The 53,165-nt window shown below is 69.4% G+C and carries 64 protein-coding genes and 3 tRNA genes (2 of these 67 cut by a window edge); 35 read left to right on the top strand and 32 right to left on the bottom strand.

The window, feature by feature from the left end:
• Nucleotides 1-273 carry the 5' portion of a MarR family transcriptional regulator gene (locus AB0K12_RS26345; RefSeq protein ID WP_364566438.1) on the bottom strand. 177 nt of this gene lie to the left of the window's left edge, so 273 of the gene's 450 nt are visible here — the first part of the coding sequence; it begins with the start codon at nt 271-273; its stop codon lies off the left edge, out of view.
• Nucleotides 274-337: 64 nt separating this feature from the next.
• Here AB0K12_RS26345 and AB0K12_RS26340 point away from each other — a divergent pair, with 64 nt between their 5' ends.
• Nucleotides 338-847, top strand: coding sequence for a VOC family protein (locus AB0K12_RS26340; protein ID WP_364566436.1), 510 nt, complete (start codon nt 338-340; stop codon nt 845-847).
• 45 nt (nt 848-892) lie between these two features.
• Entirely contained in the window at nt 893-1,156 is a 264-nt protein-coding gene (locus AB0K12_RS26335; protein WP_364566434.1) for a hypothetical protein, read from the top strand.
• Between the two features lie 148 nt (nt 1,157-1,304).
• Here AB0K12_RS26335 and AB0K12_RS26330 read toward each other — a convergent pair whose 3' ends face one another.
• Nucleotides 1,305-1,886 (bottom strand): NAD(P)H-dependent oxidoreductase, encoded by a 582-nt coding sequence (locus AB0K12_RS26330; protein WP_364566431.1) that lies wholly within the window; start codon nt 1,884-1,886, stop codon nt 1,305-1,307.
• 82 nt (nt 1,887-1,968) lie between these two features.
• Between AB0K12_RS26330 and AB0K12_RS26325 the strand changes: the two genes are divergently transcribed.
• The 3 genes from AB0K12_RS26325 to AB0K12_RS26315 all read left to right on the top strand — a co-directional run bounded on the left by AB0K12_RS26325 (nt 1,969) and on the right by AB0K12_RS26315 (nt 4,026).
• Nucleotides 1,969-2,307, top strand: coding sequence for a helix-turn-helix domain-containing protein (locus AB0K12_RS26325; protein ID WP_364566428.1), 339 nt, complete (start codon nt 1,969-1,971; stop codon nt 2,305-2,307).
• A 27-nt stretch (nt 2,308-2,334) separates the two neighbouring features.
• The gene (locus AB0K12_RS26320) at nt 2,335-2,793 is read left to right on the top strand and encodes a MarR family transcriptional regulator (RefSeq protein WP_364566425.1); all 459 of its coding nucleotides are present in this window, start codon (nt 2,335-2,337) and stop codon (nt 2,791-2,793) included.
• A 99-nt stretch (nt 2,794-2,892) separates the two neighbouring features.
• Nucleotides 2,893-4,026 carry an MFS transporter gene (locus AB0K12_RS26315; protein ID WP_364566421.1) on the top strand — a complete coding sequence of 378 codons (1,134 nt, stop codon included), beginning with the start codon at nt 2,893-2,895 and terminating at the stop codon, nt 4,024-4,026.
• Here AB0K12_RS26315 and AB0K12_RS26310 read toward each other — a convergent pair.
• On the bottom strand, nt 4,020-4,457 hold the full coding sequence (locus AB0K12_RS26310) for a hypothetical protein (protein ID WP_364566418.1): 438 nt from the start codon (nt 4,455-4,457) through the stop codon (nt 4,020-4,022). The genes AB0K12_RS26315 and AB0K12_RS26310 overlap by 7 nt on opposite strands.
• Before the next feature lie 183 nt (nt 4,458-4,640).
• Between AB0K12_RS26310 and AB0K12_RS26305 the strand changes: the two genes are divergently transcribed.
• A complete protein-coding gene (locus AB0K12_RS26305; protein WP_364566415.1) occupies nt 4,641-5,768 on the top strand; it encodes a S1 family peptidase in 1,128 nt (375 codons plus the stop codon).
• A 56-nt stretch (nt 5,769-5,824) separates the two neighbouring features.
• Here the strand turns inward: AB0K12_RS26305 and AB0K12_RS26300 are convergent, their stop codons facing one another.
• Together AB0K12_RS26300 and AB0K12_RS26295 are read right to left on the bottom strand one after the other, a co-directional pair.
• Nucleotides 5,825-6,481 (bottom strand): response regulator transcription factor, encoded by a 657-nt coding sequence (locus AB0K12_RS26300; protein ID WP_364566412.1) that lies wholly within the window; start codon nt 6,479-6,481, stop codon nt 5,825-5,827.
• A complete protein-coding gene (locus tag AB0K12_RS26295; protein ID WP_364566409.1) occupies nt 6,478-7,560 on the bottom strand; it encodes a HAMP domain-containing sensor histidine kinase in 1,083 nt (360 codons plus the stop codon). The genes AB0K12_RS26300 and AB0K12_RS26295 overlap by 4 nt, the downstream gene beginning before the upstream one ends.
• A gap of 86 nt (nt 7,561-7,646) precedes the next feature.
• On the opposite strand from AB0K12_RS26295, the gene AB0K12_RS26290 reads away from it, so the two are divergent.
• Genes AB0K12_RS26290 through AB0K12_RS26275 form a run of 4 tightly spaced genes read left to right on the top strand, consistent with a single transcriptional unit; the run spans nt 7,647 to nt 10,676 of the window.
• Nucleotides 7,647-8,981: a hypothetical protein gene (locus AB0K12_RS26290; RefSeq protein ID WP_364566406.1), complete on the top strand. Its 1,335-nt coding sequence runs from the start codon at nt 7,647-7,649 to the stop codon at nt 8,979-8,981.
• 22 nt (nt 8,982-9,003) lie between these two features.
• Entirely contained in the window at nt 9,004-9,384 is a 381-nt protein-coding gene (locus AB0K12_RS26285) for a VOC family protein (protein WP_364368340.1), read from the top strand.
• Nucleotides 9,385-9,393: 9 nt separating this feature from the next.
• A complete protein-coding gene (locus AB0K12_RS26280; protein WP_364566402.1) occupies nt 9,394-10,059 on the top strand; it encodes a class I SAM-dependent methyltransferase family protein in 666 nt (221 codons plus the stop codon).
• Nucleotides 10,060-10,112: 53 nt separating this feature from the next.
• Complete coding sequence (locus tag AB0K12_RS26275) at nt 10,113-10,676, top strand: dihydrofolate reductase family protein (protein WP_364566400.1); 564 nt, start codon at nt 10,113-10,115, stop codon at nt 10,674-10,676.
• Between the two features lies 1 nt (nt 10,677).
• On the opposite strand, the gene AB0K12_RS26270 is transcribed toward AB0K12_RS26275, so the two are convergent.
• On the bottom strand, nt 10,678-11,067 hold the full coding sequence (locus AB0K12_RS26270) for a DUF4440 domain-containing protein (protein WP_364566397.1): 390 nt from the start codon (nt 11,065-11,067) through the stop codon (nt 10,678-10,680).
• Between the two features lie 45 nt (nt 11,068-11,112).
• On the opposite strand from AB0K12_RS26270, the gene AB0K12_RS26265 reads away from it, so the two are divergent.
• Nucleotides 11,113-11,514 carry a helix-turn-helix domain-containing protein gene (locus AB0K12_RS26265; protein WP_364566394.1) on the top strand — a complete coding sequence of 134 codons (402 nt, stop codon included), beginning with the start codon at nt 11,113-11,115 and terminating at the stop codon, nt 11,512-11,514.
• A gap of 123 nt (nt 11,515-11,637) precedes the next feature.
• On the opposite strand, the gene AB0K12_RS26260 is transcribed toward AB0K12_RS26265, so the two are convergent.
• The 5 genes from AB0K12_RS26260 to AB0K12_RS26240 form a co-directional block, all read right to left on the bottom strand.
• Nucleotides 11,638-11,853 (bottom strand): hypothetical protein, encoded by a 216-nt coding sequence (locus tag AB0K12_RS26260; RefSeq protein WP_364566391.1) that lies wholly within the window; start codon nt 11,851-11,853, stop codon nt 11,638-11,640.
• Nucleotides 11,854-12,069: 216 nt separating this feature from the next.
• Nucleotides 12,070-12,615, bottom strand: a complete 546-nt coding sequence (locus AB0K12_RS26255) for a hypothetical protein (RefSeq protein ID WP_364566389.1) — start codon at nt 12,613-12,615, stop codon at nt 12,070-12,072.
• A 238-nt stretch (nt 12,616-12,853) separates the two neighbouring features.
• Nucleotides 12,854-13,279, bottom strand: coding sequence for a hypothetical protein (locus tag AB0K12_RS26250; protein ID WP_364566387.1), 426 nt, complete (start codon nt 13,277-13,279; stop codon nt 12,854-12,856).
• Between the two features lie 19 nt (nt 13,280-13,298).
• On the bottom strand, nt 13,299-13,985 hold the full coding sequence (locus AB0K12_RS26245) for a DUF433 domain-containing protein (RefSeq protein ID WP_364566384.1): 687 nt from the start codon (nt 13,983-13,985) through the stop codon (nt 13,299-13,301).
• Nucleotides 13,986-14,956: 971 nt separating this feature from the next.
• Entirely contained in the window at nt 14,957-15,562 is a 606-nt protein-coding gene (locus tag AB0K12_RS26240; protein ID WP_364566382.1) for a suppressor of fused domain protein, read from the bottom strand.
• 700 nt (nt 15,563-16,262) lie between these two features.
• Here AB0K12_RS26240 and AB0K12_RS26235 point away from each other — a divergent pair.
• Nucleotides 16,263-16,508, top strand: coding sequence for a hypothetical protein (locus AB0K12_RS26235; protein WP_364566379.1), 246 nt, complete (start codon nt 16,263-16,265; stop codon nt 16,506-16,508).
• 153 nt (nt 16,509-16,661) lie between these two features.
• Entirely contained in the window at nt 16,662-17,624 is a 963-nt protein-coding gene (locus AB0K12_RS26230; RefSeq protein ID WP_364566375.1) for a tyrosine-type recombinase/integrase, read from the top strand.
• A gap of 87 nt (nt 17,625-17,711) precedes the next feature.
• Here AB0K12_RS26230 and AB0K12_RS26225 read toward each other — a convergent pair.
• Nucleotides 17,712-17,801, bottom strand: a tRNA-Ser gene (locus AB0K12_RS26225).
• A gap of 294 nt (nt 17,802-18,095) precedes the next feature.
• The gene (locus AB0K12_RS26220; protein ID WP_364566371.1) at nt 18,096-18,659 is read right to left on the bottom strand and encodes a YceI family protein; all 564 of its coding nucleotides are present in this window, start codon (nt 18,657-18,659) and stop codon (nt 18,096-18,098) included.
• Between the two features lie 98 nt (nt 18,660-18,757).
• Between AB0K12_RS26220 and AB0K12_RS26215 the strand changes: the two genes are divergently transcribed.
• Nucleotides 18,758-19,252, top strand: coding sequence for a MarR family transcriptional regulator (locus AB0K12_RS26215; RefSeq protein WP_364566368.1), 495 nt, complete (start codon nt 18,758-18,760; stop codon nt 19,250-19,252).
• Here the strand turns inward: AB0K12_RS26215 and AB0K12_RS26210 are convergent.
• Nucleotides 19,230-19,718 (bottom strand): SigE family RNA polymerase sigma factor, encoded by a 489-nt coding sequence (locus AB0K12_RS26210; protein WP_345393664.1) that lies wholly within the window; start codon nt 19,716-19,718, stop codon nt 19,230-19,232. The genes AB0K12_RS26215 and AB0K12_RS26210 overlap by 23 nt on opposite strands.
• Before the next feature lie 218 nt (nt 19,719-19,936).
• On the opposite strand from AB0K12_RS26210, the gene AB0K12_RS26205 reads away from it, so the two are divergent.
• Together AB0K12_RS26205 and AB0K12_RS26200 are read left to right on the top strand one after the other, a co-directional pair.
• Nucleotides 19,937-20,878: a hypothetical protein gene (locus AB0K12_RS26205; protein ID WP_364566364.1), complete on the top strand. Its 942-nt coding sequence runs from the start codon at nt 19,937-19,939 to the stop codon at nt 20,876-20,878.
• 5 nt (nt 20,879-20,883) lie between these two features.
• Nucleotides 20,884-21,675 (top strand): MauE/DoxX family redox-associated membrane protein, encoded by a 792-nt coding sequence (locus tag AB0K12_RS26200; protein ID WP_364566361.1) that lies wholly within the window; start codon nt 20,884-20,886, stop codon nt 21,673-21,675.
• Nucleotides 21,676-21,778: 103 nt separating this feature from the next.
• On the opposite strand, the gene AB0K12_RS26195 is transcribed toward AB0K12_RS26200, so the two are convergent.
• Entirely contained in the window at nt 21,779-22,960 is a 1,182-nt protein-coding gene (locus tag AB0K12_RS26195) for an ATP-binding protein (protein WP_355416186.1), read from the bottom strand.
• A gap of 337 nt (nt 22,961-23,297) precedes the next feature.
• On the opposite strand from AB0K12_RS26195, the gene AB0K12_RS26190 reads away from it, so the two are divergent.
• The gene (locus tag AB0K12_RS26190; RefSeq protein WP_355416184.1) at nt 23,298-23,756 is read left to right on the top strand and encodes a MaoC family dehydratase; all 459 of its coding nucleotides are present in this window, start codon (nt 23,298-23,300) and stop codon (nt 23,754-23,756) included.
• Nucleotides 23,757-23,760: 4 nt separating this feature from the next.
• On the opposite strand, the gene AB0K12_RS26185 is transcribed toward AB0K12_RS26190, so the two are convergent.
• Genes AB0K12_RS26185 through AB0K12_RS26170 form a run of 4 tightly spaced genes read right to left on the bottom strand, consistent with a single transcriptional unit; the run spans nt 23,761 to nt 26,603 of the window.
• Nucleotides 23,761-24,021 carry a hypothetical protein gene (locus AB0K12_RS26185; RefSeq protein WP_364566356.1) on the bottom strand — a complete coding sequence of 87 codons (261 nt, stop codon included), beginning with the start codon at nt 24,019-24,021 and terminating at the stop codon, nt 23,761-23,763.
• Complete coding sequence (locus tag AB0K12_RS26180) at nt 24,018-25,535, bottom strand: radical SAM protein (protein ID WP_364368380.1); 1,518 nt, start codon at nt 25,533-25,535, stop codon at nt 24,018-24,020. The genes AB0K12_RS26185 and AB0K12_RS26180 overlap by 4 nt, the downstream gene beginning before the upstream one ends.
• On the bottom strand, nt 25,532-26,263 hold the full coding sequence (locus AB0K12_RS26175; RefSeq protein WP_364566352.1) for a prolipoprotein diacylglyceryl transferase family protein: 732 nt from the start codon (nt 26,261-26,263) through the stop codon (nt 25,532-25,534). Before AB0K12_RS26175 ends, AB0K12_RS26180 begins: the two co-directional genes overlap by 4 nt.
• 1 nt (nt 26,264) lies before the next feature.
• Nucleotides 26,265-26,603 carry a hypothetical protein gene (locus tag AB0K12_RS26170; RefSeq protein WP_364566349.1) on the bottom strand — a complete coding sequence of 113 codons (339 nt, stop codon included), beginning with the start codon at nt 26,601-26,603 and terminating at the stop codon, nt 26,265-26,267.
• Between the two features lie 442 nt (nt 26,604-27,045).
• Between AB0K12_RS26170 and AB0K12_RS26165 the strand changes: the two genes are divergently transcribed.
• Nucleotides 27,046-27,261, top strand: coding sequence for a hypothetical protein (locus AB0K12_RS26165; protein ID WP_364566345.1), 216 nt, complete (start codon nt 27,046-27,048; stop codon nt 27,259-27,261).
• Nucleotides 27,262-27,306: 45 nt separating this feature from the next.
• On the opposite strand, the gene AB0K12_RS26160 is transcribed toward AB0K12_RS26165, so the two are convergent.
• The 3 genes from AB0K12_RS26160 to AB0K12_RS26150 are packed head-to-tail and all read right to left on the bottom strand — an operon-like array spanning nt 27,307 to nt 29,340.
• Nucleotides 27,307-27,453, bottom strand: coding sequence for a hypothetical protein (locus tag AB0K12_RS26160; RefSeq protein ID WP_364566342.1), 147 nt, complete (start codon nt 27,451-27,453; stop codon nt 27,307-27,309).
• A gap of 37 nt (nt 27,454-27,490) precedes the next feature.
• On the bottom strand, nt 27,491-28,129 hold the full coding sequence (locus AB0K12_RS26155; RefSeq protein ID WP_364566339.1) for a response regulator transcription factor: 639 nt from the start codon (nt 28,127-28,129) through the stop codon (nt 27,491-27,493).
• 29 nt (nt 28,130-28,158) lie between these two features.
• Nucleotides 28,159-29,340 carry a histidine kinase gene (locus tag AB0K12_RS26150; protein ID WP_364566336.1) on the bottom strand — a complete coding sequence of 394 codons (1,182 nt, stop codon included), beginning with the start codon at nt 29,338-29,340 and terminating at the stop codon, nt 28,159-28,161.
• Between the two features lie 199 nt (nt 29,341-29,539).
• On the opposite strand from AB0K12_RS26150, the gene AB0K12_RS26145 reads away from it, so the two are divergent.
• Both AB0K12_RS26145 and AB0K12_RS26140 read left to right on the top strand, forming a co-directional pair.
• The gene (locus AB0K12_RS26145) at nt 29,540-30,241 is read left to right on the top strand and encodes a DUF4352 domain-containing protein (RefSeq protein ID WP_364566334.1); all 702 of its coding nucleotides are present in this window, start codon (nt 29,540-29,542) and stop codon (nt 30,239-30,241) included.
• A gap of 256 nt (nt 30,242-30,497) precedes the next feature.
• Nucleotides 30,498-30,570 (top strand) — tRNA-Arg (locus tag AB0K12_RS26140).
• Between the two features lie 466 nt (nt 30,571-31,036).
• Here AB0K12_RS26140 and AB0K12_RS26135 read toward each other — a convergent pair.
• Nucleotides 31,037-31,861, bottom strand: coding sequence for an MBL fold metallo-hydrolase (locus AB0K12_RS26135; protein ID WP_364566331.1), 825 nt, complete (start codon nt 31,859-31,861; stop codon nt 31,037-31,039).
• Between the two features lie 47 nt (nt 31,862-31,908).
• Here AB0K12_RS26135 and AB0K12_RS26130 point away from each other — a divergent pair, with 47 nt between their 5' ends.
• A complete protein-coding gene (locus tag AB0K12_RS26130) occupies nt 31,909-32,340 on the top strand; it encodes a MerR family transcriptional regulator (protein ID WP_364566328.1) in 432 nt (143 codons plus the stop codon).
• A gap of 423 nt (nt 32,341-32,763) precedes the next feature.
• Nucleotides 32,764-33,729, top strand: coding sequence for a hypothetical protein (locus tag AB0K12_RS26125; RefSeq protein ID WP_364566325.1), 966 nt, complete (start codon nt 32,764-32,766; stop codon nt 33,727-33,729).
• 782 nt (nt 33,730-34,511) lie between these two features.
• Here the strand turns inward: AB0K12_RS26125 and AB0K12_RS26120 are convergent.
• Nucleotides 34,512-35,357: an SDR family NAD(P)-dependent oxidoreductase gene (locus AB0K12_RS26120; protein WP_364566323.1), complete on the bottom strand. Its 846-nt coding sequence runs from the start codon at nt 35,355-35,357 to the stop codon at nt 34,512-34,514.
• A gap of 128 nt (nt 35,358-35,485) precedes the next feature.
• On the opposite strand from AB0K12_RS26120, the gene AB0K12_RS26115 reads away from it, so the two are divergent.
• Entirely contained in the window at nt 35,486-36,412 is a 927-nt protein-coding gene (locus AB0K12_RS26115; RefSeq protein ID WP_364566321.1) for an RNA polymerase sigma-70 factor, read from the top strand.
• Here the strand turns inward: AB0K12_RS26115 and AB0K12_RS26110 are convergent.
• The 3 genes from AB0K12_RS26110 to AB0K12_RS26100 are packed head-to-tail and all read right to left on the bottom strand — an operon-like array spanning nt 36,409 to nt 37,398.
• Nucleotides 36,409-36,933 (bottom strand): SMI1/KNR4 family protein, encoded by a 525-nt coding sequence (locus AB0K12_RS26110; protein ID WP_364566318.1) that lies wholly within the window; start codon nt 36,931-36,933, stop codon nt 36,409-36,411. The genes AB0K12_RS26115 and AB0K12_RS26110 overlap by 4 nt on opposite strands.
• Before the next feature lie 10 nt (nt 36,934-36,943).
• The gene (locus tag AB0K12_RS26105) at nt 36,944-37,270 is read right to left on the bottom strand and encodes a hypothetical protein (RefSeq protein ID WP_364566315.1); all 327 of its coding nucleotides are present in this window, start codon (nt 37,268-37,270) and stop codon (nt 36,944-36,946) included.
• Nucleotides 37,261-37,398 carry a hypothetical protein gene (locus AB0K12_RS26100; protein ID WP_364566312.1) on the bottom strand — a complete coding sequence of 46 codons (138 nt, stop codon included), beginning with the start codon at nt 37,396-37,398 and terminating at the stop codon, nt 37,261-37,263. Before AB0K12_RS26100 ends, AB0K12_RS26105 begins: the two co-directional genes overlap by 10 nt.
• Nucleotides 37,399-37,802: 404 nt before the next feature.
• Between AB0K12_RS26100 and AB0K12_RS26095 the strand changes: the two genes are divergently transcribed.
• From AB0K12_RS26095 to AB0K12_RS26075, 5 genes are all read left to right on the top strand, one after another.
• Complete coding sequence (locus AB0K12_RS26095; protein WP_364566309.1) at nt 37,803-40,172, top strand: glycoside hydrolase family 2 TIM barrel-domain containing protein; 2,370 nt, start codon at nt 37,803-37,805, stop codon at nt 40,170-40,172.
• Nucleotides 40,173-40,281: 109 nt separating this feature from the next.
• Entirely contained in the window at nt 40,282-41,073 is a 792-nt protein-coding gene (locus AB0K12_RS26090) for a PAS domain S-box protein (RefSeq protein ID WP_364566307.1), read from the top strand.
• Nucleotides 41,057-41,512 (top strand): hypothetical protein, encoded by a 456-nt coding sequence (locus AB0K12_RS26085; protein WP_364566304.1) that lies wholly within the window; start codon nt 41,057-41,059, stop codon nt 41,510-41,512. Before AB0K12_RS26090 ends, AB0K12_RS26085 begins: the two co-directional genes overlap by 17 nt.
• Nucleotides 41,513-41,592: 80 nt before the next feature.
• Entirely contained in the window at nt 41,593-42,666 is a 1,074-nt protein-coding gene (locus AB0K12_RS26080) for a DUF6745 domain-containing protein (RefSeq protein WP_364566301.1), read from the top strand.
• Nucleotides 42,667-42,676: 10 nt separating this feature from the next.
• Nucleotides 42,677-43,114 carry a hypothetical protein gene (locus AB0K12_RS26075; RefSeq protein ID WP_364566298.1) on the top strand — a complete coding sequence of 146 codons (438 nt, stop codon included), beginning with the start codon at nt 42,677-42,679 and terminating at the stop codon, nt 43,112-43,114.
• A gap of 335 nt (nt 43,115-43,449) precedes the next feature.
• On the opposite strand, the gene AB0K12_RS26070 is transcribed toward AB0K12_RS26075, so the two are convergent.
• The 3 genes from AB0K12_RS26070 to AB0K12_RS26060 all read right to left on the bottom strand — a co-directional run bounded on the left by AB0K12_RS26070 (nt 43,450) and on the right by AB0K12_RS26060 (nt 46,580).
• Nucleotides 43,450-44,430, bottom strand: coding sequence for an LLM class flavin-dependent oxidoreductase (locus AB0K12_RS26070; RefSeq protein ID WP_364566295.1), 981 nt, complete (start codon nt 44,428-44,430; stop codon nt 43,450-43,452).
• 124 nt (nt 44,431-44,554) lie between these two features.
• Nucleotides 44,555-45,880 carry a glycoside hydrolase family 6 protein gene (locus AB0K12_RS26065; protein ID WP_364566292.1) on the bottom strand — a complete coding sequence of 442 codons (1,326 nt, stop codon included), beginning with the start codon at nt 45,878-45,880 and terminating at the stop codon, nt 44,555-44,557.
• A 139-nt stretch (nt 45,881-46,019) separates the two neighbouring features.
• The gene (locus AB0K12_RS26060; protein WP_364566289.1) at nt 46,020-46,580 is read right to left on the bottom strand and encodes a TetR family transcriptional regulator; all 561 of its coding nucleotides are present in this window, start codon (nt 46,578-46,580) and stop codon (nt 46,020-46,022) included.
• 99 nt (nt 46,581-46,679) lie between these two features.
• On the opposite strand from AB0K12_RS26060, the gene AB0K12_RS26055 reads away from it, so the two are divergent.
• Genes AB0K12_RS26055 through AB0K12_RS26030 form a run of 6 tightly spaced genes read left to right on the top strand, consistent with a single transcriptional unit; the run spans nt 46,680 to nt 51,264 of the window.
• A complete protein-coding gene (locus tag AB0K12_RS26055; RefSeq protein WP_364566286.1) occupies nt 46,680-48,488 on the top strand; it encodes an MDR family MFS transporter in 1,809 nt (602 codons plus the stop codon).
• On the top strand, nt 48,485-48,919 hold the full coding sequence (locus tag AB0K12_RS26050) for a hypothetical protein (protein ID WP_364566282.1): 435 nt from the start codon (nt 48,485-48,487) through the stop codon (nt 48,917-48,919). Before AB0K12_RS26055 ends, AB0K12_RS26050 begins: the two co-directional genes overlap by 4 nt.
• A complete protein-coding gene (locus AB0K12_RS26045; RefSeq protein WP_364566279.1) occupies nt 48,916-49,152 on the top strand; it encodes a hypothetical protein in 237 nt (78 codons plus the stop codon). The genes AB0K12_RS26050 and AB0K12_RS26045 overlap by 4 nt, the downstream gene beginning before the upstream one ends.
• A 13-nt stretch (nt 49,153-49,165) precedes the next feature.
• Nucleotides 49,166-49,642 carry a universal stress protein gene (locus AB0K12_RS26040; protein WP_364566276.1) on the top strand — a complete coding sequence of 159 codons (477 nt, stop codon included), beginning with the start codon at nt 49,166-49,168 and terminating at the stop codon, nt 49,640-49,642.
• 29 nt (nt 49,643-49,671) lie between these two features.
• Nucleotides 49,672-50,406, top strand: coding sequence for a M15 family metallopeptidase (locus AB0K12_RS26035; RefSeq protein ID WP_364566273.1), 735 nt, complete (start codon nt 49,672-49,674; stop codon nt 50,404-50,406).
• Between the two features lie 12 nt (nt 50,407-50,418).
• Nucleotides 50,419-51,264, top strand: a complete 846-nt coding sequence (locus tag AB0K12_RS26030) for an NUDIX hydrolase (protein WP_364566270.1) — start codon at nt 50,419-50,421, stop codon at nt 51,262-51,264.
• Here the strand turns inward: AB0K12_RS26030 and AB0K12_RS26025 are convergent.
• Nucleotides 51,253-51,576 carry an STAS domain-containing protein gene (locus tag AB0K12_RS26025; protein WP_364566267.1) on the bottom strand — a complete coding sequence of 108 codons (324 nt, stop codon included), beginning with the start codon at nt 51,574-51,576 and terminating at the stop codon, nt 51,253-51,255. The genes AB0K12_RS26030 and AB0K12_RS26025 overlap by 12 nt on opposite strands.
• A 51-nt stretch (nt 51,577-51,627) precedes the next feature.
• Here AB0K12_RS26025 and AB0K12_RS26020 point away from each other — a divergent pair.
• Nucleotides 51,628-51,714, top strand: a tRNA-Ser gene (locus AB0K12_RS26020).
• Between the two features lies 1 nt (nt 51,715).
• Here AB0K12_RS26020 and AB0K12_RS26015 read toward each other — a convergent pair.
• Nucleotides 51,716-53,165 carry the 3' portion of an AAA family ATPase gene (locus tag AB0K12_RS26015; RefSeq protein WP_364566264.1) on the bottom strand. Its footprint extends 761 nt past the window's final position, so only the last 1,450 of its 2,211 coding nucleotides appear in the window; the start codon falls outside the window, past its right edge; it ends in the stop codon at nt 51,716-51,718.

Genomic DNA, 53,165 nt, shown 5'->3' with positions numbered 1-53,165 from the left:
CGGGCACGGCTCGCGGCGCACCCATCCGCGCTCCTCCAGCCGCCGTACGGCGTGCGACAGGCGGCTCTGCGAGCTCTGGGCCCTGGCCGCCAGCTCGCTCATGCGCATCGCCCGCCCAGGCGCCTCGGAGAGCGCCACGAGGATCACGTAGTAGGCGTGCGGCATGCCCGCGTCGCGCTGGAGCTGCCGGTCGAGCGCCTCGTTGACGAGCTGGGTCGCGGCCAGGAAGTTGCGCCAGGCGCGTTGCTCGTCCTCATCCAGCCATCGGGTCACGCTCCCAAGTTAGTTGAACTCTCATATACTTGATGATCGGGACTCCGTCGAAAGGGGCGAACCCATGCCGGTCCAGCGGCTCAACCACGCCGTCCTCTACGTGCGCGACGTGGAGGAAAGCGTCGCCTTCTACCGCGAGGCCCTCGGTTTCGACGTCGTCATGAGCATGCGCGGCGCCGCGTTCCTCCAGGCGCCCGGCTCGTCCAACGACCACGACCTGGGCCTGTTCCAGATCGGCGCGGACGCCGCCCCCTCGCCCGCCGGGCGCACCTCCGTCGGCCTCTACCACCTGGCCTGGGAGGTCGACACGCTGGAGGAGCTCGAACGTGTCAAGGCCAAGCTCGCCGAGCTGGGCGCGCTGGTCGGCGCGTCCGACCACAGCACCACCAAGGCGCTCTACGCGCGCGACCCCGACGGGCTCGAGTTCGAGGTGTCGTGGCTGGTGCCCGCCGCGCTGCTCACCGAGGAGACGCTGGCCGGGCGCACCCGGGTCCGCCCCCTCGACCTGGACGCCGACAAGCAGCGGTACGGCGCCCAGACCAGGGGCGGCGTGGGCGTGTCCATCCCCGCCTGACGTACCGTGGGGGTATAAGCCCTCTGGTCCCACGGAGAACCGGCCATGCCAAGCGATCCTGACCATGTGGTCGACGCCATCGACGGCGTCGTCGAGGAGTGGGAGACGCTGAGCGCCGACGCGATGCGCTGGGCGCCGCCCGAGAGCAAGAGCCCCGACCTCATGACCGAGGTGAGCGAGATCTTCGGGCCGCTCGTCAACGCCTTCACCACCGCGCTGCGCCCGCTCGGCGACGCCTTCGAGCGCGTGCTAACGTCACTGGAGGAACAGGCCGACCGCCTCTCGGGCCCCGACCACCGCGACGACTGATCCCTCAGCCGGTGCGGCGGCGTCGGGCTCTGCGGGGGGTAGGACGTGGCGGTCCCGGCGAGGCGAGCAGCGCGTGCACGCCGTACGCCACCGCCTTGCGATAGCGGACCACCACACAGACTGCCGGCGCCACGTCCGGCAGCCCGGCTCAGGCGTGGGCGTGCCGCATCGCCCGCAGCGGGGCGCTGAGCTTGGCCAGCTCGGCCAGCATGGCGTCGGCCCCCGCCTCCATCTCGGGGCTGGGCCGCAGCGCGCCGTCCTCGGTGAGGTGCTGCGGCACGAACGGGATGATCACGCCTTCCAGCACCGGCACCATCTTCATGGTGCTGACGACGTGGCGCAGGCCGGCGACGGCGCGGGTGCCGCCGGAGACGCCGCCGTAGCTGACGAAGCCGACCGGCTTGTGGTGCCACTCGTGGTGGAGGTAGTCAAGGGCGTTCTTGATCGTGGCGGGGAAGCTGTGGTTGTACTCCGGGGTCACGAAGACGTACGCGTCGGCCCGCTCCACGGTGGCGCTCCACTCCTTGGTGTGGGCGTTGACGTATTGGCGCAGGCTGGGGTGGTGGGGCTCGTCCATGAACGGCAGTCCCACCTCCGCCAGGTCGACCAGCTCCACGTCGAACAGGCCCGAGCCGGCGGCTTTGTCGCGGAACCAGTCGGCGACGGGACGACCGGCCCGGCCTGGGCGGGTGCTGCCGACGATGACCTGCAGGACAGGGTTGACTTCCATGATGACTCCTGGTGAGGCGATAGATGACTGCTCAACATTATTGAGCAACTACATATTTCTTAGCAAACGGTACACTGGACCCATGAGTCCCTCGTCGGTGTGCACGCGCTTCCACATCGCCCTGGAGTTGATCGGCGCCCGCTGGTCGGGCGCGGTGATCCACATGATCTTCAAGGGCGCCCACCGGTACGCCGATCTCAAGGCGGCCATCCCCGGCATCAACGACACGATGCTGGCCAGGCGGCTGCGCGAGCTGGAGTCCGCCGGGCTGATCGAGCGCCGGGTGCTGCCCACCTCCCCCGTACGCGTCGAATACCACCTGACGGAAATGGGCCGGGAGTTGCGCCCGGTCGTGGACGAGCTGATGACGTGGGCGCACAAGTGGATCCCGCTGCCGGAGGACGAGGCCGCGTCCGCCTGAGGCGAGATCCTGTTACGTTTGCCGACCGTGAGCGGACTGGGCACCCTGATGCGGCACGTGCACGAGCTGATGGACGGCGCCATCGCGGAGATCTACGCCGACCACGGCCTGCCCGACTACCGCCCGCGCTTCTCCCCCGTCGTCCGCACGCTGGTCGCCGACGGCCCGATGACCATCGGCGCGCTGTCGAAGGCGATCGGCGTCAGCCACTCGGCGGCCAGCCAGACCGTGGTGCAGATGCGGCGGGCCGGGTTCGTCACGCTGGCGAAGGGCTCCGACGCCCGCCGCCGCATCGTCCACCTCACCGACAAGGCCCGCACCGCGCTGCCGCTGATCGAGGCCGAGTGGGCGGCGACCACGCGCGCCATGGCCGAGCTCGACGCCGAGCTGCCGGCCCCGCTCGCCCAGGTCATGACGGCCACGTTGCACGCTCTCGAACGCAGGCCCTTCCGCGAGCGGATCGGTGACCTAGAATCACTCACATGACCTGGCGACATTGATCCATAACCCGAGACCTGCGCGGGGCGCGCGGGCCGCCGAGCCGACGAGCGCTCGGAGTCCCCGTTCGATCCCCTGGAAGGTCTCATGCTCGTCGCATCGTTGTACGCGTACGCGTTCCTCAGCGAATTCATCCTGCTCTATCCGGTATACGCGCTGCTGTTCACCGATACCGGTCTCTCCGTGGCCCAGGTCTCCAGCCTGTTCGCCATCTGGTCCCTGACGGGCCTGGTGCTGGAGATCCCGTCCGGCGCCTGGGCCGACGCCGTCTCGCGCCGCTTGCTGCTCGTCCTCGGCCCGCTGCTGACCGGGGTCGGTTTCGCCCTGTGGGTGGCGTTCCCGTCCTACTGGGCGTTCGCGGTGGGCTTCGTGCTCTGGGGCGCGGGCGAGACGCTGATCTCCGGCTCCTACGAAGCCCTCGCGTACGAGGAGCTCGAACGGCGTGGCCAGGCCGGCCGCTACGCCACCGTCATCGGCCGGGCCACCGCGGCGAGCATGATCGCCACCGCCGCCGCCATGGCGGTGGCCGTGCCCGTGTTCGCGGCGGGCGGGCATCCCGCCGTGGCGGTGGCCAGTGTGCTGACCTGCCTCCTGTGCTCGGCCACGGCGCTGACGCTGCCCGAGCACCGCGTACGCCGGGTCGCGCCGTCGTACCTCGCGGTACTGCGCGAGGGCATCGCCCAGACCAGGGCCGACCGGCGGGTCACGCACGCGGTGCTCCTGGTCGCCTTCGTGGCGGCGCTGTGGGGCGGCCTGGAGGAGTACATCCCTTACCTCGCGCTCGAAACAGAAGTGCCCGAGGCGGCGGTGCCGCTGCTGGTGCTGCTCGTCACGCTGGGCATCACCGCGGGCGGCCTGCTGGCCGGGCCCGCCGAGCGGCTGCCGCACCGGGCGTACGGGCTGCTGCTGGGCCTCGCCGCGCTCGCCCTGGCGGCGGGGGCGCTCAGCGGGCACGTGGCCGGGTTCGTACTGATCGCGCTGGCGTTCGGGGCGTTCCAGCTCGCCGGGGTGCTCGCCGACGTACGGCTGCAGCAGCGCATCACCGGGCCCGCGCGGGCCACGGTGACCTCGGTGGCCGGGCTCGGCACGAACGTGGTGACGCTGGGGGTCTACGGCGCGTACGGTGCGCTGTCGCCGTACGCGCTCAATGGGACGACGTTCGCGCTGCTGGCCCTGCCGTACGTGCTGATCGCCCTGGTCACCGCCCGCGCCCGTCAGTAGCGTGACGGGATGCGCTTGGGCAGCGGCGGCGGCGCCGGAGCCGGCTCCTCGACGAGGACCGGTTCCGGCCGCTCCGAGCCGCGCCAGCGCGCGGGGAAGATCGACGCGGCCAGCAGCACCGCCCCCGCGGGCAGCGACCAGGGGTCGATGAGGTCGAGGTACGCCTGCGCGTAGTCGGCTCGCACCTGCCCGGCCCACGGCGTACGGGCGAAGATCGCCGTACCGGCGAACGCCAGGCCGGGCACCAGCGACGCGAGCGGCGAGATCCGCGACCCGCAGAGCGCGCCCACCAGCACCATGGCGGCGACGAGCGCGCCCGTGGCGAGCCAGTGAGGATCTTGACCAGCGGAGTAGAGAAAGCCCGCCGCGATCAGCGGCGTGGCCGGCAGTCCTGCGCCGGCGCCGAGCACGTGACGAACACCATTACGCACAGAGAACACCTCCAGCCACGGCACCCTATCCAGCCAGCAGGTCCTTCACCTTTAAGGCGGAAATTCCGCCTCTGAAACCTATGACCGAAAAGGCGTCATAACACCGAAATAGTGTCCGTTTGGTATCTGAGCATCGGCCGCCGCAGCCGTTAACTTGACAGCACCCCCACCCGAGGAGTGCACATGTTGAGTAAGCGCTGCGCGCTGACGGGCGGCATCATCCTCGCCGTCTGCCTGGCCACCCCCATCAGCCCAGCATTAGCTGACCCGGCACCTCAATCCGCCTCCCCCTCCGCACCCCCCGAGATGATCGACGCTCTGGAGCGCGACCTCGGCCTGTCGGAAGCACAGGTCGTCACCCGCCTCAAGAACGAGGAGCGGGCCGCCGTCACCGAGAAGAACCTGTCCAGCGACCTGGGCGGCACGTTCGGCGGCGCCTGGCTGAACGACGACGCGAGCAAGCTGAACGTCGCCACCACCGACCCCGCCGCCGCCCCCGCCATCGAGGCGCAGGGCGCGCAGCCGGTCGTGGTCAAGCGCTCGCTCGCGCAGCTCAACGGCATCATGCAGCAGCTCGACCAGGCCCCGGAGAAGGCCAAGGCCGGCGCGGCACTCTGGTACGTCGACGTCAAGACCAACACCGTCTCCGTCCAGGCGCCGACCGTCGAGGCCGCCGAGGCACTCGCCGACGCCGCGGGCGTCGACCGGAGCGCCGTCACCGTGTCCGCGACGGCCGAGCAGCCCAAGCCGTTCATCAACATCATCGGCGGCGCCGCCTACTACATCGGCTCCAGCCGCTGCAGCGTCGGCTTCGCCGTCACCCGCGGCAGCACGCCGGGCTTCGTCACCGCAGGTCACTGCGGCCGGGCCGGCTCCCGTACGACGCAGCCCACCGGCACCTTCCAGGGCTCGTCGTTCCCGGGCAACGACTACGCCTGGGTCGCCGCCCCGAACAACACCGTCACCCCCTACGTGCGCGGCTCCGGCGGCGCCAACGTGACCGTGCGCGGCTCCACGCAGGCGGCCGTGGGCTCGTCCATCTGCCGCTCCGGCTCCACCACCGGCTGGCGCTGCGGCACCATCCAGCAGCACAACGCCAGCGTCCGCTACTCGCAGGGCACCGTCAGCGGCCTGACCAGGACGAGCGCGTGCGCCGAGCCCGGTGACTCCGGCGGCTCGTTCATCTCGGGCAACCAGGCGCAGGGCATGACCTCCGGCGGGTCGGGCAACTGCAGCTTCGGCGGCACGACGTACCACCAGCCAGTCAACGAGGCGCTGAGCGTGTACGGCCTCACGCTCCGCACCGGCTGATCCCTCGTTGCAAGACCCGCGCGGCGCGCCCTTCCCCCGGCGCGCCGCTTCGGCGTTCAGCCGATGCGGTAGCCGACCCCGCGGACCGTCTCGATGATCGGCGGCTCGCCGAGTTTGCGGCGCAGCCGGCCCACGGTGACGATCACGGTGTTGGTGAAGCTGTCGGCGTTCTCGTCCCAGACCTGTTCGAGCAGCAGCTCGGCGCTCAGGAAGCCGGGGCTGGCCCGCAGCAGGGCCTCCAGCACGGCGAACTCCTTCACCGACAGCTCCAGCCGCCGCCCGTCCCGCACGGCGGTCCTGCGTACCGGGTCGAGCGCGATGCCCGCCACCCGCAGCGTTCGGGGGCGCGCGTCGGGGCGGCGGCGGGCCAGCGCCTGGATGCGGAGGATCAGCTCGGGGAAGTGGAAGGGCTTGGCGAGGTAGTCGTCGGCGCCCAGCGCGAGGCCGCTGACCCGCTCGTCGGGCTCGCCGGCCGCGGTCAGCATCAGCACCATCGGCCGTTCCGACCGCTCGGTGACCATCTGGCACAGGACGTCGCCGTGCAGTCCTGGCAGGTCCCGGTCGAGGACCACGACGTGGTACGCGTTGACGTCCAGCTTGGCGGCCGCGGCGAGCCCGTCGTACGCGACGTCCACCGCCATCCCCTGGTCGCGCAGCCCTTCCGCGACGACCTCGGCGAGCGCGTCGTCGTCCTCGACCACCAGGACCCTCATGCCGGCAGCGTCACCGTCGCGCGCAGGCCGCCGGAGGGGCGGGCGAGCAGGTCGAGCCGGCCTCCGTGGGCCTCGGCGACGGCGGCCACGATCGACAGGCCCAGGCCCGACGAGCCGGTGCGGTCGCTGCCGAGGCGTTCGAAGGGGCGCGCCAACCTGTCCACCTCCCGCTGGTCGAGGACGGGGCCACCGGTCTCGACGACCAGCGTTCGCCCGGTGCCGGTGATCTCGATGAAGCCGCCGTCCTCGTTGTGGCGTACCGCGTTGTCCACCAGGTTGTCCACCAGCCTGGCCAGCAGTTCGGGGTCGCCCGTCGTTGTCGTCCGCACGTCGGTCGTCACCGTCAGGTCCTTCACGTCCCTTTCCGCGAGCGCGGCCCGTACGAGAGCGGCGAGGTCGACCTGGGCGACGTTCCTCAGCGCCCCGTGCTGGGCCCTGGCCAGCGCCAGGAAGCCGTTCACCAGGTGATCGACGCGGTCGAGCTGCCTTCTGAGGCGGGCGGCGAGCGCCACCGTCGAGGGGCCGGGGTCGGGCTTGGCCACCGCGACGTCGAGCGAGGCCCGCATGGTCGCGAGCGGTGTGCGCAGCTCGTGGGAGGCGTTGGCGACGAAGCGCCGCTGCGCGGTGAACGCCGCCTCCAGCCGTTCGAGCAGGCCGTCGATGGTGTCGGCCAGGTCCTTGACCTCGTCGGCCGGGCCCGTGACGGCCAGCCGCCGTTCCAGGGTGTCGGAGGAGATGCGGCGGGTGGTGGCCGTGATGTCCCGCAACGGGCGCAGCACCCTTTTGGCCAGCATCCGGCCCACCAGTACTGAGACGACCGCCATCACCGCCAGGGCCAGCACCGAGCCGATCAGCAACTGCTGGGCCTGCTCGTCGTACGCCGCCGCCAGCCGCTCCTCCAGCTCCCTGATGCGCTGGTCCGCGCTCTGCCCTGGCACGCCTCCCGCCGGGACGGTGACCTCCATGCCGCCGGACAGGAAGAAGGACAGGGCCAGCAGCGCGGCGCCGGACAGGAGGAACACGGTGGCGTACAACATCGTGAACCGTGCGCCGACGGTCCCACTGCGCTGCCCGATCATCCTGCCAGCATGCCCTGCGGAACCTAACAGCAGCGTGACAGCACCGGTTCTGCTCGGGTTACGCGCCGCTTCGTAGAACCAACGCCATGATCCCCCTCCTCCGTCCTGGACGCCTGATCGCCCTCGTCCTCGCGGCCGCCGCCATCATCGTGCCCGGCCTGTCGCCCGCGTCCTGCTCCGGCTTCTGCCCCGACCCGATCGTCGCCGCGGACGGCACCGCCGTCAGCGACCGCTTCTGGTTCTTCCACCGGGAGCTGGGCCGCGAGGGCACCATCACCGTCCGGCTCGCCGCGATGACCGGGACGATCACCTATCCGCCACCGCGTCACGACCGGATCGTGTCCGGGCTGGTGCCGTGGGCCAAGACCGGGATCATCGTCAAGGACGGGCTGCGCCAGGGCTCCTCGTACGCCGCGCTCATGATGACCGGACGGCACGGCATCCGCTTCCAGCACGACTACCTGCACGACGCCGCCGTCCCCGGCACCGCGCGCTGGCTGCGCCTGGCCCGCTCCGGCGACGTGATCACCGGCTACACCTCCGCCGACGGCGCCCGCTGGGACCGTGCCGCCTCGGCCACCCTCAAGGGGCTGCCGGAGACCGTACGGGTGGGGCTGTTCGCCGCCTCGCCCGGAGACCTCACCCTGCGCGAGACCGGGCTCGGCGGGACGATCGAGGAGGTCCGCTTCACGCAGGCCGTCGGCGTCTTCGACCACGTCACCGTCGAAGGCTCCGCCGGCGGCTGGGGCAGCGATTCCGTCGGTTCCATGAACGAGACCGACTGGGAGAAGCACCACAACGCGTCCGGGGTCGTGGAGAAGGACGGCACGGTCACGATCAGCGGCACCGGCGACATCGGCCCGCTTCCCGAGGAGGGCGCCCGTGCCATCGAGAGCTCCCTGGTGGGGCTGCCCGTCGCCCTTCTCATCCTGACTGTGATGGGCGCCCGCTCCGCCACTGCCAGGGTGAGCGTCGTCGGGGCCGCCACGTTCGTCACCGGTCTGCTGGCGGTCGGGACCGTCATCCTGGCTCAGTCGCCGGTTTCTCCCCCTACCGCTGCTCGGGTGATCGTCGGCTGTGCGCTGGCGCTCGCGTTGTGCACCGTCATCGCGTGCAGGCTGGGGCGCTTTCGTCTTGCGGGCGTGCTCGCCGCGGTGTTCCTGATCCCGCTTCCCGCCGTTCTGACGGCGTTCCCGCTGCTTCCTGACGTGGTCGCCGACTGGCTGCTGCGGGTCACGCCGGCCGCCGGATTCGCCATCAAGCAGACCCTGGTCGAGTATCCGCAGGTGACGGCCCACTATGCGCCTTCGACGGGTTACTACCCGCTGCCGGGCTGGGCCGGAATGGCCGTCCTGGGTGCGTACGCACTGATCGTCATGCTGAGGCGCGATGAGTATTCGTCTCCGGACAGGTCTGCATGACCGAGAGAAAGGACCTCCCGGCATGCAACGACCCGTACTCGGCAGCCTCCTCCTGTCCAGCACCGACCCGGAACGTCTCCGCACCTGGTACGCCACCGCCCTCGACCCGTCGGACAGCACCGAGGTCAACGGTTACCGGGTGCTGAAATTCGGCGATTTTTACCTCTTTATCGACACTCGTCAGGACATCGCCGACAAGAACCCCGAGCCAGGCCGGGTCATCCTGAACTTCGACGTCCCCGACGCCCGCGCGGTCGCCGCCCGCATGGAGCAGGCCGGCACCCAGTGGCTCGCCGACCTGGAGGACCGCGACGGCAGCCTCTTCGCCACCGCCATCGACCCGGACGGCAACTACGTCCAGATCATCGAATTGAGCGAGGAACACCGCCAGGCGTCCTCGTAAGCTTCGATCATGGATTGGCTGACCTGGCACGACCAGTACGACGTCCCCGGCTCCTACCTGGCGCAGCGCCTACACGTCGTCCAAGAGCGCATCCGCCTCGCTCTGGACGGCTCCCCGCCCGGCCCGCTGCGGCTCATCAGCCTCTGCGCGGGCCAGGGCCGCGACGTGCTGGAGGTGCTCGCCGAGCACCCGCGCCGCGACGACGTCAGAGCCCGCCTGGTCGAACTGGACCCGCACAACACCGCCATCGCCTCGGAGGCGATCGCATCGCACGGACTCGACCAGGTCGAGGTGCTGACGGCCGACGCCGCGCTCACCGACCACTACCAGGACCTGACACCCGCCGAGATCGTCCTCGTCTGCGGCGTGTTCGGCAACATCACGGACGAGGACATAGAACGCACCATCGACACCTGCCCCCAGCTGTGCGCCACCGACGGCGTGGTCATCTGGACCCGCCACCGCCAGGCTCCCGACCGGGTGCCGCTGATCTGCCGCTGGTTCGAGGAACGCGGCTTCGAACGCGAGTGGCTGTCACCCCCGGAGGCCGGCTTCGGCGTCGGCGTCCACCGCTTCAAAGCCGACCCCCGCCCCCTCGTGGCGGGGCGCAGCATGTTCACCTTCACCGGCTACGACAAGCTCACCGATGACTTCCGGACGGAAGCGCCGTCTTAAGCACGAGCGACACGAAGGTCGCTCGGCAGCCGCGACCCCCGGGAGTCCCGATCATGCGGAAACTGATAGCGACGGTCTTCAACTACTCCCTCGACGGCCTGCTCGCCGACGAGGACACCGACTTCTGGAAGTTCTGCTTCGGCCTGCCGGAGAACAGCCGGCCCGACGACCAGGCCCACCTCGAGTTCCTGCGCGGCGCCTACGCCCACGTCATGGGGCGCACCACGTACGAGGGCACGTCCGAGGCCATGATGGCCTCCCCCGACCACCCCTTCTCCGACCTCCTGACCAGCGGCCGCAAGGTCGTCTTCTCCCGGACGATGCAGACGGCCGACTGGGCCAACACGACCATCGCCGCCGGCGACACCACAGAGGAGATCGACAAGCTGCGGCAGGGCGGCGACGGCTACATCATCGTCTGGGGCGGCGTCCGCCTCTGGCACTCCCTCATGCAGCAGGACCTGCTCGACGAGCTGCACGTCAGCATGTTCCCGTACGTCGCCGGCGAGGGCACCCGCCTCTTCAACGGCGTCCCGAAGTCGTACGAGCTGGAGCTGATCTCCAGCACCCCGTCCAGGAGCGGCATCGTCCACCTGCACTACCGCCGCCCCCGCTGACTCAGGAACCCACTGATTCACGGGGTGCTCCGAAGGGGTTGTCGACGACGTAACGCCACCCCCCGTCGGGCCCCCTCCTGGCGACGTCCGTGGCGGTCCCCTCGATGTGCACAGGGCGACCGTCACGGCCGGTGCCGTCGATGACCCAGTCGACGATCAGCAACGCGACGTCCCCCGTGGCGTAGACGTGCCGCGGCCGAACCGTGATCGGCACCCCGAGCCGCTGGAACCGCGCATTGGCGTCGTACGCCTCCTGCCCGGTCAAGGGCACCCCCGGCTCCGGCACGAACACCGCCCCACTCTCGTAGATTTGAGCCACCTTCTCCGGATCTCCGCTGTTGAACAGCTCGGCGAAAACGAGGGGCACGTCCTCGGGACGTTCGGCAAGCATCACCATGTCCTTTCCGTAGACGCGGCAACGCTAGGAGGCGCCCTCGTGACTCACCAAACCGTCAGTCACCCGGCCCGGCCGGGCCTGCCCGACGACCCGCGGGCCCACGTCACGGCCCCCACCCCGTCCTGCCCCGTGGAGATCACCCTCGCGGCCCTGCACGGCCGCTGGACGACCCTGGTGATCCGCGAGTTCTTGGGAGGCGACCACACCTTCACCGAACTACGCGGAGCCCTACCCGACCTCTCGGACAAGGTCCTCTCCGACCGCTTGGCACACCTGACGAACGCCGGCATCCTCACCCGCCACCGCGAGCCCGGCTGGCCACCCCGAGTCCACTACACCCTCACCCCCCACGGCCGCAGCCTCGGCCCCGTCCTGCAAGCCCTCTGGGACTGGGGCTCAGCCGCGCCGACGAGAGGTCTCGGCGACGCCCAGGGCGACTAGGAAGTCACCGGCACGGGCGGCACGACCTGGACGATGCGCGCGCTCCCAGCGGGCGCCCTCGTCTCATGCATCGTGATCACATCCCCCGGCGCAAGCCAGGGTCGCTTTTGGCCGGCGCACCCTTCAATCGCGGCGGCGTTCCGTCTGGGCTCGCCTGCGGAACTCAGCGAGCCACCCGGCCACCTGCTCGTCGCTGTGGAAGTAGTCCTCATCTGGGCCGGAACGCATGTCGATGCCGCAGAGCTGCATCAACGCGTCCCACACCGGCTCATCGTCCCCCTCGACCATGTCGGCGGCCACGAACTGCGCCGCCCACCGATCCACTTCTTCCCGAGTCATGTCTCCCCGGAGCAGCCCTTCGAAGTGGGCTTCGACCTCGGCACGCATGGGTAACGCCACCATGGCACGCATGCTTGCACGCCCTCACAAACAGAATCACCCGGTTTTCACGCGACGAATGCATACTCCCCGCCGACCTCGCCGACCTGCTGGACCGCCTCTTGAGCGGCGAGCACCCCCCAAGCCGATGGCCATACCGTGGGACAAGCCGAGGCCCTACCAGTACGGGAAGAGATGCTCTGTCGAGCCGATCAACGCAGTGCGCGCGTAGGCCGCAGGCGAGAAGTGAACACCGGTGGCACGCTCCGAAAGGGCCAGCGCCGCGGAGGTGGGATCATCTGTTGCGTCGCCGCCGACATGCAACCCGAGGTCCGTGACGTCCCCCTCAAGGCAGTCTGACTCGCCACCGCTGTACAGGCTAAAGGTCGTGATCAGGTTCCCGTCCCTGTGGAATGTGAAGTCGGCCCCCTCGATCGTCACGTTGACAGCAGCGGCCACCGAGCCCTTGGAGAGAACCCCGGCCCGGTGGTAGACGACAGCGCCCCACCCGTACTCGATCAGTACCGTCCCACCCTCGGCCCGGTACGCCGCAACACCGAACCCCTCGCCCTCCAGAGGACTACCCGGCACCACGCCGATCCGGCGCAGAGCCTCATCAGGAGACACGCGCTGCACGAAACAGGCACAGAGCCACGTTTCGCCCACGTCGTCCGTGAACTCCTGGTAGAGCCACTCATAAGTGCCCGCAGCCGCCTTACCCATGACCATCGCACCTCTCCCGACGATGAACGACGGACGCGATCCTGGCAGCCCGGCCCGACAAATCCCGCGTAGCGACGCCCGGATGTCAGGGGGCAGGGCACCACCAACACGTCTCTACCGGGTGAGAGCATCGGGAACAGGCGAGCCCGGCGCCCCCCAAGAACCGGGCAGCCTGCACATCAACAAAAACCTCCGCATTAATCGACGAGGTACGGCATTCCCGCCGCGGGACACCATCTCAGTCGCGAACAGTGATAGACATCTCCCTGATTCCCGCATCCGAAATGGCCATGAACCAAGGGCCGTCACCCCGCTCCTTGATCTTGCGCTCCATTTCATCCCATCGGCGAACCAGGAGTCGCATGGTCTCCCAGTTCGACAGATCCTTCTTGCCCGCGAGCCAGAAAATTCGGAGTCCATGCTCTGCCAAGAGCATGACTTTGGCGTGTTTCGTCCTGATGCGCTTATCTCTAGTTATCACGACAAGATCTTTAGCTGCGACGACGGGCATCCAGACCGGATCTAATGTACCGAACGGCACTTCCGGCAACAGTGGGTGTCCTGCGTGAATGACATCTCTTCGCAGGAGCACGAGCGGTTTTCCGATGCCGAGCGACGTCTCGTCGACAAAGAACCGCAAGTTGTTCAGGTCGATGGGGGGCATGGCGTCCTGAGTACGGATGTTAGGCGCTGCGGCGCAGTTCGAACAAGACGGCAGCGCGCACTTGCTCAGGTGACAGCTCGTACAGTTCGGCAACCATTTCTTCCGAGTCACCTGCCCGTACTTGCTCAGCAATCACTTCAGTTGGCACCGCCCGATCGTCAACAACGGGCTCCCCGAAGGCGCGGAGTGGGTCGATCACAATCTCCCGGAACTCGGGGTCAGGATAGATACTCACCGCGTCGCCTCTTTTGTTGAATCGCACCGCATTCATATATGTCTCAGCCGGCGGAGTGAGCATGAACTGTCCATTACGCAGAACAACAAGCTGCAGCGCCTCATCCAGATTCACTTCATCCTGGACCCGCTTCACCAGTTCCCTACCCACCGACGTGATCAGGTTCGCCGAGTGTGCTAGAGGATACGGCGATCCAGTCTCCGCTCGAAGAACCTCAATGGCCGGGCGCATATTGATCAGCGGCACGCCTGCGCTGCGAAACTCCGACAACAACCGTGTCTCGACGAACTCACCCCAGGTTGCATAATCCTCGCCGGTATGCTCCTCTCGCACCACTGGAGGATAAGGCTTCCCATTGCGGACGTATCCGTCGATCCAACGCCTAGCGGTGCCGGATGGCAGCCCAAGGAGACGATCGACCTGAGCCATGGTGTAGGTCGGCCGTTCGAGAAGATCGAACACAGCACTCACCTGCGTATCATCCCATCTATTCAAGATCCAGCAACCGGATGGACCGATCATCTTGGGAAGTGCATCACAAGATCGGGGGACATACTCGGTATTTCATTTATATCTCTACCATTTCTGTTACCTTTCGAAGCGTCTACGGCGATCCGTCACCTTGCCCGGTGCGCCAGGGTGAGGAACGAACCCGGCTCACCGATTACCCGGCCAGGCACTCAAGGCGCGCCGGATCCTCTCCCACGCCCCTCAAGGTGGCGGTGCGGCAGGACACGGTCACACAGGATGTGGCAACCCTGGTCGAAGCGCGACAACGGCGGCAACCAAGATTGAGCCGCTGTCACGCGAAGAGGCTCGTCACATCCTCGACGTGACGCGCACCAGAAGGGGCGGCGTGCTGGTCGATGGCGCTTGCGCTGAGCACCCGCCAAGGCGAGGCTCTCGGGCTTCGCTGGTCGTACATCGACACAGACACCGGCGAGATCGCTCAGCTCGAAGCGCACCGCGAGGTATAGGACGCAGAGCGGGAGAAGATCGGCATCGATGGCAGGACCATGACCTGATGTTCGCGCCAAGCTCGGCTCGACCACCGAGCGCTACGCCCACGTATCCACACCGCTGATGCGCGACGCAGGCGAACGCCTCGCCTCCGCTCTCTGGCGAAACCCGTAGCCGTTGCAAGTAGGGCTGCAACTATGACGTCCCCGGAGATCAAAGAGGCCCTCTTCCCGTATTCGGGAAGAGGGCCTCTCAGCTGCGGAGGATCGGGGATTTGAACCCCGGATGGGCGGTAAACCCAAACCGCATTAGCAGCTACGAGCCTGATCGTCCTGATCGGTTCAACGTGGACCAATAGGCGCGGCTGGTCTGCCTGGAACGGTATGAAGCGGCGGTGAACTGCAACCCAAACTGCAACCGGAGTCGGCTCCCCACCTGCACGGACGGGAGCCGCCAGCCATCGTCCCTCTCGAAAACCGCCGTCAGACGACCGACTGTCGACGAGGGTCGGTGTAGTCGACGTGCTTCTCTTCCATGAGCGCCTCGAAGGCTTCAAGACCGGCGTCCATGATGAGGTCGCGTTCTGCGGGCGTGATCGGCAAGAGCCAGAGGATGCGGGCGTGACCGCCCTCCCATGCGCAGACCTCGAAATCAGGGCCGAAGGGGTACAGCAGGCTGATCACATACCGGTCACACGCCGAGTCGGCGAACCAGGGCCGGCCGATCGGAACGACATGGCCATGATCGAGGCGATAGTGAGGAGGGCCCGCGTGGTAGTAGGCGTTCATGGTCACCGATTCCAGATGCTGCCAGTCATCAGTCCGCGCGGTGAGGACGAACTCCAAGCCGTGCCCATCGGCCGAGGTGACCGTTGAGCATCCCGAACTCACGTAAGCCCAGCCGTTGAACCGTGGTCCCGGCCCGACCCGAAAGATCCGGAAGTCCGGGATCCGCTCCCCGATAGGGCCGGCGACCCCCGGTACGCAATCGATCTGGTGTCCCTGAAAGAAGTCCTCCAGGTGGCTGCGCAGGGCGTCATGGGATCCGACCACGTTAATCCTTCCGTCACGGGCGTCAGGCTCATGCACGCCGTAACCCTAATTGTCGCGTCCACCTCGTCTCCTACGTAATAGGGCAGGAATCACGCCCGCACCGTCAGCACACGAGCAGGCACCCCCGCCGCAGCGACTTCCGGCGGGCGGCCAAGTGGGACGCAAGCACCGAGAAGATCCGCTCTCCCGGCTTGCACTTTCACCATCTTCGACACATCGGCAACACGATCGCCGCCAGCTCCGCCGCAAGCCTCACGGGTCTCATGCAACGGATGGGACACGATGCCCGTCCGCGCCGCCCTCACCTACCAGCACAGCCCCGCAGAAGCCGACCGTAAGAGCGCCGATTCCATGAACGACAAGCTCAACCGGAGCAACCAGGACGACGAAGATGGCTCTTGCTAATGGCACGGTGTGGCACGGCCTTGCGACACGCAGCTGGCACGGAAGCGAACCTGGCTCCCCTACGGGTGATCCACCCGTAGGGGAGTCGAACTGCCGGCGGTTTTACAGCGCGTGACCGTTGCGGCTGAGATATGGCCTTCAACCTGCGGCATGACCGTGTCTCACCACGATGCGAGCCATGATCATTGCACGTATATTGCACAGGAAGTGCATCGTACCGACCTTGTCATGATCGCTTGCCTCTGCTTATGTGTTCGGCGTGAGTCGTGATTCCGATGTAGGCGGGCGTCGCGAACCTGCTCCGGCGAAGGTTAGCCCGGCGGGTGGAAGGATGAATCACATCCCACTGCTCCTTGTCCTAGGCACGGTCCCTCTTCTGCTTGCCAACTGGTTCATCGCTGCGGTGATCCTTGGACACGACTGCACCTTTTTATACGAGGGCGGCAACATTACTGAATGTGCTGGCGGGCTATCAGAGGAAGAGATGACCGCCACATCGGGACTGATCGCGCTGGTGCTACTTGTTATCCAGATAGGGCTGATCGTCCTAGTGCGCCGGCGCACCCGCGGATCGTAGCGAGGCCGCATGATCGGCGACGCGCTGGACGAGCCACCGTTCTAGTTCATGTTGCACACGGTGTGATCAGCCTGTTGCCCGATGGGCCAGGGCTGAGGAACGAAGCCCTGGACCTTCGATCGCCCCCAACCATGTCCGGCGACCAGCCATGCCGTGGCGATCGTTGGGCTGCATCTGTACGGTGGCGCGGCAACCCCGGTCGGTGCGTTCGGCAAGTACGGTGAGGTTGGCGTGCGGTGGCCGGCCCGGTGTCCCGCCGCCGTCCGGGACCGGCCCCCAGGCCGCACGCCCGGACGGCGGGCGGGCGGAGGGCCGGGGGTACGGCGGCGCGCCGCGCCGCCGCTTGATGTGGCCAAGACCAAGAGAAACGGTGCTCGGTGGTCGGTCGCCCTCGCTCTCGGCATCCGCCAGGGCGAGGCCCTTGGGCTCCGCTGGTCGTACATCGATCTGAACACGGGGGAGATCAGAGCGTGGTTTCAGATCCAGCGGTCGGAGTGGCAGCACGGCTGCAAGGATCCACACGCCCGTGGAGAGAAGTGGCACCGTAAGGCGTGCAAGAAGAACTGCAAAGAGCACCAGCATGATCGCGACTGCAAGCCGGACTGCAAGAAGCGCTCCCACCGCTGCTACAGGCGCCCATGCCTCAAGGACTGTACGAGCCACGCGGACAAGTGCCCGAAGCGCACCGGCGGCGGGCTGATCTTTCGCCAGCGCAAGGGTAAGAGCAAGCTCACCCTCCAATGCCCGCCAGCACTCCTGGCTCTCCTACGAACCCACAAGAAGCTCCAAGCCGCCGAACGACTCAAGGCTGGGGATAGGTGGACCGATCATGATCTGGTCTTCACAACGCAGCTCGGCGGCCCGATCGAGCGTACTGAGGACTGGAAGCAGTGGAAATCCATCCTCAAGCAGGCCGGCGTCCGGGACGCCCGGGTCCACGACGCGCGGCACACCGCGGCGACCCTGTTGATAGAGCAGGGCGTCCACATCCGCGTCGTCCAGGAGATCCTCGGCCACACCCGGGTCACCACCACCGAGCGCTACACCCACGTGGCAACCCTCCAGATGAAGGACGCCAGTGAGCGCATGGGCGCCGTCCTATGGGGATCACCCTGAGGGCAACTGCAACCCAAACTGCAACCCTGACGCCCACAGAGATCAAAAAGGCCCTCTCCCAAGATCTGGGAGAGGGCCTTTCACCTGCGGAGGATGAGGGATTTGAACCCTCGATGGCCGGTAAGACCAAACCGCATTAGCAGTGCGGCGCCATAGACCTGACTAGGCGAATCCTCCTGGGAGCCAGTGCGGCTCAGCACAGCGTACCGGCCTTCTGGCGAGGCGGCAAAGCGATTGGTCCGTGGGCCGCCTCGGCGAGTTATCAACAGGCTGTGGGTAACTGCCTGTGGATGAAGCCCGCCCAGAGTTGGGGCGGGCTTCAGGGGCTGTGGATAACTGAGTTTTCCACAGGAGGTCCCAGTCGTTCCGGGTCCGTCGGTGTGCCGTCGGCCTCCGTCCGGGGTCCGGCGGTGTGCCGTCGGCCTCCGTCCGGGGTCCGGCGGTGGTGCCGGCAACCCCGCCGTACGAGGGTCAGGCGGCCGGGTTGGCCTCGCCCTCGATCTCGATCTTGACCTTCTTGCCCACCAGCACGCCACCGGTCTCCAGCGCCTGGTTCCAGGTCAGGCCGAAGTCCTCGCGGTCGAACTCCGTGGCGATCGAGAAGCCCCACACGGCCTGGCCCCACGGGTTGGTGCCGGCGCCGCCGTACTCGACCGTGAGCTCGACCTCGCGCGTCACGTCGCGGATGGTGAGGTCGCCGACGACGGTGAACTCGTCGCCCGAGTGGCCGGTCACGCGCGTGCTCTTGAACGTGATGGTCGGGAACTTCTCCGCCGACAGGAAGTCGTCGCTGCGCAGGTGACCGTCACGGTCGGGCATGCCCGTGTCGATGCTCGCGGTCTCGATGGTGAGCTCGGCGGACGATTCGAGCGGGTTCTCGGCGATCGTGACCGAGCCGCTGAACGTGCCGAAGTGGCCGCGGACCTTGCTGACCATCATGTGCTTGACGACGAAGCCGACGTTCGTGTGCGCTACGTCAATGGTGTACGTCCCGGCGGCGGGGATGGTCAGGGACTCCCAGGTACGGGTGGACATCGGGGTTCTCCTTGAAAGGACGGTTGTTACGTGGATGTCTGCGGCAACAACTTTCTACCCGAGGAATATTCCTCCCGTCAACTATCGTCGGCTAAGGTATGAGGGTGATGAACGTGGACGACCCCCGGGTGACGGCGATAGGACTCCTGCATGAGGTACACGCGGGCTTGATGGACCGGCTCGCGCCGGCACTCAACGCCGCGGGGTTGTCGGACGTCGATTTCGAAGCCCTCATCCGCTTGGCACGTTCCCCTGGCCGCCGCCTGCGCATGAGCGATCTGGCCGCCCAGACGGGACTGTCCACCAGCGGGGTGACCAGAGTCGTCGACCGGCTCGAACGCGAGGGCCTGGTCCGCAGGGAGGCCTGCCCCACCGACCGCAGGGCCTCCTACGCCGCCCTCACCGGCGAGGGCCACGACCGGCTGGAGCTCGTGCTGCCCAAGCACGTGCAGGACATCGAAGACCTGTTCACCGGCCAGCTCGACAAGGACGAGCTGGAGGGGTTCCTGGCGAGCCTGCGCAAGATCCGGCAGGTGGTCCGCCCCTGCGCCACCGCCGGCGCCGCCGACCCTAGCCTGCCAGCGCGTTCCTGAGCTTGGCCATCGCCCGCGAGACCGTGCTTTTGACCGTCCCCACGCTGATCCCGAGCGTCTTGGCGATCTCGGGCTCGGTCATGTCCTCGTAGTAGCGCAGCACGATCGCGGCGCGCATGCGTTCGGGCAGCTCGCGCAGCGCCTGTTCGAGCGCCTCGTGCACCTCGCCGACCGGCTCATGGTGGTGGTGCACGACCTCCGGCAGGTCGTCGGACGGGTACTCCTCCACCTTGCGCCGCCGCCACTGCGAGATGTTGATGTTGACCATGGCCCGCCGTACGTATCCGTCCAGCGCCCCGCGGTCCTCGATGCGGTGCCAGGCCAGGTACGTCTTGGTGAGCGCGCTCTGCAACAGGTCCTCCGCGTCGAGCGGGTGCCCGGTGAGCTGATGCGCCTGGCGCAGCAGCGCGGGACCGCGCGCCCTGACGTACTCGCGGAACTCGTCTTCCCAGCCGGTGGTCTGCATCGTGGCCAGAATCGCAGCCTGATGCCCATTTGTGCCCGAACCGCAATTCAGGTTTCGGCCCACCGCAGACAAAGGTAGGTCAAGGTTGGTGGCGGTTTGTACGACGCCGTAGGTGAAGGCACTTCCCCAGGGATGCGTATTTTGCTCTCATCCCCGTCGCCACGGCGTGATCAGCCTCTGAGTCGTGTGACCCTAGTACCGGAGGCGAGGGAGGGCGGATGGGCTATCCGAGCGTTGAGCGCCGCAGGGTGCTCGCCGCAGCGGCGCTCGGCCGCGAGGGGGGCGTTCCCGGCCCCGACGCGGGCACCGGTGAGCCGCTGCGGGCCGTGGCCGGCGAGGTGCTCGACATCAGCCCGCACCTGATCACCATCGAGACCCCAGGCGGCGCCGAGGAGCGCCTCGTGATCGCGCCCTGGGCCACCGCGTGGCACGGCGCCGAGGTGGCGCCCGCCGACCTGCCCGTGGGCTGCATGGTGCTCATGCGGGCCATGCGCGAGGGCCGGGTGGTCGATCGCATCTGGGCCGACACCACCCGCATCACCGGAACGATCCTGTCCATTCAGGGCCGCCGTGACCTGACCGTCGAGCTCGACTGCGGCCCGCACCGCGGGCACCGTACGGTCGTCATCCCCTACCGCGCCTCAGGCCGGCTCCAGGTGCGCCATCCGCTGTTCGAGCCCGGCTACCTGTTCGACGCGATCGGCATCCGGCAGGACGGCGCCGGTCTCGCGCTGCTGCCCGCCACCTCGCAGCCGCCCTACCCGGCGCGGGCGGTGCCGCCGCCGACGTACGCGGGCGCCCAGTCCCGCATCGCGGGCACGGCCACCTGGTCCGACACGTTCGACGAGGAAGAGCGCGGCGCGGCCTACCCCATGCTGGAACGCGCCGACACGGGCTGCGCGCAGGCGGGGGTGTCGTGCGCGGGCCTGCCGTACCTCGCGCTCGGCTCGCTGCTGCAGGTGCGTAACGTGTGCACGAGCCGCTCGGCCAACGTGCCCGTGGTGGCGTGCGGGTGCGTGGCGGGGCGGTTCTGTGACCGGTGCGTCGAGTGTGACACCTCCCCGCGCGGGCGGATCGCGGAGTTATCACCCTCCTCGTACGTCGAACTCGGCGGCGACCTCATCAAAGGGTGCTTCAATGCGCAGATCGGATTGGGGTGACGTTCGTGCTTGAATCACAGCTCCCGCTCCTGATCGTCATGCTCGCCCTCGGCACGGTGGCGAAGGTGGGCACGGTGACCTCAGGGGGTGAGCCGGGTTCGCTGTCGAGGCTCGGGCCCGCGGTGCTGGTGCCGGGGCGCATGCAGGCTCCCGCGTTGCTGGTGTGCGCGGCGGCCGAGCTGGCGCTGGCCGCGGGGCTGCTGGTGACGACGCATCCGTTGTTCCGGTGGGGCACGGTGGCGTTCTTCGCGCTGTCCACGTACGTGCTGCTGGAGCTGCGCAGGCGGCGGCCCGACGCGGGCTGCGGCTGCTTCGGCGAGGTGAGCTCGGCCCCCGTCGGGCTGCGCTCGATCGGCCGGACGGTGGTGCTGACCGGCATGGCGGTGCTGTCGGTGTGGGCGCCGGTGCCCGGCTGGGTGTCGGTGTTCCATCTGTCGTGGTACGCCGCCGCCGGCGTGGCCCTGCTCGTGCTCCTGTCGCCCGAGGTGGAGGAGCTGATCGACCGCGTACGCTTCCGCGCCCCCTGCGAGCAGCGCCGCGGCCCGGCAGAGTCGGTCACCCTGTCGCGGCTCAGGTCGAGCGGCGTCTGGCGGGCGAACCGGGCGGAGCTGGTGTCGGCGCAGCCGTACGACAGCTGGCGGGAGCTGTGCTGGCGCTTCTTCGCCTTCCGCAACAACGACGGCGACGACGTGGTCTTCGCGGTCTATCTCAGCGGGCGGCGCCCCGCGGTGCGGATGGCCGTGGTCAGCGCGCAGGACAGCGAGCCTCTCGCGGAATATACGCCAGTATCGGCATGACGCTAGACAGCGTTAGATTTCGCTCGACAGGCATGGCGATATAGCTCTATTGGGCTGTCTAGCTTCCCCACTAGACAGCCCAATAGAGGTCTAGGGGCGTCGCTCAGATGGGCTGAGCACGCAGGAACTTGCCGAAATGCGGCACCGTGAACGCGATCTGGCCGCGCTCGGCGCTGTAGATGAGCCCTTTCTTGATGAGGCTGTCGCGGGCCGGCGAGAGGCTGGACGGCTTGCGCCCGAGCGCGTCGGCCACCTCGGCGGTGGCCACCGGCTCGTCGCCGATCTGCGCCATGGCGTGCATGTAGTCGCGCTCGGCCGGGGTGGCACGCTCGTAGCGGCTGCCGAAGAAGCCGACCGCGAGCTCTTCCTCCGCCTCGGGCGCGGAGACCTTGACGTCTTCGAGGGTGATCGGGCTGCGCGGCGCGAGGTCCCAGGCGACCTTCCCGTAGGCCTGCACGAAGTAGGGATAACCGTCGGCGGCCTCGTAGAGGGCGTCGAGCGCCTCCTGGGTGAACTCCACCTCCTCCTCGCGGGCCGGCAGGATCAGCGCCAGGTCGGCCGCCTCGCGGTCGAGCTTGTCGATGCGCGCGTAGCGGAAGAGCCGCTCGGAATAGCTCTTGCTCGCCGACAGCACGCTGGGCAGGTGCGGCAGCCCGGCGCCCACCACGATCAGCGGCCCGCCCGACTGTGACAGCTCGTGGCAGGCCGCGCAGAGCGCGGAGACGTCGGCGGGCTGCACGTCCTGCATCTCGTCGATGAACAGCGCGATGCCCACCCCCAGGTCGGTGGCCACGCTCGCCGCGTCGACGAAAAGCTCGGTGAGGTCGATCTCAAGGTCGCCCGAGTCGGCGCGCCCGCGGCTGGCGGGCACCTCGATGCCGGGCGACCAGTGGGAGGTGCCCTTGGCCGCGGACGGATCGCGCATCGCGAACGCCTTGAGCACGCCGAGGAACTCCTCGATGCGCTCGGGCGCGCGGTGGCGCGGAGCCAGCTCGCGGATGGCCATGTGGAGGGCGGCGGCCACCGGCCGCCTGATCGACTGGTCGGGCCGGGCCTCGATCTTGCCCGTGCCCCACAGCCGCTGCATGGCCATGGACTTGAACGTGTTGAGCAGGACGGTCTTGCCCACGCCCCGCAGGCCGGTCACGACCATGCTGCGCTCGGGACGGCCGCGGGCCACCCGCTCCAGCACGACCTCGAACTGCTGGAGCTCGCGATCGCGCCCGGCGAGCTCCGGCGGGCGCTGCCCGGCGCCGGGAGCATAGGGGTTTCGCACAGGGTCCACGCTCTCGGACTTTATTGCCGGATATAGCGGCCGTCTTAGATTTGGGAAGAAAGTGCTACGGCGTGTCCGAGCAGGGGCGGGCGCGAGCACCGTCATCGGACACACCCCCTCTCACCAGGCCGAACCTCTGTTCGATTGCGGTACCTAGAACTGTAGCGCGGACTCGAACACCTATGCGATGGTTTCGAGTAAAGATCTTGGGAACACCAGGAGCCCCCGGTCATCCCGGCGCCGTTCCGGGCGCGTCGCGCTCCGGTGAGAAGTCCGGTGAGAAGTCCGGCGAGAAGTCCAGTGAGAAGTTGGCAGCCGTCCCGCCCTGGCAATAGCGTTCGTGGCCATGCGGACCTTCGCGAACGTACAGGAACTCAAGGCGGCCGTCGGCGAGACGTTCGGCCCCACCGAGTGGCGCACCATCACCCAGGAGCAGGTCAACACCTTCGCCGACGCCACCGACGACCACCAGTGGATCCACGTCGACGTGGAGCGGGCCAAGGAGGGGCCGTTCGGCGGCACGATCGCCCACGGCTACCTGACGCTGTCGCTGCTGCCGTCGTTCATGTTCTCGCTGGTCAAGGTCGAGGGCATCGCGATGGGCGTCAACTTCGGGCTCAACAAGGTGCGCTTCCCCAGGCCGGTGCCGGTGGGCGCGCGGGTGCGCGCGGTCGGCGAGCTGACCGACGTCAAGGGCACCCCGGCCGGCTACCTGTCCACCCTGAAGATGACGATCGAGATCGAGGGCGAGAAGCGGCCGGCCTGCGTCGCCGAGACCCTCAGCCTGTACGTCCCCGCCGAGTGACCGCTCAGAGCAGTCCCGCGACGATCGCGGCCAGCGCGGCCAGTCCGATGAGCCCGAGGTAGGCCAGCACGAGCCGGGTGTCCCTGAGGAAGCACTTGCTCCTGGACAGCCCCGCTCGCCTGGCCCGCCAATAACCGGCGAACCCGAGCGCCGCGAACCCCAGCACCGCCCACGGCCCGAGCAGCCAGGCGAGCAGCGCGACCGTCGCGTACACGCACAGGCGCAGCGGATCGTACGGCTGCGCCCCTCCGCTCTGCCGGGTCACCGCGCCACCGCCGAGAGCCGCTGGCGCGACAGCTGCGGCCACGCCTGCACCGCGCAGAACGGCGCGCACTGGTCCTGTTCGGCGCGCGTCCCCACGTGCACGCAGCACTGCGTGAGCCGTTCCTCGATCATGGTCGACAGGTCCATGAACGGCTTGACCGTGATCCGCACCACCCGCTCGCCCAGCATCCTGCGCAGCTTCTTCCGCCTGCCGGGCAACGCCGACGAGGCCAGCGTGAGCAGGGTGGAGACGCCGAGGTCGCAGTTCTCGCAGATGGTCCGCCACACGTCGCCGATCTGCGGATGCGACAGCGACGACTGCTCCGACAGCAGCCCGAGCAGCGACTCCTGGACGGCCATGCGCAGCTCGCGCGGGATCTCGGTGTCGGCGATGCGGTTGGAGACCAGGCCGAGGTTCGCCTTGAGCCGGTCGTGGCCGATCAGCGCCGTCAGCGAACGCCACTGCTTCGCGTCGTCGCGGATCAGGTAGCCGACCGAGCAGCAGTGGGGGTGCGAGCAGGGCAGCGCGGTCAGGTCGCGCCAGGTCACGAGGCCGTCGGTCTGCGGGCCGAGGCGCTTGAGCACGCCGGTGTGGGTGAGGCGGTCGTTCGGGTCGATGACACCCGACCTGCCGGAGCCGAACTGGGGTTGCAGCGAGACGCCCCCGACGTACGGGGTGTCCAGGGCCAGGCGTACGACGTCGCCGATCTCCCCGTCGTTCACCCCGAGCGCGGCGGTCATGACGAGCGTGGTGAAGATCTCGCGCTCCGACAGCCGGCGTACGGCGTCCGCCTTGATCCTCGTCAGGTCGCCGCCGCGGTGGTGCCTGGACGCCTCGGCCGACGTGCCGTCGTACTGGAGGTAGACCTCCACCCGCTCCCTGTGCTCGGTGAGCAGGTCGAGCAGGGAGTCGTCCTTGGCGATGAGCACGCCGTTGGTGTTGATGAGGATGCGGGTGACCGGGCGGGCGGTCAGCTCGGCGAGCAGGGTCTTGAGCTCGGGGTGCAGCGTTGGCTCGCCGCCGCTAAGCATGAGGACGTCGAGCTTGCCGTTCTCGCGCTGGAGCCGCTGGTCGACGTTGGCCAGCACGTCCGCGACCGGGACGACGCCGCTCAGGTCGGGTGAGCTGTCGGCGAAGCAGGTGGGGCAGCGCAGGTTGCAGGTCTCGGCGATGTCCTCGAGGAGGATGCAGGTGTGCTGGGTCTGCATCTCGGGGAGGCCGTGGAGGTAGGCGGAGGGGATGGGCCTGAAATTTCCCGACATGTCGGGCACGTGCTGCTTGGTGGGGGCGGTCCATTCCTCCAGGTACGCGAGGATCTCCGGGTCCTCGTCGTACAGCGTGCTGATCAACCCGTGCTCGCGGCAGCCGCGTTCGAGCCAGACCCGGCCGTCCCGCTCGGCCAGGTAGCCGCTCAGCCGCTCGACCTCCTCCAGGTCGCGGCCATGGCATTTCGGGCAGAACGCGTTCACGTACCGCAGGATCCGGTCGCCCCGCAGCCCCATCCCAGCACTCATGTCATGACCTTCCGCTCGAAAAGGGCATCGTAGTAACCGCGCCGCCACCCGTACGCGAGCCGCACCCCGAGCAGCACCAGCCCCGGCAGGAGGAACCACTGAGGTCTGGTGAGGTCGAGCCACACCGTCTCGTTCGCCCTGGTGAACTCGACGAGGAAGCGGAAGGCCGCGTAACCCGCCAGGTAGAGCGTGAACAGCTCCCCCGGCTGCGTCATCCGCTTACGCGCCCAGCGCAACGCCACGAACGCGGCGAGCTGGAAGATGATCTCGTAGATGAACGACGGGTGCATGGCCTCGCCGGTCAGGCATCCCGGGCATTCCGGGGTGGTGGGCGGCGCGTGCACGCCCCACGGCAGGTCCGTGGGGCGTCCCGGCGCCTCGGTCAGATGGCAGCCGATGCGGCCCACCGCCATGCCGAGCGCCACCGCGGGGGCGAACAGGTCGCCCGTGCGCTCCTTGTAACCGATGATCCGCTTGGCGATCAGCACGCCGACGTACGCGCCGGTCAGGCCGCCCAGGATGCTGCGGGAGCCGTACAGCCAGAGATCCTTGACGTCCAGCGTCTCCATCCAGCCCGCCAGCCGCATCCCGATCGCCCCGCCGACCAGGGCGCCGGCCACCGCGACCAGCGACTGCTCGTTCAGCGCGCCCCTGCCCCGCGCCTCCCTGACGAACACGACCGCGGCCACCAGCACGCCGAGGCCGACGAAGATCTCGTGGTACGGCATGTCAGGTGTACAGGCCCGGGTTGAGTCCCGTGCAGAAGCCCGCCGACAGGATCGACCACAGCGCCCACCCGATCATCAGCCCCAAGCCTGTGCCTCTCGCCCACGGCTTGCGGACGAAGCACAGCCCGATGCCCGCCACCAGGCCCACCGCGGCCAACACCACTGTGCCGGCGATGACGTAGGGGTTGGAGCTGCCCTGGGCGCTGATGGCGGCGAAGAAGACGAAGAAGCCTATGAGGGCGTTGAGGACGCTGTAGACGGCCAGGCCGGCGAAGAAGAAGGCGACCACGACGCCGGTGGTGTTGGTGCTGGTGGGTGGGGGTGGCGGGGGGCCGAACATGGGTGGCGGGTACTGACTACCCGGCGGCGGCCCCCCGTAGGGGCCTTGGGGCTGGCCTGGGTGCGACGGCTGACCTCCGTGCGGCGGCTGACCTCCGTGCGGCGGGTGGTTCGTGTACGGCGGCTGGTTCGTGTACGGCTGGTTCCCATAGGGCGGTTGGCCGTGCGGTGGTTGGCCTTGATGGGCCGCTGGGGTTCCGTAGGGTGCCTGCCCGGGGAAGCCGCCCTCATGCAAGGGACCGCTTTGCGGGGGCGGTTGCTGGGAGGGCAGGGGGTATGGGGTGTCGGGCGCCACGAACATCGGCCGCCCAGCCCCCGAAACGACCCCTTGACCGGGCGCGCCTTGATGGGACGTGCCTGGGCCGGTCGGCGGCTTCGTACCAGATGCCTCTTCGGCGGGAACCGCCATCGGCTGAGGGACACCTGACGGCGGCGGAATGGCAATGGGCTTACCGGTGGGCGGCGGCATCATCACCGGCCGGCCGCTGGGAGGCGGCGGCACCGGCTGCCCACCGGACGGCTCGGCGCTGGGCGGCACGCCGACCGACTCCCCGGTCGGAGGCGGCAGGAACTGCGGCTCCCCGACCTGCGCAACCTCCTCCTCAGACGTCGCGTCCTGCTCCGGCGTCGCCTCCTGCTCAGGGGCAGCGGTCACCTGATCAGGCGTCGCGTCCTCCTGTCCCGGCTTCGGCTGCTCGGGCTCCTCAGCAGCCCCCGGCGGCGGTGTCGTGGTCATCGGCTCGGTCCACCCCCTTGGTCGTCATGATCGATCCCATCACGACGGCGACGAGCGCGTACCGCATCGAGAGGGACGCCGACGACGACCCGGACAGCAACGACAAAACGCTCACCCCGCACACCCTATGGCCCAGCACCCCACCTACCCCCTCACGCGCCCTCCGAGTAATAGATCGCGGCCTGCACCCGGCTCTTCAGCCCCAGCTTGTTGAGCACACGGCTCACGTGCGTCTTGGTCGTGGCCTCCGCCATGTCGAGCTCCCTGGCGATCTCGGCATTGGACATCCCCTTGGCGATGCAGGCCAGCACCTCACGTTCGCGAGGCGTCAGGGCGTCGAGACCGGCGGCGCTCTCGGCCCGGCGTACCGGCGCCTGCTCGGCGAACGCCGAGATCAGCTTCCGCGTGACGCCGGGCGAGATGAGCCCGTCGCCGCGAGCCACCACGCGCACGGCCTCGACCAGGGAATCGGCGTCGGTGTTCTTCAACAGGAACCCGGCCGCCCCGGCCCGCAACGCCCCGAACACGTACTCGTCCACGTCGAACGTCGTGAGGATCAGCACGTCACAGACCCCCGCCAGCTCGCGGGTGGCGGAGATGCCGTCGAGGCGCGGCATCCGTACGTCCATCAACACGACGTCCGGCCGCAACTCCCGAGCCATGGCCACGGCCTCGACCCCGTCGGCGGCCTCGCCCACGACCTCGATGTCCTCGGCCCCGCCGAGGATCAGCACGATGCCGACCCGCACCGCCGCATGATCATCAGCGACCAGCACCCGAATAGCCACCATCAACCTCCGCCGAGACCCGAAGCCAACCCTTACCGACCAAGAGCCGGCACGTCGTCCGTACCGGCCTCCGCGGGCAGCACCGCCACCACCCGCCACACCCCGTCGTCCCCCGCCGCCGCCGGACCTGCCTCGAAGGTGCCGCCCACCAGCACCGCCCGCTCCTGCATGCCGACCAGCCCCGCCCCGGCCCCCGGCAGCCCCTCGACCCCCCTCGGCCGCCTTCCGCCGACCCGGTTCTCCACCCGCACGGAAACCCTTTCGTCCTCGTAGGCGATCCGCACCAGCACGGGCGACTCCCCATGCTTCATCGCGTTGGTGAGCGCCTCCTGCAGAATCCGGTAACCGGCCAGGTCGACCGCCGCAGGCAGCTCCCGAACGCCCCCCTCGACCTGCATGTCCACGTCCATCCCTGCCCGCCGGACCCTCTCCACCAGGCTCTCCGCGTCGGCCAGCCGGGGCCGCGTGGCCTCGCCCTCCCCGTCGTCACCCTCCCGCCGCAGCAGCCCGATCATGGCCCGCATCTCGGCCATGCCCTTGACGCTGTTCTCGCGTACGGACTCCATGATCGTTCGCACCGTCGTGGCGTCGAGGTCCTTCCTGGACAGCGCGGCCGTGGACTGGATGGCGATGGCGCTGAAGTGGTTGGCGATCACGTCGTGGAGTTCGCGGGCCATGCGCGTACGCTCGGCCGAGATGGCCGCCTGCCGGTCGAGCTCGGCGAGATGCGCGACCTGCTCGGCCCGCGCCCGCTCCGCCGCCGCCCTGTCTCTCTGCTCCCGCAGCACCAGCGCCGTCGTGACCGGCGTGATGAGCACCAGCCCCGCCTGAATCCCCATGACGGTCAACTGCCGCCAGTCGGCCATGAGGAACCAGGCCACCGCCCCCGCCACGATCGTCAGCACCGCGGTGGCGCCCAGCAGCACGCGGGCGAGGCGAGCGGGGCCGTAGAGCGCGGCGGCGTACAGGTTGTCGGTGAACAGCAGCACCGTCCCCAGGGACGGCCCCACGAACCCGTCGAACACGATCCCGGCCACCCCGAGCCCCAGCGAGACGAGCGGCGCCCGCCGCCGCACCACGATCCCGGCACAGACCAGCGTCAACGGCCCCACCAGCACCCACGAGGGCACCCCGCGGGGCAGGTAGGCGTTCCCCGCGATCAGCAGCACACCGACCACGAAGGCCACCCCGGCCGCCAATACCGCTCGCAACATGCCCCCATCCCACCACCTCCCACCCCCCGCGACCTCCTGCGAAGGTCCGCCTGTGGATACACCCTTCGATGTATCCACAGCCCCGCCCCATCAGCTCCGCTGTCCACATCCGGCCATACCGATCGCGCAAGTCACGCCAACCCCACGCGTCGTTGGAACGTCCCAATCGCTATCCCCAGCCGATCGGGAAAGGGCTTCGATGTCGCAGCCATACGGTCAGAACCCCTACGGCCACCAGCCTCCGTCACAGCCGTACCCGCCCCAGCCGCCCGGCTACGGCTACGGCAACCCGCCAGGCCCGCCGCCGCGCCGCAGGAAGTCCAGCGCCCCGACCGTGCTCATCATCCTCGGCGTCGTGGCCGTCATCTTCTTCGGTGGCTGCGCCGCCATCATCGCCGCCCTCGGCAGCGCCGGCAGCCCTTCATCCACAAGCGCCGCCATCGACCAGGCCGATGCGGACGAAGACGAGCCGAAGGCCACGCAGAAGACCTCACGGCCGAAGAAGGCCGGAGCGCCGAAGATCGGCAGCACCGTCCGAGACGGCAAGTTCGCCTTCACGGTCACCAAAACCGAGCGACGTGCCCGAGTCGGCAGCGAGTTCCTCGGCGCCGAAGCACAGGGCGTGTTCCTGCTCGTCCACATCACCGTCGAGAACATCGGCGACGAGGCCCAGGCCTTCACCTCCAGCGCCCAGAAGCTGTACGCCAACGGCAAGGAGTACGAAGCCGACTCCAGCGCCTCCATCTACCTGGAGGGCTCGAAGAGCTTCTACGAGAAGATCAACCCCGGCAATTCCGTACGCGGCGTCGTCCTGTTCGACATCCCCGAAAACCTGACCCCGGAGACCATCGACCTACACGACTCGATCTTCTCCGACGGCGTGCGGGTCTCCCTGTCCTGAGCCGCCGAAGAACGTCTCCCGCCCCTACCCGGAGGGGGCGGGAGGCCGGCCCGGAGGCAACCGACCGCAGTGGCGACGGCGGCTCGTCCGCTGACACAGGACGCCGACCACCCGACCGTGACCACCCTGCAAGGCCCTGGCTCCTCAGGTGAGTGCCGCGAGCCCCGGAGCACCGATCATACGGCTAAAAGCACCGTGCGACTCTGGTAGAGTCTTCTTGTCGCTGAGACCGAGCAGGTCAAGGCGCACAAGCCAAGCGGCCGTAGCTCAATGGATAGAGCATCTGACTACGGATCAGAAGGTTAGGGGTTCGAGTCCTCTCGGCCGCGCTTCAGGTAGAAGGCCCTTCGGGATGATCCCGGAGGGCCTTTTTCGTGGCCGTACAGCAGCGCAATGCAGCAACACAGCCGCTCGCAGACGCGTCGCGCCGCAGCTTGTACCCTCCGAGCCACCGGCCGCTCTGCTCAGACGCCGCCGAAGTCCTCCTGTAGACGGCGAATCCCAGCCCGCAGGAAAGACTCGCGCAAGCCGCTCGTCCCTGGTCGCCGGCAGCTCTCGTCCGCCAGGCGAAGCGGGACGTCGTCCGATCGCCATGGGGTGATCGAGGTCTGTCGCGGTCGGGGCGATCGAAGAGCCAGGGTTCGTTCCTCACGCCGGCTTACGGGGAAGCGCAGTCGACCGCGCGCCGCAGTCCGGATGCCCAGCGGCAAGGATCAGGCCGCGTAATCACGCGTCGCTCCGGTGGTGGCGCTCCGTCTCGCGCGACAGATCCGGTTGCCGCATGATTCTGTGAACCTACTGCAGCACCGAGGGTTGCCCGGGATGACGGTGGTGCTGGAGTTCCCAGGGGTCGTGGGCGCTGAAGATCGACACCTGGTCGCCGTGGCGGCGGAGGAGTTCGCGTAGCCGAGCCTGAGTGCCGAGTCTGAGATCGTGGTGAACTTCTGAGCTGGTTTGCACTAGATCCAGGAGCGGGTGAGGCTGGGGGGTGTCACCGAGTTCCCGGTGGTAGTAGTAGGCGTCACCGCAGTGCAGGAGCCAGCGGTCGCCGTTCTGGACCGCCACTCCGGCGTGGCCGGCGGTGTGGCCGCCGAGCGGGATCAGGCGGATCTGCGGCGGAAGGCCCTGGGCCTGCAGGGAGGCGAAGCCGAACCAGTCCTCGCCGGGGCCGGTGGGATAGGTCACCCAGTTCGGGTGGTGTGCCCAGTGGGCCGGGCGGTAGCGGAAGCTGGGCGCCTGACTGGTCGCGGCTTCAAGCTCGGCCGCCAGAACGTGAACCTGGGCGGTGGGGAAGTCGGGCAGGCCACCGCAGTGGTCCACATCGAGGTGCGTCACGATGATGTGGCGTACGTCGCCGGGGTCATACCCCAGCCCGGCTATCTGGCGTATGGCGGTTTCCTGCTCGTCCAGCAGGGGCTGGGCCATCTCGACCCAGTCGGCGCCGAGGGTATGGCTGGGGTCGCGTACATCGTCCAGGCCGAGACCGGTTTCGATGAGGACCAGTCCTTCGGAGTCGGTCTCGACCAGCAGGCAGTGGTTGACGGCGTGCGCGGGGGCCGGGCCCGGATAGGTGGCTTCGATCTGCCGTACGGACCCGCAGTTGAGGTGATGGATCTGCATGGCGGCTAGCCTGCTAGTTGAAGCGCGGTTCAAGTCAAGGAGGCAAGGTGGGCGAGCAACTGCTGGACATCGCAGAGGTGGCCGAGCGCTCCGGGCTGGCGGCGTCGGCGCTGCGGTTCTACGAGAAGCGGGGCCTCGTCGCCCCGGCGGGCCGGAACGGGTTGCGCCGGACCTACCACTCCGAGGTCCTCGATCACCTCGCCTTCATCACCTGCGCACGCGGCGCCGGGTTCACCATCGCCGAGATCGCCAGATTCCTGCGGGCAACCCCCGGCGACCTGGAGCTACGCACCCGCATGATCGGCAAGGCCGAGGAACTGGAGAAAGACATCGCCCGCCTGATCCGCATGCGCGACGGCCTCCGCCATGCCTCGACCTGTACGCACGAGCCGCTCGTGGAATGCCCCGACTTCAAGCGCACCTTCCAACCCGGCGCCCCCTCCCGCCCCTTGGGACCAGTCCCTGTAGATCAGGCTTGATCCCGATGCGCCCTGTTCTTGCGGTGAAGGCTCCCTGCCATACGGCCAGGGATTCCTGGGAGCGGGTCTTCGTGCTTATCAGGACAATTCTGGGATCTTGCCTGCCAACACCTCTGCTGACAAGCGTCCACTTCCTCGGCCCTCGATGGTCATCTGACTACCCTTACGATCCACGTCGGACCAGCGTAGGTGTTGGCGCGGCCAACATTTCCGGCTTTCATGAACAGAGGCGGCCGCGGTCCCCGTACCTGGTTCGATCCGATCATGACATCCAACCGACGAAGGGCCGTGTCGGCGGCGGTCCTGGGCATGGTTGCAGTGGCTGTTCCCGTGGCCACTCCGGTGGCCTTACCGGCGGCGGCGACGGCCGTGCCGACAACGTGTGTGCCGCCGGCACGCGGCAGTGCGACCTATGACGACTTCGTGCTCACGTACAAGACCGAGTGCGCCTCGAAGGACAACTACGACCGGACTTTTCCGGACGTGACGGTGTCCGCGCTGGTCGACGGGCGCAACGAGCTGTCGGTCACGACGTCGACGGCGCTGGCCGGCGCGATCGCGTCGGTCAAGGTGAACGAGAAGGAGTTCATCTCCAGCGGCGGCCACGGCGCGGCCTTCCAGTACGCCTTCCACGCCTGGAAGGACGGCCAGGAGGCGAGCGAGTGCTACAACCCCACGCAGGCCGGCGCCCGCAGGGACGACGACGGCAAGCCGCCGCCCTACCACGGGCCCAGCACGAGCGCGCTCTACACCATGGCCAAGTCGGGCGCCTCCATTCGTACGGAGCAGCGGCCGGCGATGTTCATGACCCTGAAGGACACGCAGCCGGGCTGGGGCGGCTGCCGCCCCGCCGACCGCCAGCCGGCGCGTGTGCCGTACACGATGGGCCTGTCGCCGTACTGGCTGAAGACCAAGATCGAGATGGCTCCCGACCACGACGCGGAGGGGCTGGAGAACGTCTTCCGCGCCGCCGCCACGATCACCTCGGAGGACGAGCCGTACGACCACTTCAGCAGCGCCTTCGTCGCCTACCTGCAGCCGGACTTCACCAAGGTCTTCTCCTACAGCCCCCGGCTGGGGCGGTTGTCGGAGCAGCCGGCGCAGTCGCACACGAGCAAGGACCCCATGGTCCGCTGCACAGCTGACGGGGACTACTGCCTCGGCATGTACGTCAAGCCCGACGTCCAGGGCGACGAGGCGTACTACTACACGATGTCGCGCCCGCCCATGGACTACAACGGCCACTTCGCCGAGAACACCATCCAGGTGACGAGCCCCAGCGGCGCCATGGACGAGGGGAACGAGCGCAACTACGAGACCTACGTGGTCGTCGGCAACAAGAGCCGCGTCGAGAGCACCATGACGCAGCTCCACGAAGCGTTCCAATAGGTCACGGGAGACCCTTGCCCGGCGGCCGCTCCATGCCGGACAAGGGTCGCCCGGCGGTCTTACGGGCAGGTCGGCTCGCCGCTCCGCGCGGGGACGTTCACCCCGCTCCACGCCGCCCTGACCAAGGTGAACTCGGCGCAGCCGGTGAACAGCGCGCAGCGTCGCCACGCGCGCCTTGGCGTGCGTCCACGGGACCGTCTTCTGTTCTGCGACCACGGCCGTCGCGTGCACCTGCGTACGCGGGATGGCGGAGTTGGGGGATGGCTGGTGCAGCGTGTTCAGGTCCGTGAGGTCGGCGCCGTCGCCCTCCCACCGCCAGCGTCCGTCCACACGATGCACGGGGAAGAGTCCGTACGCGGGGCCCGCTCCGCCGCGTCCTGCCTGTAGCAGGAAGGAGCGCTACTCGGCGGGGAGTTCCACGGCGAGTTGCGTCTCCATTTCAGCCGGGTCGGCGGCTCCCAGCAGCGGCTCAAGGGTCCGGTTGTGGCTCGCAGATCCGAACACAGCGCCGACACCAGGTGTGGCGGCCAGTCGGGCGAGTCGGGCCCGTATGTCCGACCAGTCGTGATCCGTCACGGGCGGCACGATAGAGGCGCGGGAATGTCGGTGGCGTTCGGTTGGCTTGAATCCCTGACCGAGCTGCGGTGTCCAGGACCGGAGACCACGCTTCTCCTGCTGCATCTCAACGGGACCGGGGGCGACGTGGCCATGGGCGAACTCTACGGTCAAGTGAGCGCCGGCCGCCCGGGTCGTCCCGGGCGGCGGGTCGGCGATCATCCACGTCAGCGAGCCGCGAGGTCGCCGTGGGCCTCGATGGACAGGTCCTGCCAGTCGGACCAGGTCTTGAGGCGGGCGGCGTACGCCTGCTCGATCATCGGCTGGAACCCCTTCCCGAACAGCACCCGCACCGGCGGGTTGTCGGAGTCCACGAGCTTGAGCAGGGCCTGCGCCGCGGCGGCCGGGTCGCCTGCGGGCATCTTGCCGGCCATCGCCCCGAGCCGCTGCCGGAGGCCGTCGTAGGCGGGGTCGGGCTTGGCCATGTGGCCGTTGGCGAGGGGGTCGGGGTTGTTGCCGTCGCGGGTGGCGAACCCGGCGGGCTCGATGATGGTCAGCTTGACGCCGAACTCGGCGACCTCGCCGGCGAGCGCCTCGTTCAGGCCCTCGAGGGCCCACTTGGAGGCGTGGTACGCGCCCCCGAGCGGCATGGCGATGATCCCCGCGGCGGAGGACAGCTGGATGATGTGCCCGGAGCGCTGCGCCCGCAAGTACGGGAGCGCGGCCTGCACCACCCACACCGCGCCGAACAGGTTGGTCTCCATCTGGTCGCGCAGTTCCTGCTCGGTGAGCTCTTCGACGGCGCCGACCTGGGCGTACCCGGCGTTGTTGACGATGATGTCGAGGCGGCCGAAGTGCTCGTGGGCACGCTGCACGGCGTCGAAGACGCCGGCCCTGTCGGTGACGTCCATCTCCAGGGGCAGCACGGCGTCGCCGTAGGTGTCGACCAGCGCCTTCAGGCTCTCGGTGCTGCGGGCGGTGGCGGCGACCTTGTCGCCGCGCTCCAGGGCGGCCTGGACGAAGTTGCGGCCCAGGCCGCGGGACGAGCCGGTGACGAACCAGACCTTCTGCATGATGTGCTCCTTGTGGTGTGCCGCTATCAGCCGTTCCAACCTCCAAGACGAGGCAGCCCCCTGAAGCTGTGAGACCCGGCGCGTGTGAGCTGCGACACATGCTCCTTTTGTCCGGAATGGTGATATCAATGGTCGGCGTGACCCGCGTCGAGGAGTTCCAGGAACTGAGGCCGCTGCTTTTCGCGATCTCCTACCGCATCCTGGGCAGCGTGAGCGAGGCCGAGGACGCCGTCCAAGAAGCCTGGCTGCGTTACGAGGGCTCCGCGACCCGGCCCGAGTCGCCCAAGGCGTTCCTGTCGGCGACGGTGACGCGGATCTCGATCGACGTGCTGCGCTCCGCCCGCGTACGGCGTGAGGCTTATGTCGGGCCCTGGTTCCCCGAACCGCTGCTGGCCGACCCCTACCAGGACCCCGAGCGGTCGGCGGAGCTGTCCGACTCGTTGTCGATGGCGGCGTTGATCCTGCTGGAGCGGCTCAGCCCGCTCGAACGCGCGGTCTTCGTCCTCCGCGAGGTGTTCGCCTTCAGCTACCGGGACATCGCCGCCGCCGTGGACCGGTCGGAGGCGGCCTGCCGCCAGCTCGCCGTGCAGGCGCGCCGCCACATGGAGGCGGGCCGGCCCCGCTTCGAGGCCGACCGCCGGGCCCGCGACCAGCTCGCCGGCCGCTTCTTCCACGCGATGCGCGAGGGGGACGTCGCGGGGCTGCAGGAACTGCTGGCCGCCGACGTGCAGCTGGTCAACGACGGAGCCGGCAAGATCGGCAGCACGATCCCGCTGTTCGGCGACACGAAGGTCGCCAAGGTGCTGGCCGTCATGGTCCCGCCGTTCGCCCAGATCGGCGCGGTGCTGGAGCCGACCGAGGTGAACGGCCAGCCGGGCGCGATCATCCGCGACCGCGACGGCCGCATCTTCAACGTCTGGACGCTCGACATCAAGGACGGACGCATCCACACCATCCGCTCGATCGTCAACCCGGACAAGCTCACCCACCTCGGCCCCATCGCCGACGCGCTCGCCGTCATCGACGAGAAGAAGCAGGTCCGCCGCAACCGTTAAGCCGGGTAGCGCAGGCGCAGCTCGTCCATGGCGAGATCCCAGAAGGACCGGTAGCGCGTGGCACCAGGTTTCCAGGGCGCGAGATACCAGGCCTCCCACTCACCTTCGGCGGTCCTGACGTGGGGATTCAGCAGCGCCACGCCGTCGTCCCAGTAACCGGCCAGAAAGGTGCCGGGCACGTACTCCCCTCGATAATGACTGGAGTCCTGCTCGGGTCCGTAGACGAAATAGAGCTCGTCGGGAACGCTCGCGGCCGCCGACCAGGTCTCGGCCCTCGACGGATCGACGTCACGGAGCCACCCGGCCTCTTGTACGGACAGCAGGAGGCAGTCATCGTCGCTGCCCCAGCCGTTGGCGACCAGCAGAAACTGCCGGTAGCTCGGCGGCAACCCCACCCCGATCCGCTCTTCAACCTCCCGCACCTCCGCCTCGGTGGCCGGCGGATGCAGCTCACCCAGCGGGTCACGAGTGCGGCGCTCGCCGATGCGTTCGGACCATGCGTACAGGATGTCCATCGCCATGAAAGATCCTTCAGTCGTCCCAGCCCTGGGGAGGGCCGAGCGGGGCCTCGTCGCTGTCCACGAGTGTGCAGGATGCGACGGGGCCGTTCGATAGGTTCGCCCAGATACCGGCCACCTTGGCATCGTCCGAGACGCTGAACTCCAGCACCGCCGTCTGTCCCGGCTTGACCGCGGCCGGATCGATGCGGAACCCCGGCTCAGTGGACGGCCAGATCAGGAACGGCCTGCCGTCGGCCGGGTGCTGCGCCTCCTGCCGGGACAGGAAGCTCGTGCTGCGCGGCTGTGGCGAGCAACGCTTCCCGCTGGGGATGTAGTCGACCACGGCGTTCACGCCCATGCCCCGAGCGTGGCCTCCAGGGGCTCGGGATCCTTGGCCTGGTCGATGGTGATGGTGAGGGTGCCGTCGGCGTTCTTCGACACGGCGTACGCGGGCGTCCCGCCGCTGAGCACCACCGGGACGCCCACGGCCGCCGCCACACCCAGGGCCAGCGCGGGGAACAGGAGGGCGGGGCAAGCGGCGCGGGGTGCGGGCCGGCCTGCTGATCTCGGACACCTCGAACGCCTCGGCATCCCCATCACGTATCCGTGCGCGTAGTGACATGTCCACACACAAGCACTGTCCCCCCGCTCGGCACCGTTCCCGACGGTCGCTGGAAAGCGCTTCGCGTTGACCTCGGGGAGGGGACGCCCCTAGCATCATGTGGGAACGTTGCCACATCCGAAAGGCGCCCATGTCCTCCGTACGTGTTCTTGATCAGGGGTGGGAGCTTCGGGGGTTTCTCGGGGATGACTGGCAGTTGCATCGGGCGCAGTTGCATGCCCGGGAGGGGCACACCGGGGGCTGGGTGCCGGCGAAGGTGCCGGGGAGTGTGCTTGCTGATCTGGTCGCGGCCGGGGAGGCGGTGAGTCCGTACGTCGGACGGCAGAGCATGTTGTCCGAGTGGGTTTCGCAGCGGACCTGGGTGTATCGGACGCGGCTGGTCGCGCCCGGACTCGCGGCCGGGGAGCGGGCCTTTCTCGAGTTCGACGGGATCGACTATGCGGCGGCCGTTCACCTCGACGGGGAGCGGGTCGCGGTGCATGAGGGGACGTTCGTGCCGCTCGTGGTCGAGGTCACGGGGCGGCTGGGGGGAGAGCATGCGCTGGCCGTCGTGGTCGAGCCGGCGCCGGTCAGTGAGCCGCAGGTCGGGTACACGGCCAAGGTGAAGGTGCACAAGGGGCGCATGGGGTATGGGTGGGATTTCTGCCCGCGGCTTGTGCATCAGGGGTTGTGGCAGCCCGTGCGGCTGCGGACCACCAAGGCGCTGCGGCTGGTTGATGTGTGGGCGCGGACGAGCATTGAGGGAAATATCGGGAAGGTCGCCGTTCAGCTCGACACGGATGCGTCCGATCAAGAGGGCTGGGCTGAACTGACTCTTCGGACGGCTCAAGGCGAGATCGTGGCGGAGGCCGGCGTTCCGCCTCACGGCAGTACCACCCTCACCCTGGACAATCCCCGCCGATGGCATCTCAACGGGCACGGCGAGCCCCACCTCTACACCCTCACCACGATCCTGCGCGACGCGAAAGGCGAGGTCAGCGATCGGCGTGACACCCGGATCGGGTTCAGGGACGTGCGGTTCACCCGTGATCCCGGGGCACCGGCGGACGCGCTCCCGTACCGGCTGACCGTGGACGGCCGGCCCACCGACATCAAGGGGTGGAACTGGGTGCCGGCCGACGCGCTCTACGGCGCCGTCGACCAGGACAAACTCCGCCACCTCCTCACGCTCGCCCGCGACGCCGGCGTCACCATGCTGCGCGTCTGGGGCGGCGGGCTCATCGAGAGCGAGGCGTTCTACGACCTGTGCGACGAGTACGGCATCCTCGTCTGGCAGGAGTTCGCCCAGTCCAGCTCGGGCATGGAGAGCCTGCCCAGCGACGACCCCGCGTTCGTGGCCAGGATGACGGCCGAGGCGGAGCGGATCGTCCCGGCGCGGCGCAACCATCCGAGCCTCGCGATCTGGTGCGGCGGCAACGAGCTGCAGCGGGCCGACGGCGTGCCGCTGAAGGACGCGGACTCGCCGGTGCCGGCGGCGCTGCACGGCGTGGTGGCCCGGCTGGACCCCGACCGGCACTGGCTGCCGACGTCCCCGACGGGGCCGGTGTTCGGGAACACGCTGGAGAGCGTACGCACCGGGCCCGAGCACCACGACGTGCACGGCCCGTGGGAGCACCAGGGCCTGGACGACCACTACCGCCTCTATGACGAGGGCAGGGCGCTGCTGCTGAGCGAGTTCGGGGTGGAGGGGATGAGCAACCTGCGGGCGATCGAGTCGGTGGTGCCGGCCTCGGAGCGCCGCCTGCCGACCACCCGCAACCCCGTCTGGGACCATCTCGGCCGCTGGTGGAACAACGAGCCCCTGGTACGCGCCGCGTTCGGCGACGCCATCGAGGACCTGGGAACGTTGTCACGGGCGAGCCAGTTCCTCCAGGCCGACGGACTCCGGTACGCGGTCGAGGCCAACAGGCGCCGCCCCGAGAGCTGCGGGGTGCTGCCGTGGCAGCTCAACGAGTCGTTCCCGAACGGCTGGTGCACGGCGTCCGTGGACTACTTCGGCGAGCCGAAGGCGGCCTACCACTACGTGCGCCGGGCGTACCGGCATGAGCACGTGTGCGCGGCGCTGCCCGCGCCGCGCATCGACGAGCTGCGCGCGGTCGTCTGGGCCTGGTGGGAGGGCGGTCCCGCCGAGGTCGAGGCGCGCGTGCTGGGCCTCGACGGCGGCGTGCGGGCCGAGCGGCGCTGGACGGCCGCCACCCCCGGCGAGGTCGGCACGATCACGTGCGCGCCGGGGCCGGGGACGTTCGTGCTCGACCTGTCCGTACGCGGCGAGGGCCGTACCATCACCAACCGGCGTACCATCACCAACCGGTACGTCCTGACCGCAGGCTCCGGCTTCGCCGACCTGCTCACGCTGCCCGAGGCCCGCGTCACCACCGAGCTGGAGGCCGGCGACACGACCTGGACGCTGCGGCTGCGCCACGAGGCGGGCCCGGTGGTGCCGTTCGTCCGCCTGCTCGACGCCCGCCCGGCAGCGGCGCCCGGCTGGGCCCGCTGGGACGACAACGCGTTCGACCTGCTGCCCGGCGAGGAACGCGTGCTCCACGCCACCTGGGACGGCGTGCCGCCGCAGGATCGCCGGATCCGCCTGGACGCGTGGAACCTCCCGCCGACGACCCTGACCGACGCCGGCGCGTGACTCCTCCGCAACGCCGGGAAGCACCCTCCGCCGGCGATCGGGGAGACGTGCGGGCGACGCTCGCTGACAACGTCATCCGAGGCTGACCCCATGTATTAATGTGACGACCGTGAGTAACGGAGACTCCGTCGCCGCGGCCTTGTTCGCACGCGTCCTGCGCCGTATCGGCCGGCGCGGCGCGTCGCTGGCGTTCGTGGGCCTGCTGTGCCTGGCCATCGCCGCGTCGCTCGCGTTCAGGCAGGGCGGCGAGCGGGCCGCCGCCGGTCAGGCGATGCTCACCACGATCGCCCCGATACCGGTGTGGGCGCTGGCCTGGTGCCTGACGGGCGTGCTGTGCCTGGTGCAGATGTTCCTGCGCTCCGACAGGGTCGCGTTCGCGGTGGCCACCGCGCTGCTCCTGCTGTACGGCCTGGTACACCTGATCTCCACGTTCACCGGCGACAATCCGCGCGGCTGGGTGGCCGGGGCGGTGTGGCTGGCATTCGGCGGCTGGATCGCGCTGATCGCCACCTGGCCGGAGGCGGCCGCGGTGCACCGGCTGACGTCGGGGTGCCGGGGCGGGCCGGCCATCGTGGTGGCGGACGGGGGCGGCGTCATCCAGTCGTGGAACCCGCAGGCGGCGGCGCTGTTCGGGTGGAGCACGGAGGAGGCGGTGGGCCGGCCGCTGACGATCCTGATCCCGCCCCGGCTGCGCGAGCGGCACCTGGCGGGGCTGACCAGGGTGCGGTCGTCGGGCGAATCGGCGCTGTCCGGGCGGATCATCCGGCTGATGGGGCTGCGCCGCGACGGCAGCGAGATCCCCATCGCGTTGACGGTGAACACCTGGCGGGGCGACGACGGCGTCGGCTACACCGGTGTGATCAGGCTCGTGGGAGGAGCCGGCGATGTCGAGTCTGACTGAGGTCCTCATTCAGGTCGCGGTCGGGGTCGTCCCGCTGGGCGTGGCGTACCTCGCCTTCCGATCGGCCACGGACGCCAACAGGAAGACCCACGAGGCGGCACTGCTGCAGGTGGAGCGGCAAGCGGAGCTGGAGCGTTCCAAGGTGGACGCCGAGGCGTACACCAGGGCGAAGACCATCTACGAGGACGCGCTGAGCCAGCTGGAGCGGCAGCTCGCCCGCATGCAGGGCCAGGCGGAGCAGGTGAGCGCCGACCTGACTACTGAGCAGGACATGTCCACGGCGATGCGCGACCAGATCCGCAGGTTGCAGGCGCAGATCCGGGCGCTCGAACGTACGGTGATCGCGTTGCGCGCCCAGTTGCTCGCGGCGGGCCTGGCTCCCGCGCCCGCCTCGGAGACGACCGGCCCCTACCAGCTCCAGCACCGGCTGGCCGACTGATCCGGTGGACATAGGGCGTCCCCTTCTGTCACCATTTCTTTCATGATCATGCGAAAGGAGGGCGCCTCCGCCCTCGCCCGGTGAGCGACATCCTGCAGCGGGAAGCTGCTTCGCTCCGTGACCGATGGCTGGGCCGCGCGCTCTCGACGCGGCCCGCGGACCGCAGGGCCGCGGAAGCCGCCGTCTCCGATCTCTACCGGTTCATCGGTCTGTCCCCACCCCGTTTCCACTGGGTGACCTCGCCTGCCGCCGCGTTCGCGACCGTGCCCGCCGGGCTGCCGCCCGGGCAGAGCGTCGAGCGGGTGGACGCGTGGCCGCTGCCGGCCAGGTTCGCGGCGCTGCGCCACCGCGTGTACGGGGCGGTGCACGCCCGCGTACGCCCGGCGCGACGCCCGGTCGACGTGCTGCTGCGCCGCGAGGTGCACCAGCCACTGCTCAACACGGCCGGCCGCTGCCTGCTGCCGCCCGTCGAGCTCGCGCACAACGAGGCGTCGCGGCACCAGACCTGGTACCGCACGATGTGCGTCTCCTGGATCGCCCACTGCGACGCGCTGCGCCGGATCGCCGGCGTGGAGCTGCCCGCCGAGCTGGCCCGCCAGGTGGATCTGTGGACGGCCGTGGCCACGACGTGCCACTGGTGGTGGCCGTCCGAGCACGTGTGCGTGATGTCGGAACGCCCCGCCGAGCTGCACACGGAGACGTGGACGGCGACCGGCGAGCAGCGCCCGCACCACGCGGACGGCCCATCGGCACGGTACGCCGACGGCTGGGCCACCTACGCCTGGCACGGCACCAGGATCCCGTCCTGGGTGATCCACGACCCCACCCCCGAGCGCATCTCCGCCGAGCCCAACGTCGAGGTCAGGCGCTGCGCGATCGAACGCCTCGGCTGGCCCGCCTACATCGCGCGGGCCGAGCTGCGGCTGGTCGCCGCCGCCCCCGACCCCGGCAACGCGGGCGCGGAGCTGCGCCTCTACGACATGCGCCGGGACACGCGGGTGCTGCTCGCGGTCAACGGCTCGGTCGAGCGCGACGGCCGCCGCAGGCAGTACGGCCTCACCGTGCCCGGCCATTTCGACGATCCGCTCGCCGCCGCCGGCTGGACGTACGGGCTGTCCGGCGAGCAGTACGCCCAACTCCTACGCAGAACCTGAGGTGATGCTCATGACAGTGACGCTGGCCACGCTGGCCCGGCAGACCGGCCTGACCGTGCTCGACCACCTGGAGCAGTCGATCCAGATCCCCGTGCTCGACGGCCCGCAGGCCCAGGGCGACCTCATCGTGGTGCCGCTGCGGCTGGTGGCGGCGTCGGTGCAGATCCGCGACGACCCCCGCTGGCAGGCCGTGCCGCCTGAGGGCGTCGAGCTGCTGCGCGGCGCGGCGGGCGGCAACCCGCACACGCTGGTCGCCGAGCCGGGCACCTGCCGCTGGACGGTGAACATCTCGGACGCCGACGGCCTGGCGATCGGGGTGTTCTCGGCCTCGGCCCCGGTCTATCTGCTGCATCCGGAGCACGGCGGCTCGGGCTGCGCACCGGGCACGTACGTGGTGCGCCGCCAGCGCGAGCACGAGGGCCGACGCGCCCGCCTGGTGGCCGACTAGCGGCATCGCACCCGGGCGGCAGGCCGCGGTTCGACCCTGACGCCCGGGTCAACGTTCAGCTTCACGTCCACTCACCGACGAGAGGACGTTCATGAGCAGCTTGGCAGGCAAGGGCGTGGTCATCACCGGAGGCGGCACGGGGATCGGCCAGGCCGCGGCGCACCTGTTCGCCGCCGCGTGGACGGCGGCCTTTCCGTGGCGGCGGGGCAGCAGGCATAAGGCGGTGACGAAGGTCCGCAACATCCGGCTCCTGCTGTCCAACGGCTTCACCGCCCAGGACGTCCGCGGCTTCCCGCCCTGCCTGGAGGGCGGCGACGTGGCCCCGCCTACCGGCCTTAGGAGGCGTGGACCTCGGCGAGCAGCTCGGCCGAGCGCAGCCACGCCTTCCTGTCGACCGCGGAGAAGGCCACGATCAGCTCGTCGGCCTGAGCGTGCTCGGCGAATCGGTCGACATAAGCCTTGACCTCGGCGGGGTCGCCGACGGCCGAGTATTTGGCCATCTGCACGAGCTGCTGCCCCGCCGGGGACTCGAGGATCATGTCGGCCTCGTCGTCCGTGAACGTGCGCCCGCGCCCGAGGAACCGGGTGACCCGCAGCCGCTTGGAGGCCAGGAACTGCTCCTCGGCCTCCTCGGTGGTGTCGGCGGCGATCACGTTGAGCGCGGCCATCACGTGGGGCCGGTCGAGCTGGGCCGACGGCTTGAAGTCGCGCCGGTAGAGCGCGACGGCCTCTTCCAGCGCGGCGGGCGCGAAGTGGGAGGCGAACGCGTACGGCAGGCCGAGCGCGGCGGCGAGCTGCGCGCCGAACAGCGAGGACCCGAGGATGTAGAGCGGCACGTTGGTGCCCCTGCCGGGGGTGGCGTGCACGCCGGGAATGCGGGTCTCGCCGGTGAGGTAGCCCTGCAGCTCCAGCACGTCCTGCGGGAACGAGTCGGCCGACGAGGGTGTGCGGCGCAGGGCGCGCATGGTCTGCTGGTCGCTGCCGGGCGCGCGGCCGAGACCGAGGTCGATGCGGCCGGGGTGGAGCGTCTCCAGGGTGCCGAACTGCTCGGCGATGGTCAGCGGCGAGTGGTTGGGCAGCATGATGCCGCCCGCGCCGAGGCGGATCGTCCGCGTGTGAGCGGCGATGTGGGCGATCAGCACGCTCGTGGCGGAGGAGGCGATGCTGTCCATGTTGTGGTGCTCGGCGTACCAGATGCGCTGGTAGCCCAGCTCTTCGGCCCGCTGGGCGAGGGTCACGCTGGCGGCGAAGCTGTCGGCGGCCGTCTCGCCCTCGCCGATGTGCGCCAGATCGAGGATGGACAGCGGCAGAGCCATGAGTGAGCGCCTTTCGCAGAGCGGGGTGACCTGGTGGTGGTCAACAGCGGCGCCTGCGCGGTTATTTCATGGGGCCGAGCCCCCGCAGGCGTCGGGCGAGGGCTCGGCCGGGTGCGCGTGAGCGCTAGGAGGTGGTGCAGGTGAGCCCTGACGGGCCGCCGGACCCGCCGCTCGCGATGAATCCGAACGTGGTCGTCGCGCCGGGGGCGATGTTGCCGTTCCAGTTCAGGTTGGTGACGGTGACCGAGCCGCCGCCGACGGACAGGTTTCCGTTCCACAGCTGGGAGATCGTCTGTCCGGACGGCAGCGTCCAGCCGACCCGCCAGCCGCTGGTGGCCGCGCCGCCGGTGTTGGTGACGGTGACCTCGCCCTGCATGCCGCCCGACCACTGGCTGATCGCCTTGAACGTCGCCGAGCACCCCTCGGGCCCGGTCGTCGGCGTGACGGTGGGCGAGACGGTGACGGTGGGCGAGACCGTGGGCTCGGGCGCGGCCATGGCCAGGTCGTACGCCCGCTGCGGCACGAACTGCCCGGCCTGCGCGATGCACCCGTCGGCCTCGCCGGGCGGCTTGACCCACAGGTAGGCGTCGATCGCGGAGTCGCCGGTCTCCGTGGTGCTCCAGATGCCGGTGGCGCGGCCGCCCGGGTCGCACCACTCGCTGCCGGACGGGCCGTTGCCGTTGCGGCTGGTGTCGATGACCGCCTTCAGCCTGGAGACGCCGGTCGCCGCGATGATGCTCTTCGCGTACGACACCAGCCCAGGCGTCGAGCGGTAGTTGGAGGTGTTGACCGCGATGCCGTCGGCGCTGTTGGCGACGTCGGCGCCGTTGAGCCGGGACGCGGCCTCCGAGGCGGACAGCCAGGCGTCGTGGCCGATGTCGAAGTACACCTTGACCTGCGACGACGTGCCCTTGAGCCGCTTGCCGGCGTAGGCCATGGACGCCTTGACCTCGGCCTGCTCCGAGCCGTTCATGCAGTTGGTCATGATGGCCAGGGCGTCGGGCTCCAGCACGATCGTGGCCGGCCGGCCGCCGAGCCCGGCGGCGATCTGGTCGATCCAGGCGCGGTAGGAGGCGTGGTCGGGAGCGCCGCCCGCGCTGGGGCCTCCGCAGTCGCGGTTGGGCATGGCGTACACGGCCATGATCGGGATCTTGCCGGCCGCTGCGGCGGCGCCGACGTACGCGTCCACCTGGCCGCGTACGGTGCTCGGGTTGTAAGTGGCGAACCAGCGGCCCTGCGGCACGGCCGCGATCCGGTCCCTGATCACCGCGGCCCGGCTGTCACCTGGGTTGGCCGCCACCCACTTGGCGGCGTTGGTCTGGGGATCCACGTAGAAAGCGGAGTCGGCGGCCTGGGCGGTGGACGACGAGGCGGCGACGACGACCGCCCCCGCCGCGGCCATGGCGGCCGCTGTGAGGAGCACCGCCAACACGGGCCTTCTGCGAGACATGAACGATCTCCGTCCGTCATGTGGGAGCGCTCCCACGGGCTTCCGTGGATCGTAGAAAGCGCCCCCGTACATGACAAAGACATCGGATCGCTCTCGAACCCTGCGCCGCAGGTCGGAACGGGTGCGGGCGGTGAAAGTTTCAGCCGGCCAGGCACGCCTTGAAGACGGCGGTGAGCCGGTCGACGTCCTGCGGCGTGGGCTGCTGGGGGCCGAGGCGGCGGCGCGTCGCGCCGATGCCGAGCAGGACCGCGGTGGCCATGCGGGCCCGCGCGCGGGCGTCGGGCCCCTCAAGCCGGGCGACCAGCGGCTCCAGCACCGCCGTGATCAGCCGCTCCCTGGCCACGGCGTGCACCTCGGGGTGCATGGCCGAGCGTTCGAGCGTGCGCAGGATGGGGCTGTCCGGCGGCTGGTGCATGCGCTCGGCGGCGTACTCGGCCAGCCGCCTGGGCAGGTCCTCGGCGTCGCCCTCGTACAGGGCGCTGAACCTCGGCTCGCCCTGCAGCACGGCGCCGAACAGGCCGGCCTTGGATCCGAAGTAGCGGCCGACCAGCGCGATGTTGGCGTCGGCCGCCGCCGCGATCATGCGTACGGTCACCTGCTCGTAGCCCTGCTCGCCGAAGAGCGCGCGGGCCGCCTGGAGGATCCGCTCCCGGGTGGCCTCGCGGTCGCGCGGCCTGGCCTCAGTCACCTGGGGACTCATGAACGCACTCTACTCGGCGGTCACCCACTTACCGCGCGGCTAGTAAACGGGCGTATACTCATCGAGGGCAAAAATGAACGAAGGGGATGTGGTGTTGTCTTGGTAGCGCACGCACCGGCCGCGTCCCCCGCGAAGCGGCACTACACCCACCGCGAGATCCTCGAGGTTCTGTCCGGGCTCATGCTCGCCATGCTGACCTCGATGATCTCGACTTCCGTGGTGGGCACCGCGCTGCCGACGATCGTGGGGGAACTAGGCGGTCAGGACCAGTACTCATGGGTCGCCAGCGCGACCATGCTGACGATGACGGTCTCGACGCCGTTGTGGGGCAAGCTGTCCGACGTCTTCGGGCGCAAGCTGCTCTTCCAGAGTGCTCTGGTGCTGTTCGTGGCGGCCTCGGCGGTGGCCGGCATGTCGCAGGACATGGGGCAGCTCATCGCCGCGCGTGCCATCCAGGGCCTGGGTGTCGGTGGTCTGTCGGCTCTGTCGCAGGTGATCCTGGGGGACATCGTCTCGCCGCGCGAGCGTGGCCGCTACTCCGGCTACATGGGCGCCGTCTTCGGCATCTCGACGGTCGCGGGGCCGTTGCTGGGCGGGTTCATCGTGGACACCGAGTGGCTGGGCTGGCGCTGGTGCTTCTACGTGGTCGTGCCGTTCGCCCTGGTGTCGTTCTTCGTCATCCAGAAGGTGCTCAAGCTGCCGCGGATCAAGCGGAAGACCTCGATCGACATCTGGGGCGCCACGACGATCACGGCCAGCGCGAGCGCGCTGATGCTGCTGCTGACCCTGGGCGGCAACGAGTTCGAGTGGAACTCGCCCTGGACGTACGTGCTCGCCGCCACCGCGCTGCTCATGCTGGCGCTGGCCGTGCTCTCGGAGCGGACCGCGCGCAACCCGATCCTGCCGCCGCGGCTGTTCCGCAACAGGACGTTCGTGCTCACCAGCCTCGCCTCGCTGTTCGTCGGCATGGCGATGTTCGGCGCGATGATCTACCTGCCGCAGTACCTGCAGATCGTCAAGGGGCTCAGCCCGACCAACTCGGGCCTGATGACGCTGCCGATGGTCATAGCGCTGTTCCTGTCCGGCGTCATCTCAGGGAAGATCGTCACCCAGACCGGGCGGTGGAAGATCTTCCCCGTGGCGGGCCTGCTCATCGTGGCCATCGGGCTGTTCCTGCTGTCCAGGCTGCACGTCGACTCCAGCCTATGGCTGATCGGCTTCGACGTCGCGGTGCTGGGAACCGGCCTCGGCCTGTCCATGCAGATGCTCATCCTGGCCGCGCAGAACGGCTCCGAGCTGCGCGACATGGCCTCGACCACGTCAGGCGTGTCGTTCTTCCGCTCCCTGGGCGGCGCCGTCGGCGTGGCCGCGTTCGGCGCGATCCTGACCGGCCGGCTCAAGGACGAGATGGCCGCGATGCTGGCGGCGGCCGGCATCAAGCTGCCCGGCGGCGGTGACGTCAAGCTCGGCAGCCCCGACGCCATCCAGCACCTTCCGGGGCCGGTCAAGAACATCGTGCTGGAGTCGTTCACGCGGGGCCTGGAGACGGTGTTCATCGTGGGCGTGCCGATCGCGCTGCTCGGCTTCATCGCCACGATCTTCCTCAAGGAGCTGCCGCTGCGCGGCTCGGCCGCGCCCGCGGCACCCACGCCCCAACCGCTCAGCAAGGACGACCTCGTCCTGGCGGGCCTGCTGCTGGAGCTCATCGCCCAGCGCATCGAGCGGGCCGACGGTGAGCGCTCGGCACTGCTCACCGCGGTCGCCAAGATGGCGCCGCCCGACGGCCGCTCGGAACGCGAACGGGCCAGGTCGGTCGCGCAGAGCGTGCTGCGGCCCACCTCGCGCGCACTGATCGCGCAGGCCACGCCACCGCAGAAGGACCTCGTCTCAGGAGGAATCACACAATGATTCGGAAGTTCGTGGGTGCCGTCGCCGCGGCCCTGGCCGTCATGGCCGGGCTGTGGCTGATGATCGCGCCCTTCGCCCTCGGCACGCAGCCGGAGGACGCCGACTGGACGAACGTCACCCGGTCGGAGTTCTTCACCGGCCTCGGCGTGGCCGTCGTGGGCGTCGTGGGCGCGATCGCCTTCGTGGCGGCCATTCACGAGGAGCTCGTGGTACGCGGCCTGGTCGTGCCGAAGCCGCGCCGCGAGCCGGAGCCCGAGCCTGAGCCCGTGCCGGTCGCTCCCGCCGGGCCGCAGGCCACCTCCGCCGAGCTGGCGAGCCTGCTGGCCCCGCTCGTGGAGGCGCTGCGTGAGGACCTCAACACCCGTACGGGCGGTGGCGAGCACCGCCAGAACGGCAAGGCATCCCTGGTCGGAGTGGAGGACCACCGATGAAGGCCAAACTGGGCGTGGGCGCCCTGGTGCTGCTGTTCCTCGGCGGCCTGTGGCTGATCGCGGCCCCGTTCGCGGTCGGCTACCAGCCCCGCGGCGCCGAATACGCCGACGCGACCGTCAACGACCTCTGGCTGGGCGGCGCCCTCACCGGGATCTCGTTCGTGGCCCTGGTGATCTACGCGGCCGACGCGCTGCGCGAGCTGGCGCACCGCGGCAGGCACGCCGACGTCTGACGCGAGCGATGCCGTGTTCGGCAGTGGCACGGACCCGCGGTGGGAGCCGCTGGCAGGCAGGCTCCCCGAAGGGCGGTTCGAGATCGGCAAGGACGGCGCCGGCCTGCTCGTCGTGGGCTTCGACGGGTCGGGCCCGAGCCGCAACGCGCTCGCGTACGCGGCCGGGCTCGCCCGCAGGGACGACGCGGCCCTGCTGGTCGCCTTCGTCGAGTCGCTCAACACCTCGACGCTGTGGTTCTTCGCCGGGTCGCCCATCATCCCCGACGCGGCGGCCGACCTGACCGAGGACCTCAGGGAGGAGCTGCGCGGGGCCGGGGTGCCGTGGCGGTTCGTCAGCCTGCGCGGTGACGCGGCCCGCGAGCTGGAGGCGCTGGCCAGCACGTACATGGCGGACGCCATCGTGGTGGGCCGCTCCCGCTCCTCGTGGCGGCGGTCGGTGGCGGCCAGCCTGGCGAAACGGGCTCGCCGTACCGTGCTGGTAGTGCCCTGACCTGGCCCGACGTCGCATATGGTGGCGAGATGAAGCGTGCTGCCGCCATCGCGTTCGTGGTGCTCGCGTCCGCCGCGTGTGCGGCCGCGGAGGAACCCGCGGCCTCCGCCGACCCGCCACGAGAGTCCGCCGCCCAATCTGCCACTGCCGCACCGACGTCGGAGCGTGCCAAACCCGCGCCCAGCCCGACGGGGCCGCCCCCGTTCACCTCGAAGGTCTCGCGCGTCTCCCGCGACCGCCTGCCCTACTCCTGGCGCCCCGGGTGCCCCGTCCACTACCGCGACCTGCGGCTGGTGACGCTGTCGTACTGGGGGTTCGACGGCAAGCCGCACACCGGTGAGCTGGTCGTGCGCGAGACGGTGACCGACGACATCGAGACGGTCTTCAAGAAGCTGTACGACCGCCGCTGGCCGATCCGGCAGATGAAGCTGGTCGACGCGTACAAGGCCGACGACTACGACTCGATCGACGCCGACAACACCTCGGCCTTCAACTGCCGCCGGGCCACGGGGTCGAGCAACTGGTCGAACCACGCGTACGGCGAGGCCATCGACGTCAACCCGCTGGAGAACCCGTACGTCACCGCGAGCGGCGGCACCGCCCACCGCAACGCGAAAAAGTTCACTAAGCGCCCGATGAAGGGTAAAGGTGTGATTAATCCCGGCGACCGGGTCGTCAAGACCTTCGCCCAGGTCGGCTGGGAGTGGGGTGGCTACTGGTCAGGCGCCAAGGACTACCAGCACTTCTCCAAGGGCGGAGGCTGAGAGGATTCCCTCATGACGGCGAAGGACGGCGACGGCTGGACCGAATGCGCCCAAGGGCACCGGCACTGGGGCGTCCACGGCGCGTCCGGGCTCCTGGTCGTGCACCACGACGATCGCGGCATCCCGTACGTGCTCATGCAGAAGCGCTCGCTGCGCTGCCACCACGGCGGCACCTGGGGGCTGCCCGGCGGCGCCCGCGACAGCCATGAGGACGCCGTCACCAGCGCGCTGCGCGAGGCCCACGAGGAGGCCGCGCTGGCGGCGGAGGCGCTCCGCGTCCAGGGCGTCTACCGCGACGACCACGGCGGATGGGCGTTCGAGACCGTCATCGCCGAGTCGCCCGAGCTGATCCCCGCCGCGCCGGCCAACTCGGAGAGCGACGAGATGCGCTGGCTGGCCCTGCCCGAGGTGCCCCAGCGCGCGCTGCACCCCGGCTTCGCCGCCACCTGGGACGAGATCAGCGGCGCGCTCCAGCCCGAGACCCTCGTGCTCGACGTCGCCAACATCGTCGGCGCGCGGGCCGAGCGGGGCTGGTGGAACGACCGCCTCGGCGCCGCCACCCGGCTGCTGGAGGCCGTCTCGGGACTGCGGCTGAGCCACCCGGTGCTGGCGCAGTGGTATCCGCGCATGGTGGCCGTCGTCGAGGGCGCCGCACGCAGCGCGCCCGAGGTGCCCGGCATCCAGGTGGTCGCGGCCATGGGCAGCGGCGACGACGCGATCGTGGACGTCGTACGCCGAGCCAGGCCCTGGGAACGCCTGCTCGTCGTCACGGCGGATCGTGGCCTGCGCGAACGCGTGGAGAAGCTGGGCGCCGAGACCGTCGGCCCCAAATGGCTGCTGTCACGACTATCCGCGTAGGTCCACCCGGTCGAAGGCGGCCCTGAGCCCCGTCACGTCGAGCACCCGGTGCAAGACCCCGTGGACGCCCACGATGCCCAGCGACCCGGCCTGCGCGGCGACCCTGCGCCGGTGCTCCACCAGCACCCACAACCCGCTGGAGTCGCAGAACTCGAGCCGCCCGGCGTCGATCACCACCTGAACCCTGCCCTCGGTGAACAACGCGACGAGGGTGTCCTTGAGCAGTGGCGCGGTGAGCTTGTCGAGGTCACCGCTCAGCCGTACGAGCGCGCCGCGAGCGCCGCGCTGCACCTCGACGTCGAGATCCGCCACCACCTGAACGTACACCCCTGCCACGACAGCCGCTATCGTGGTTTCCGCACAGGAGGGTTCGCATAGTGGACGAGTGCAGCCGCCTTGAAAGCGGCCAGGTCAGCGATGGCCTCGTGGGTTCGAATCCCACACCCTCCGCTCAGTCGCGGATCCCCGCGAAACCGTCGCCCACGCTGGCGGCGAGCTGGAGATAGGCGTCCCTGGTCGGCTCCTGCAGCCGGTCCAGGTCGATCTCCGCGCCCTCCTCCAGATGCGGGTCGTACGGCACCCTGATCACCGCGCGGCACCTGGCGGCGAAGTGGGCCTCCAGCTTCTTGATGTCCACCGCCGACTTCGACCTGGGCCGCACGCTGCACAGCACCACGGTCGCGTTCCTCACCAGGTCGCCGTAATGGTGGGCCTCCAGCCAGTCGAGCGTCGCCGAGGCCGCCCTGGCGCCGTCCACCGACGGGGAGCTGACCAGCACGATCTGGTCGGCGAGACCCAGCACGCCGCCCATCGCCGAATGCAGCAGGCCGGTGCCGCAGTCGGTGATGCAGATCGAGTAGAAGTTCTCCAGCACCTGCGAGACGGCCTGGTAGTCGGCGCCGCTGAACGCCTCGGAGACCGACGGGTCGCGGTCGGAGGCCAGCACCTCCAGCCGCGACGGGGCCTGCGAGGTGAACGCCCTGATGTCGACGTACCGCTTGACCTGGTCACGCTCGTTCAGCAGGTCGCGTACGGTGGCCGAGGTCTCCAGCTCCAGCTTGTCCGACAGCGTGCCGCGGTCGGGGTTGGCGTCGACGGCGATCACGCGGTCGCCGCGCACCTGCGCCAGCGTCGCGCCGAGGCCGACCGTGGTCGTGGTCTTGCCCACGCCGCCCTTGAGGCTGAGCACCGCGACGCGGTGGTGTCCCGCGGTGACCGGGGTGCGGGCGCGGGTCACCAGCTCGCGGCGGCGGCGCACCTCCGGGGGCTCGCCCGGCTTGATCCAGCCGCCCGACGCCTTGTAGACGATGCGCCGCCAGCCCTTGGAGGGGGCGTTACGCCGTCCGCGTAGCAGGGACTCCGGGTCGAGGCTCTCGGCCGTGGGCTTGCCGGTCGCCGGTGGCCTGGGCGGTGCCGTGAACACGGGCACGGGGGCCGGGCGGCGCGGCGGGCGTACCTGGGGGATGTCCCGCTCGGCCGGACGCCACTCGGGCTGCTCGGCCCACTGGGGACGTTCCTCCGGCTGCTCGGCCCATCGGGGGCGGTCCTCCGGCTGGTCGCGTACCCACTGGGGGCGCTCCTCCGGCTGCTCCCTGCCCCACTGGGGAGCGTCCTCCTGGTCCCAGCGAGGAGCCTCGTCCTTCTGGTCGCGACCCCAACCCGAGGACTCGTCCTTCTGGTCGCGGCCCCAGCCAGGCGTCTTGTCCTTCTGATCCCAGCTCGGGGTCTCGTCCTTCGCGGCCGGGTCCTGAGCCCAGGCCGCCGGGGTCTCGTCCGCCTGGGCCGCCTTGCCCCAGCTCGGCGCCTTCTCCGGCGGGTCGACCCAGCTGGTGGGCTGGTCCGGCGGCTCGGTGGCGGCGGGCTGCTCGTCCGCGCGGAGGTCCCAGTGCGGGAGACCCTCC

It is taken from the genome of Nonomuraea sp. NPDC049419, from assembly GCF_040676995.1.
Classification (GTDB): Bacteria; Actinomycetota; Actinomycetes; order Streptosporangiales; family Streptosporangiaceae; genus Nonomuraea; species Nonomuraea salmonea.
This window is presented reverse-complemented; position numbering and strand designations above follow the sequence as displayed.

Excerpts from the sequence above, each read along its gene's own strand:
- AB0K12_RS26340 (WP_364566436.1), top strand. The coding sequence starts at position 338 with ATGCCGGTCCAGCGGCTCAACCACGCCGTCCTCTACGTGCGCGACGTG.
- AB0K12_RS26335 (WP_364566434.1), top strand. The coding sequence starts at position 893 with ATGCCAAGCGATCCTGACCATGTGGTCGACGCCATCGACGGCGTCGTC.
- AB0K12_RS26330 (WP_364566431.1), bottom strand. The coding sequence starts at position 1,886 with ATGGAAGTCAACCCTGTCCTGCAGGTCATCGTCGGCAGCACCCGCCCA.
- AB0K12_RS26325 (WP_364566428.1), top strand. The coding sequence starts at position 1,969 with ATGAGTCCCTCGTCGGTGTGCACGCGCTTCCACATCGCCCTGGAGTTG.
- AB0K12_RS26315 (WP_364566421.1), top strand. The coding sequence starts at position 2,893 with ATGCTCGTCGCATCGTTGTACGCGTACGCGTTCCTCAGCGAATTCATC.
- AB0K12_RS26305 (WP_364566415.1), top strand. The coding sequence starts at position 4,641 with ATGTTGAGTAAGCGCTGCGCGCTGACGGGCGGCATCATCCTCGCCGTC.
- AB0K12_RS26300 (WP_364566412.1), bottom strand. The coding sequence starts at position 6,481 with ATGAGGGTCCTGGTGGTCGAGGACGACGACGCGCTCGCCGAGGTCGTC.
- AB0K12_RS26295 (WP_364566409.1), bottom strand. The coding sequence starts at position 7,560 with ATGATCGGGCAGCGCAGTGGGACCGTCGGCGCACGGTTCACGATGTTG.
- AB0K12_RS26290 (WP_364566406.1), top strand. The coding sequence starts at position 7,647 with ATGATCCCCCTCCTCCGTCCTGGACGCCTGATCGCCCTCGTCCTCGCG.
- AB0K12_RS26285 (WP_364368340.1), top strand. The coding sequence starts at position 9,004 with ATGCAACGACCCGTACTCGGCAGCCTCCTCCTGTCCAGCACCGACCCG.
- AB0K12_RS26280 (WP_364566402.1), top strand. The coding sequence starts at position 9,394 with ATGGATTGGCTGACCTGGCACGACCAGTACGACGTCCCCGGCTCCTAC.
- AB0K12_RS26275 (WP_364566400.1), top strand. The coding sequence starts at position 10,113 with ATGCGGAAACTGATAGCGACGGTCTTCAACTACTCCCTCGACGGCCTG.
- AB0K12_RS26270 (WP_364566397.1), bottom strand. The coding sequence starts at position 11,067 with ATGCTTGCCGAACGTCCCGAGGACGTGCCCCTCGTTTTCGCCGAGCTG.
- AB0K12_RS26260 (WP_364566391.1), bottom strand. The coding sequence starts at position 11,853 with ATGACTCGGGAAGAAGTGGATCGGTGGGCGGCGCAGTTCGTGGCCGCC.
- AB0K12_RS26255 (WP_364566389.1), bottom strand. The coding sequence starts at position 12,615 with ATGGGTAAGGCGGCTGCGGGCACTTATGAGTGGCTCTACCAGGAGTTC.
- AB0K12_RS26250 (WP_364566387.1), bottom strand. The coding sequence starts at position 13,279 with ATGCCCCCCATCGACCTGAACAACTTGCGGTTCTTTGTCGACGAGACG.
- AB0K12_RS26235 (WP_364566379.1), top strand. The coding sequence starts at position 16,263 with ATGAATCACATCCCACTGCTCCTTGTCCTAGGCACGGTCCCTCTTCTG.
- AB0K12_RS26220 (WP_364566371.1), bottom strand. The coding sequence starts at position 18,659 with ATGTCCACCCGTACCTGGGAGTCCCTGACCATCCCCGCCGCCGGGACG.
- AB0K12_RS26215 (WP_364566368.1), top strand. The coding sequence starts at position 18,758 with ATGAGGGTGATGAACGTGGACGACCCCCGGGTGACGGCGATAGGACTC.
- AB0K12_RS26210 (WP_345393664.1), bottom strand. The coding sequence starts at position 19,718 with ATGCAGACCACCGGCTGGGAAGACGAGTTCCGCGAGTACGTCAGGGCG.
- AB0K12_RS26205 (WP_364566364.1), top strand. The coding sequence starts at position 19,937 with ATGGGCTATCCGAGCGTTGAGCGCCGCAGGGTGCTCGCCGCAGCGGCG.
- AB0K12_RS26190 (WP_355416184.1), top strand. The coding sequence starts at position 23,298 with ATGCGGACCTTCGCGAACGTACAGGAACTCAAGGCGGCCGTCGGCGAG.
- AB0K12_RS26180 (WP_364368380.1), bottom strand. The coding sequence starts at position 25,535 with ATGAGTGCTGGGATGGGGCTGCGGGGCGACCGGATCCTGCGGTACGTG.
- AB0K12_RS26175 (WP_364566352.1), bottom strand. The coding sequence starts at position 26,263 with ATGCCGTACCACGAGATCTTCGTCGGCCTCGGCGTGCTGGTGGCCGCG.
- AB0K12_RS26170 (WP_364566349.1), bottom strand. The coding sequence starts at position 26,603 with ATGTTCGGCCCCCCGCCACCCCCACCCACCAGCACCAACACCACCGGC.
- AB0K12_RS26165 (WP_364566345.1), top strand. The coding sequence starts at position 27,046 with ATGGGCTTACCGGTGGGCGGCGGCATCATCACCGGCCGGCCGCTGGGA.
- AB0K12_RS26155 (WP_364566339.1), bottom strand. The coding sequence starts at position 28,129 with ATGGTGGCTATTCGGGTGCTGGTCGCTGATGATCATGCGGCGGTGCGG.
- AB0K12_RS26150 (WP_364566336.1), bottom strand. The coding sequence starts at position 29,340 with ATGTTGCGAGCGGTATTGGCGGCCGGGGTGGCCTTCGTGGTCGGTGTG.
- AB0K12_RS26145 (WP_364566334.1), top strand. The coding sequence starts at position 29,540 with ATGTCGCAGCCATACGGTCAGAACCCCTACGGCCACCAGCCTCCGTCA.
- AB0K12_RS26135 (WP_364566331.1), bottom strand. The coding sequence starts at position 31,861 with ATGCAGATCCATCACCTCAACTGCGGGTCCGTACGGCAGATCGAAGCC.
- AB0K12_RS26120 (WP_364566323.1), bottom strand. The coding sequence starts at position 35,357 with ATGCAGAAGGTCTGGTTCGTCACCGGCTCGTCCCGCGGCCTGGGCCGC.
- AB0K12_RS26115 (WP_364566321.1), top strand. The coding sequence starts at position 35,486 with ATGGTCGGCGTGACCCGCGTCGAGGAGTTCCAGGAACTGAGGCCGCTG.
- AB0K12_RS26110 (WP_364566318.1), bottom strand. The coding sequence starts at position 36,933 with ATGGCGATGGACATCCTGTACGCATGGTCCGAACGCATCGGCGAGCGC.
- AB0K12_RS26105 (WP_364566315.1), bottom strand. The coding sequence starts at position 37,270 with ATGGGCGTGAACGCCGTGGTCGACTACATCCCCAGCGGGAAGCGTTGC.
- AB0K12_RS26085 (WP_364566304.1), top strand. The coding sequence starts at position 41,057 with ATGTCGAGTCTGACTGAGGTCCTCATTCAGGTCGCGGTCGGGGTCGTC.
- AB0K12_RS26075 (WP_364566298.1), top strand. The coding sequence starts at position 42,677 with ATGACAGTGACGCTGGCCACGCTGGCCCGGCAGACCGGCCTGACCGTG.
- AB0K12_RS26070 (WP_364566295.1), bottom strand. The coding sequence starts at position 44,430 with ATGGCTCTGCCGCTGTCCATCCTCGATCTGGCGCACATCGGCGAGGGC.
- AB0K12_RS26065 (WP_364566292.1), bottom strand. The coding sequence starts at position 45,880 with ATGTCTCGCAGAAGGCCCGTGTTGGCGGTGCTCCTCACAGCGGCCGCC.
- AB0K12_RS26060 (WP_364566289.1), bottom strand. The coding sequence starts at position 46,580 with ATGAGTCCCCAGGTGACTGAGGCCAGGCCGCGCGACCGCGAGGCCACC.
- AB0K12_RS26050 (WP_364566282.1), top strand. The coding sequence starts at position 48,485 with ATGATTCGGAAGTTCGTGGGTGCCGTCGCCGCGGCCCTGGCCGTCATG.
- AB0K12_RS26045 (WP_364566279.1), top strand. The coding sequence starts at position 48,916 with ATGAAGGCCAAACTGGGCGTGGGCGCCCTGGTGCTGCTGTTCCTCGGC.
- AB0K12_RS26035 (WP_364566273.1), top strand. The coding sequence starts at position 49,672 with ATGAAGCGTGCTGCCGCCATCGCGTTCGTGGTGCTCGCGTCCGCCGCG.
- AB0K12_RS26030 (WP_364566270.1), top strand. The coding sequence starts at position 50,419 with ATGACGGCGAAGGACGGCGACGGCTGGACCGAATGCGCCCAAGGGCAC.